We start from the raw sequence: 57,671 nt of genomic DNA on the forward strand, positions 1-57,671 counted from the left end.
TAGAAACTGTAAACGATGAACTCAAGAACATCTGTCAAGTCGAACATTCCAGACATAGGTCTTTCGAAAACTTCATCACCAACCTTATTTCAGGATTGATTGCCTACTCCTTCTTCCCCAAAAAGCCTGCAATCAAATATCAACCCGTCAAAACAAGCCAATTAGCCGCTTTTTAAAATCGAACTCAGGTTAAAAGAAAAGGTACAATCATCTTCACTTGCCCTCATTGCTATATCACCTAAACTTTTGTTAGTTTTCCACTTAATTAGCGCTCATGGACAGAAGAAAGTTTATTGCTGGAAGTTTGCTGGCAGCCGGAAGCGGAATGCTGTTGCCAACAATGGCTAAAGCAGAAGGTAAAGCTACAACATCAGGCACGTGGCCCACACGGGTCATCAAACCAAAAAAGCTCGACAAAGGAGATACAATAGGCCTTATTACCCCCTCGAGCGCCATCTCCAGGGGATCCTTTGAGAGCACACTCAAGAACATGGAGGCACTTGGTTTTAAGGTGAAGTACTCCGACAATATGAGGGTTCGCAAGGGCTTTCTGGCAGGCACCGACCAGCAGCGGCTTGACGACCTTCATGCCATGTTTGCAGATACTTCAGTCGACGGGATTTTCTGTGCCAGAGGTGGCTATGGAGCTGGAAGGCTTTTGCCAGCGATTGATTATGACCTGATTGGCTCTAATCCCAAGCCCTTTATTGGCTACAGCGACATCACAGCGCTGCATTTTGCGATATTCAATAAGACCGGGTTGGTGACTTTTCATGGCCCTGTGGGCGCCTCCAACTTCACCGACTACACCGCTGACAGCTTTGAAGATACGCTCATCAAAGGCAAAGGGAAGATAAAGATTGAGCAGGCAAAAGAAGACCGGGAAAGGCAGGAAGACTATATTCAGATTTATTCAATTTCAGATGGGGTGGCAAAAGGAGAGTTGGTAGGAGGCAATTTGAGCTTAGTTAGCTCACTTACCGGCACACCATTCGATCTCGATTTCACCGGTAAACTGGTTTTTCTGGAAGAAGTAGGAGAGTCGCCCTATCGTGTCGACAGGATGCTGACACAGCTTTTGCTGGCCGGTAAGCTACAGGCTGCTAAAGGCATCGTTCTGGGCGTGTTCAACGACTGCGATGAAAAAGACACAGACCCTGATTTTGGCGACAAAACGTCGCTGAAAGAAACGCTTGCTGAGCGCCTGGGCGGATTGGGAATACCTGTCTTATATGGAATGTCTTTTGGACACGTGTCCAATATTGCGACGCTTCCAATGGGCATCTCTGCTGAGCTTGACACTTACAAACAATCGTTGACCCTTCTTGAAGAATCCGTTCTCTAAGCTTTATGAAAGTTACATACCACCCTGTCAAAATGCCCCTGAGGCATACTTTTACCATTGCCCATGGCTCCACCAGTGTGCAGGAGTCTTTTATCGTTGAGCTGAGCCACGATGGTATAAGCGGCTTTGGCGAGGCTACTGCTAACCCTTACTACGGTGTGACGGTCCCTAAAATGACCGAACAGGTGGAAAGTGTACGTTCATTAATCGAGTCAGGCAGTTGGAAAATACCTGAGGAGTTTCATCAGGCCCTGCTTAGTACGGGGAAATTGAAAGCCTTCACCCTTTGTGCGCTCGATCTCGCATTCAACGACCTTTATGGAAAGCTGAAGGGCCAGCCTCTCTACAAAATCTGGGGTTTGGATGGGAGCATGGGGCCGATTTCCAATTACACCATTGGCATCGATACGGTAGAAAACATGGTGGCCAAAATGAAGGAATTTCCCTGGCCGCTGTATAAAATAAAGCTGGGTACGAAAGAAGACATTCGGATCATTGAAGAGCTACGCAAAAACACAAATGCGGTCTTTAGGGTGGATGCCAATTGTGCCTGGGGTGTTGAAGAAACCATCACCAATAGTAAGGCGTTGAAAAAGTTGAATGTACAGTTCATTGAACAACCTTTAAAGGCGGATGATCTTGATGGCATGAAAAGAGTTTTCACCGAAAGTGAGCTGCCTGTAATAGCGGATGAAAGTTGCCAGGTAGAAGCGGATGTGGACAAGTGCTTCAATCACTTTCATGGTATCAACATTAAGCTGACCAAATGCGGAGGACTAACACCAGCCCGCCGAATGATTGCCAGAGCCCGTGCGCTGAATATGAAAATAATGATGGGCTGCATGACAGAATCTTCGGTCGGTATTTCTGCCATAGCCCAGGTAGTTCCTTTGCTCGACTATGTGGACATGGACGGTGCATTGCTGTTGGCGGAAGATCCTGCCAAAGGTGTACAAGTGACCACAAGCGGATTGATTTTCCCCAATGAAAATGGCACCGGTGCCAGTCTTAAGTAAAGTGCTATGATGCGGTCAGAGGAATTTCCCGGAAGAACATTGCATGTCAATGGTAAAGAAATGCTTTATTTCAGCGGCACTTCTTACCTCGGTCTGTCAGTTGATAAAGAATACCAGGAGCTCATCAAAGAGGGGGTAGACAAATACGGAGTGCATTTTTCCGGCTCCAGAAATGGCAACGTGCAATACAGCCTGTTCGAAGAAGCGGAGCGGTACATAGCCGACTGGTTGTCAACGGGCGATGCAGTGGTCACTTCATCTGGGTTTGCCTCCGGGCAGCTGCTCATCAAGGTGCTGCAAGACATGGAATGGAGCATGGAATATGCCCCTGGTTGCCACCCAGCTTTGTGGAGAAACTCAGACGACGCTACCAATGGTGACTTCATCAGCTGGTCAACCATGATCAGGGTGCAGCTGGAAGGAATGCTGCCTCGCCGGATGGTTTTGCTCTGCAATTCTACCGATCCGCTTTTTTGCAACCCCGTTAATTTCGACTGGCTCACCGACATCTCCACCCTGCACGAAGTGCTGCTGGTGGTCGACGATTCGCACGGCATTGGACTGACCGGAAAAAATGGAGAAGGGGTGGTGTCGCAACTTCGGAAGCTGCCGTCGCATGTGCAGTGGGTGGTGACTTCCTCACTGGGTAAAGCACCCGGGCTGGCAGCAGGTTTTATCGCAGGCTCTCATAACCTGATCAAGAAGGTCCGCCAGTCACCGTGGTTCGTGGGAGCTGCTCCGTCGGCACCGGCATTTCTTTATGCACTCTTAAAAGGAGGGGAGATAAGAGCTCGTCAGTTGCAAAAGCTCCGTAAGTTTCAGATGCCGTTTGGCAGCCACTCATTGGTGAAGCAGCATTTTAATTTTCAACCGGTATTGCCTGTTTTCTTTTCGAAAAGCCAGCCGCTTTACACTTACCTGCTGAGTAGGAATATCATCATTTCCCATTTTCCATATCCTAAGCCAACGTCAAGTCCGATCAGCAGAGTTATCCTGCATGCGGCGCTCGATCCGGCAGATATCGGAAATCTGTTGGAGGAGATTAAAACATTTTATGAGGACTTCCAATAGGCTGCTATCTTTGCAGCTTCCTGGTAACTTCAGGCCTAAAAAGACTCATAGATGAAATCTATAACTAGTAGTTAAATATCTTTTAATCAATTGGTTAAATTCTATTCATTAAAGTAAAATATAGTTCTAATGGCTGATATCACTTCTTTGCTTGGCAGCATCCAAAACATACCCACGCCCTTCTATTTTTATGACCTGGAACTACTGCGAAAGTCATTGGACGAAGTGAAAAAACACGGATTAAGCAAAGGCTATAAGGTGCACTATGCGATGAAGGCCAATGCGAATCCACGTATACTTGAAGTCATCAGGCAGTACCATTTGGGCGCCGACGCTGTAAGTGCGAATGAAGTGAAGGCTGCTTTGGCGGCTGGTTTTCCGAAGGAAGAAATTGTGTTCGCCGGTGTCGGGAAATCGGACGAGGAGATTACGGTAGGGCTGCAGAACGATATCTTTTGCTTCAACTGCGAGTCGGCGCAGGAAGTGGATGTCATCAATGAGCTCGCTGGGAAAATGGGTAAGAAGGCGAAGATTGCTTTGCGCATCAATCCTAATGTGGATGCCAAAACCCACCACTACATCACCACTGGCATGAAGGAAAATAAGTTCGGTCTTCCGCCCAAAGAGATCGATCAGGTGATTGACATGCTGCCTCAACTTGCCAACATACAATTAACCGGAATCCATTTTCATATTGGTTCTCAGGTGACAAGTTTGGAGAGCTACACACAACTTGCCCAACGGGCCAACGACTTCAATACTTACTTTAGAAGCAAAGGCATTGCACTGCAGCATGTGAACGTCGGCGGTGGCTTGGGCATCGACTATGTAGACCCGAAAGGAACCCCTGTTCCCGACTTCAAAAGCTACTTCGAAGTATTCGAAAAACATATGAAGCTAGCTTCAGGTCAAGAGCTGCATTTCGAGTTGGGTCGTGCCATTGTGGGGCAGTGCGGTAGCTTGATAAGCAAGGTGCTGTACAACAAGGAAGGGGAGACCATCAAGTTCCTGATAATCGATGCAGGCATGACGGAACTCATTCGTCCCGCTTTGTACCAGGCAGAACATTTCGTACAAAACATCACCTCCACCAGCGAGGTATTGGAGACCTACGATGTGGTCGGGCCAATCTGCGAGTCGTCTGACGCTTTTCGCAGAGGCATCAAACTCAAGCAAAGCCAACGAGGTGACTTGCTGGCCATCCGTTCGGCAGGTGCATATGGTGAGGTAATGATGAGCCGCTACAACCTGCGTGACAATGCGAAGACGTATTTTGATGTGGATTTCAAGTAAATCACTCGGGAGTCGCCACCCTACCAGGCTCCCGGTTCTCTGTTCCCTCAACGCCTGTGATGCTGTCACCCAGTTTCGCTCTCATGCCATCAGCCAGTTTTAGCATACGATCGACCACCTCAGGATTAGCCGCAGCCACATCAGTGGATTCTGCTACATCAGCCTCCAGGTCATATAGTTCGGGTTGCGTGACCTCCGTTTGCTGGTAGTCGATAGGCAGGCCATCATTGGTTCCTTCACGGCCGTTCAGGGTGCGGTAGGTGTGTGGCAAGTAGAGTTTCCATTTCCCGCTCCTTACAGCCTGCAATTCATTCACCCTGTAGTAAATGAAATAGGCTTCGTGCGGTGACTGCTGAGCGTTTCCGGTAATGATCGGCCAAACGTCTTTTCCGTCTATCTTCTTTTCTGGAAGGTCAGCTCCGGCCAACTGCGCAATGGTAGGCAGCATATCAATCGTCATCATCGGCGTGTTAATCACGCTGCCGGCAGGTATTTTGCCTGGGAACCTCATGATGGCTGGTTCACGGATGCCACCTTCCCAGCTGGTGCCTTTGCCTTCCCTCAGCGGGTAGGCCGAGCCTGCATGCCCGCCATAGGAGAGCCACGGGCCGTTGTCGGATGTGAAAATAACCAGCGTATTGTCATCGAGTCCGTTCTCTTTCAAAGCAGCAAGTATTTGCCCTACCGACCAGTCGATTTCCATGATCACATCGCCATAGAGCCCACGTTCCGATTTGCCTTTGAACTTGTCTGATACAAACAAAGGCACGTGAGGCTGCGGATGAGGCACGTACAAAAAGAAAGGCTTGTCCTTATTGCGTTTGATGAAATCGACACTTCTTTCGGTGATATGCGTGGTGAGCATGCTTTGGTCTTCCAGTGTATCAATCACCGTCTCGTTTTCATAGAGGGGAAGCGGCGGAAAGTCGAAAACTGTTCCCTGCCATGGGTGGTTGGGCCACATGTCGCCCGAGTAGGGAATACCGAAATACTCGTCGAAACCCTGGCGGGTAGGCATGAACTCCGGCTCATCACCCAGGTGCCATTTGCCGTAGATTGCCGTTGCGTATCCTTCTGCTTTTAGCACCTCTGCAAGCGTTGTTTCGTCGGGGTTGAGACCGATTTTCGATTCGGGCCCCAGGGCATTATGAATATTGACCCTGTTGGAGTAGCAGCCTGTGAGCAATGCGGCTCTGGAGGCAGAGCACACAGCCTGGGCGACATAAAAATTCGTGAGTTGGGCTCCTTCTTTGGCCATTTTGTCAAGGTTGGGCGTGGTAAAGCCTTTGGCGCCAAAGACGCCCACATCGTTGTAGCCCTGGTCGTCGGTGAAGATGATGACAATGTTGGGCTCGGCTGCCGCCTCTTGTTCTTCAGTTTGGGGTTTGGTTTGGCAGGCGCTGAGAAGTAATAGGGCTGCTGCGAATAGGTAGGTGTTTTTCGATGCCACAACTAGGTGTTTTTTTGTTCGAAGTTTTTCAACGAAGTCAAAGTAATGAAAAATGAATGAAGTTTATTCTGCTTTGTGATGGGCGATAATAGAAAAGGTCTGTCGGGGGACAGACCTTGGCGAAGTGGTAGTGGTGCCCACAGCATTAGCTGGTGGCACCAAACTCATGTTGAATTGCCATTAAAAAAGGCCTGCCGGGGGACAGGCCTTGGTGATGTTATAAAAGCTGGAAAGGCTTAATGTCAATTACTGCGCTGGATACCACTGTCTCAGTCTTACGTCAACTTTACTGGCTCCTTTGTTCACCAGCGCTTTGAACTTATCTACATCATTGAGACCGCCCTGGCCACGGTAATGGTAAGGATACACAATGCCGGGCTTGAAGTCGATGACAGCACTGGCTGCTGCATCCACATCCATGGTGTAGGGTAGGTTCATGCAGACAAACGCCACGTCGATGCCTTTCAGGTTACGCATTTCGGGTATGTCTGATGTGTCGCCCGACAGGTAAACGTTCTTGCCACCAAAATTCACGATATAGCCATTGCCTCTTCCTTTGGTGTGGCGGGAATCGGCACTTTCGGGTAGGTTGTACATGGGAATAGCTTTGATGTTAAGCCCCATTTGGTCAGTACTTTGGCCATTGCCAATGATCACCAGTTGGCTTTTGTTCTTCTCGGCGATTTGATCGGCTACAGCTTGAGGGACAATAATCTTCGCTTTAGAAAGATCCAGACCATCCAGTGTTTCCTGGTTCAGGTGGTCGCCGTGGATATCGGTGATAAGGATAAGATCAGGGGCGGCCAGGCCTTCGAATAGGTCAGCGCCACCATATGGGTCGACAAACACTGTCAGGTTATTCCACTGAAAGGCTACGGTGCCATGGGTAATAGGGGTGATGGTGAGGTCGCCTTTGTTGGTTTTTATTTTGTCGGTTTGGCTGAACGCCAGGAGGGGAACAAGCATCAAAGAGAAAGCGTAGGTAAGTATCTTTTTCATAGTTTTGGTTTTAGTACTTCTTAGAACTGGTTGAAGGCGCTATTGTTTTGGCAAAAGCCCACGTTTAGCGTAAAGTAATTTTAGCGAGATAATAGGAGTTATCAAAGGAGAGTTTGATGGGAAACCAGTGTGTCATAGTTTTTGGTTGACAGTCGGAAATGTTTTTAAATGGTATTGAATTTCATTTCTATCCTCAGCTTTTTGGGTATTGCCCTTATCCGTCTCATGTATTGCGCTTGTTCGTCTCATGTCTTGCTGTTATTCGCCTCGTGTTAAGCGCTTGTCCGGGGGGTAGACAAGCGCTTATGAGGAACCGGGATAAGGGCTTAACAAGGGGTGAGACAAGCCCTTAACACCTACTCACGTAAGCGCTTGTCTTTTATGGAGAGTTGAGGTGCCTGTCAAAACCCGTCTTCCGGCTCGTGGAAGTGGTTTTAACCCATCCTGCCTGCCTCCAAATCACCCCTATTTCTTATAGCTCAAACCTTCATCGTAGTTAAACAATGCATATCCAGGTGCTTCCAGGTAGCCCGGCACATCTTCCAGGTTGTTGGTGACAGCCTCGTCCGATATGGGGGTAGAAAAAGGCATTTTCCCCGCCGGATTGAACTTGCCCGTAATCACGTCGAGCAGCGCTTCGGGCGTAGTGCCGAAAGTTGCCAGCACACCCACTATGTTGACCTTGTTTTCTTCATTAAAAACCTCATTGATCACCCAGGGGTTTGAATAGTCGATCACGAGGATGGTAGGAATGCCGGAAGCTATTTTATTAATATGACTGACATCTATGCCAGTCTTTGAAAGCGATAGTGAGATGGGTGCTCCATCTGAGTTGAACAGTGAACTTGAAGGGATTACCCACTGAACGGCGAGGTCAGCCTCATCAGGAGTGGCTACCAGTTCAATGCCGGTGCTGTCGCTGATTTCCGAAAGAACATTGGTCTTGCCGGTTTCCTGGCCACGGCCCGGAGACTCAATCGTTTCAAAATAGATCTTTGTATTTGCCTGAATTGGCAAACTTCCATTTTCATTGCGAAGCATCACAATGGACTTCCTTAAGGCGAGGCTTGCCTTTTCTCTGAAGGCGCTGTTGCCGACAATTTTCTCAGCGGCTGCCGGATCCACATAGGGGTTTTCAAAGATGCCAAGCTCAAATTTTTCCTTCAAAAGAAGTGACACCGAACGGTCGATAAGGCTAATGTCGACCATGCCGCTATTGACCACTTCGATGAGGTCGGCAGGATCGGATACTCCCGAAATGATGTTTGAACCTGCTTCCAGTGCTTTCTTATACCTCTCCTGCAGCGTCAGGTCTTCTACTCCCCACACCATCCTTGTGAGCGGGCCGGTATCGGTGTTTACTATTCCTTTGAACCCAAACTCTCCACGCAGCACATCGGTGATCACACTTTTGTTGAATGCGTAGCCTACTTCCTCATACTTAGTGCCTACAGGCATAGAATAGTAGGGCATGATAGAAGAAACACCAGCATCGATGGCCGCCTTGAAAGGCAATATATTGTCGTAGAACCTCCCTCCGGGAAATACTTGTTCTTTCCCCCAGTCAAAATGGGAGTCCTGGCCGCCTTTGCCCGATCCGCCGCCGGGGAAGTGCTTCATGGTAAGTGCAATAGACTCGGCGCCCAGTTGCTGGCCCTGAAAGCCCAACACCACTTCTTTGGTGATTTGTGCTACCCACTCAGGGTTTTCACCGAAGGTCCCATTCACCCTGGACCACCTGGGTTCTGTTGCCACGTCGGCCATATACATATAACCCTTCCTGATACCCGCTGCCCGCCATTCCTGGTGCGATACCTCAGCAAATTCCCTGATAAGTGGCAGATCACGGGTGGCTGATAAGCCCAGCTCGCCCGGCCAAGCGGTAAATACTGTGGCATCGAGGGCAGTGCCGACAGATGCATTGCTTGAGATGTGGTTACGTGGATTGGAAGTGATGATGGCCGGGATGCCAAGCGGCTCGGTTTCGCAAAGCTCCTGGAGCTTGTTATTCCACTCAGCGATCACATTGGCAGGCTCGTTCAACCGAAGGATAAAATGACGGTTGTGAAAATCTTTCACCCTTTCCATCGTGCTGGTGGCAGCATTCATACCACCAATGAAATTGGCCATCGGATTGGCCGGACGGTCATCCTTTACTTGTCCTTCGTCCAGGTCGCTGGCTGCGTACTGGCCACCTGACATTTCAGCCTTTCTGCTTCCAAGCATGCTGAGAGAGTTAATTACCATAAACCCGGCCTTCTCTTCCAGCGACATCTTTGAAAGTAAGTCGCTGCTTCTTTCCTCGGGGGGCAATCGCCAGTCCTCGTATTTATCGAGTGCGCCATTTTTGTTGAGGTCTTTGAACTGATAGCCATCGGCCTCTATGAGCGGGGCCGACCGGGTGCCTAATTCAGGTTGGGTGTAGCTGGGTTTCTCTGTGCAGGCAGCGACTAAAAATGCCACTAACAACAAGGCTGCATAGGTGCCGGCGCTTTTTTTGAATGAATGGAGGTTCGATAGAAGTGTTTCAGGTGATGTCATAACTTTAATAGCGTGAGTGTTTAAACAGGTGAATTAACTACCTGAGAAGGTCAAGTTTGAATCAACTAAATGTATGGGATACTATATACCCTGGCGTGCTAACTGATAAGTTGGCACCACTTTTTGTGAAGGTGCTGTCGACAGATTAAGGAGGAGTGAGGGGCGAGCTGCCGCCCTATTTCGCCGCTATTTCAATGTGCTGCTTGAATTCGGAAGGAGTGAAGCCCGTTTCCTCCTTGAAGATACGGTTAAAGGACGTTTTGGAATTGAAGCCACACTCCAGGGCAATGCCCAAAATAGAGAAGTGGTCATAGGCAGCATCGGCAAGCATCTGTTTCACGTCGTGCACCCGGAATTCATTAATGAATTTGTAGAAGTTCTTTTTCTGGCCGCTGTTGATTACATGCGACAATTTGTGCCTGGAAATGCCCAGGTCGTCGGCGAGCATCTGCAGGTTGTACTCCTGGTTTCGGTAAGGTTTCTTTTCCTGTAAATACCCGACAACTATTCCCGAAAGCTCTTCTATCTGTTCATCGGTCATGATCGGCCCGACGAGTTTTCCTTCGCCAATTCTTTGATAGGGCATTTGCCCAACGCTTTCGGCCCCGGGTTGATCTTTCACATAAATTGCTGATTGATTGATGCCAAAATACACCATGATAAAGGTGAAAACGGTCAGGTTCAGAGACAGTGTTGAGTAACTTCTTATGGCTAACCCCAGCACATTGTTGACAAAAAAGCTGGAGAAATTCGCAATAAACAATACTAAAAACAGGGATAGCACAAAAGTGAGCCAGCCCAGGGTATTCTTGTTGGAGTAATTTGAAAAATACAGGGGCATACTCTTTCGGTGCTTAACGATGAGCTTCAATCCAAAAAGCCAATAGCCCAGGGCAGAAATCATCAGCAGCGAATAGTATATTTTGTTGTACAGGTAATTTGGGTTCTCAATCAGGTCGGGCGTACTTGAAATGGGAACCCCCAGAATGGTGGAACGGTGAACCACCACCAACAAAAACGGCAGCAAATGTAAAAGGTGTTGCCGCTTTAATTTGAAGTCTTCGGTAGTAAGCGAATGCACATAAAAGTAAAGCAGGGGGCCTATTAAAAACATGATAGGAAAAATGCCCGGCTTAAAATAGTCGACCACCTGGAAAGGGAGCAAGGCAGCGCCCTGGTAAACGGCTATCAGAGCCATCCAAATAGTTAAGAAGTTAAAACTTAGGTGCTTGGGCCGTTTTGTCAAAAATACCAACACGCCAAAAAGCGCTTGCACAAATCCGACGATGGTAACGATATTAGACACGGGGAATTCTTTTGGTCAGCATTTGCCCATCAATCTACTAATGGTTTGGTGAAAACAGTAAAAGAAAGTTCGATAGAACTTAAGCGAGTCGCTTAGGCTCGGCGATGACACCAAAGCAATTTAAGGAATATTCGAGCGGGTTCAATGCCACATTTCGGTTTTGCTATCGTCTGCTTACATTCAGTTATTTCAGGGAATCTCCCAAGATTTGTGACCTTTTTCTTCCAACATGTATCTAACAAGCAATTGAACAGATTCTTCACTTAACCACTTAGAAAAATGGATCTCATTAGAAAAATATTTGAGGCAGTCATCTGGCTTGGTTTTTTTGCCACTGTATTCTTTGCTTATTACTACTACCTCAAGTTCAGAAACAGTGAAAAGATACTTCTGATAGAAAAGGGTACCGACATATCCGAAGTGTATAAAAAGAGAGAAGTGCATTTTCCCTGGTTCATACTTGGCTACACTATATTGGGATGCTCGTTGGGATTTGCACTGGGCCTTGCTATTTTCCTTTACCTTAAGCAAATGCAGGCAAATTTTCATAACGATATTCTTCCGTTCCTGTCTTTGCCACTAATGTTTCTTTTTGGGGCCATCGGGTTAATTGTCGGTAATAACATTGAAAGGAAGAAAAGGCAATAGATGGATGATTTCTATCTTCAAAAGGTGCTCAACGGTGATACCGCAGCGTTCAGGTATTTCGTCACCACTTACAAGACATACGCTTTTTCGATGGCATATACCATTCTGAAAAGCCAATACCTGGCGGAGGAAGCAGTACAAGAATCATTTATCAAAGCCTTTCAGAAATTGAACACCTTCCGAAGGGAGGCACAGTTTAAAACCTGGTTGGGCCGCATTGTCATCAACGAGTCGTTGCGAAAGGCAAAGCCTTCAAAGAGTCAGGACACGGTAACTATTGATGACCTGTCGGATGCCGAGATGGTTCAGGTCGAAAGCACGTTGCAGTTGGTTGTGCAGAATGACCAGAGCAGGTGCATTTCCATAGCGCTGGAAAAATTGCCGGCAGAGTATGCCCTGGCATTGGAGTTGTTCTATTTACAGGAGAACAGCATCAATGAAATAAGAACAATGACGGGATGGTCGGAGTCCAAAGTGAAAATGCTGCTACTTAGGGGGAAAAAGGCCTTCTATGTTCATTTGAATAAGCTGTTAAAATCAGAAACACGAGAGCTGTTATGATAAGAGATAAGGATAAGTTCAAACAGTTGTTGGCCAAAAAAGACTTGCCTGTGCTTGACGACAACTTTGAAGAAATGGTCATGGATCGGATTTTCAAAGAGGAGTTACGAAGCTCAATTGCCAGGCAATACCTGAGAAAGATGTATGTTTTCTTTGGTATCGGATTTGTGCTTGGCATGGTCGCCATGTTTTCAATTTCTAATGTGGTATTTCCCTGGGGAGAGTGGGAGGTGACCATCCCGCCGGTTGTGTTGCAGGTTCCCTTCGTTTTGCTTTTACTGTTTCTAATTGATCGCATCTATAAAGCCCGCAGGTTGAGCAGGGGTGAGATGGATGCACTTGATGATTAGTATATGCTTTTTTCTCGCAATCTCAGTGACACAACAGTCATTTTAGTTTTTCTGGTCTGTTCTTTTATTGAGCGAATATTCACCATACTATTTATCAGAACTGTAAATAACCCCATCTTTTCACGTTTGATAGGGCATTTAGCTATATTGTTGTTTATATATTAAATACAGCAATGTGGTTGAAGAATTAAACTAATACTTCTATGAAGACTATCCTATTTTTACTAATTCCTTGTTTTTTTGTAGCTAACTTCGCTTACGCACAGGAAAAAGAAAGGACAAATTCCCTCTACGGAGAATTCATAGGCAACGGACTAATCTACTCTGTTGGGTACGAGAAAGTGCTGATTCATACGGACAAGGACTGGCTGGCAGCCAAAGTAGGAATCTGTTTATTCCCCAGGTCTGCAGGCAATGCGCATACGCTTTTTAAGTCACTCCCCATTGAACTCGTTTCACGAGGCATTCATCGGAATATTGAACTCGGGCTAGGAATTACTGCTTTTTCACAAATCGTTTGGAACGTTATTAGCCCAACCGAAAATATTGTGGCAGCTGAAGAATCCCTCGCCTATGCGGTGATCAGCAGGATTGGTTATCATTCAACACCAGGAAAACGAGGCATGTACTGGAATGGAGCAATTATGCCGAGGCTTTTTGATTCTACGAGAGACAAAAATTTTGCTCTGCTATTTGGAATTGGTGTTGGTAAAAGCTTTTGATAGGCTGGCTGTCAGTTGAGCTACGATCATTGTCAAATGGACGCTAGGAGTACGCCAATAAAAATAGTTTTCTTTCAGCACAAACCAGTAAACTGTCATAAATTGCTTGCAACATTTTGATCTATTTTTAGCCAGCCGATGCCAGTTTCACTGATAGAACCTTCTTCACAATCGCTCATCAGCGATAAAATACTCCAATGGACAAAAGCACTGCTCGTCACCATGGTGTGGGTCAGCGCCGGCCTTTTTGGTCTTTATATCCTGGCCTTCTACGCTGCTCCGCTGGCGGGAGGTAACCTGGACAAATGGAACGACCTGCTCCCCAACCTTTACCGGGAAGGTGACACAGCAGCCACGTCCGGTATTGGCCTGCACTTTGCCGCAGGGGGAATCATTCTCATTCTTGGAAGTATTCAACTGATTGATGCTGTCAGAAATAGTTACCCGGCGTTTCATCGTTGGGTTGGCCGTGTGTATGTTGTCGCCTGTTTGCTTGCTGCTGTTGGCGGGCTGACTTTCATCTTCGTAAAGGGCACCATTGGCGGTACGGTGATGGACATAGGCTTCGGGCTTTACGGTGTATTGATGTTCATTGCAGGCATTCAAACCTACAGCCACGCCGCCGCCCGCCGCATCGACCTTCACCGGGTATGGGCTTTGCGTCTCTATGCCCTGGCCATTGGCTCCTGGCTCTACAGGATGGACTACGGCTTTTGGTTCTCCTTTACCGATCGCCTTGGGCACACCGAGCATTTCACTGGATTATTCGACAGGGTGATGGCTTTCTTCTTCTACTTGCCCAACTTGCTGGTGGTGGAGCTTTTTGTTCGCTCGCAAAAAGGTAATAGAACGGCACTGTACAACTATGGCGTCGCTTTCATTCTGCTGCTTACCACAGGATTTTTGGGGCTGGGCACGTATTATTTCACCAGGATGTACTGGGGCCCGGCGATTGTTGGGTGGTTGATGGGTTAGGAAGGCAAGAACCCAGTAATGAAAAAGAAGCTTACCTGTAGATATCCTTTCGATGCGCAATTCTCCTCACACTGATAATTTTGATCTTGTCTTCAATAGCATAAATTACTCTGTAGTCTCCAACACGAATTCGCCACAGGCTTTCATTACTCCCCTTTAATTTTTTGCTGCCGTCCGGTCTGGGGTTTTCTGCTAGAGCGTCGATTGAAGAAGATATTTCCTGTACTGCTTGACTTGGTAGCTTTAGGAGTTCCTTTCCCGCCTTCCGTTTGAAATTGATTTGGTACACTAGAGTTTTCCTTCTGCTTTTAGCTGTTTTTTCAGCTCTTCCCAGCTAATCTCATCATCATTCTTTCTGCTTTCTGAAATGACTACGTCCAGCAATTCTTCAATTTCACCCTGATGTTCTTCAAGTTGTTCAAGATCTATTTGGACGAAACGCTTTTTATTATTTTCGTCACTAATGAAGGTTACTCCTTTCATGGCAGGATTTTTCAAGATATAACGTAAAGTTAACGAATTAATTTATTGGAGAAACGTAGAATGGCATTTGCTTTAGACTCTTTACTGACGGTTATTTTTAGACTACTTGTGACTATTTTAGCAAGTAATAAGGGAGCTGAGTAAGCTAGCTTTCTCATCAGACTTCAGCTTTTACCGCCACCGCATCCAGAATATACCCGATCACTTTCTCATCAGCAATAATCTGGTTATGGTTGGTACCGGTTACATGCACGAACGACGACATCGGCAGCATTTCGTTGAGTTCGAGGCCCTTGGTGAAAGGCACCGTTTTGTCATGCTCGTCATAAATCATGTGCAGGTCGAGGTGCTTCAGGTTGTCGGCCTTATTTCTGAGATCGAAATAGTCGATGGATTCATGGTAGTGTTTTTCTACCAATTCACACATTTCGTTGAACACCCGCTCTTTACAGCCAACCTGGTCAATGATTTCCTGGAAGAAATACCGGGTGTAGGGTGGCGTAGCAATAATAATTAAGTGATTGGGATGGAAGGCGGTGCTCATTTCATTCACCGTCAGCCCGGCGGCCAGTCCGCCGATGGAATAACCCACCACGGCATGGTAAGGGCCGTTTCGTGAATAATGGGTTTTTAGCACGTCCCGTATTTCTGGGAGTGCGGTATGAGTGCCCGCCGACAAGCCATGCCCCTTCATATCTACGCCTTCAACCGTATAGCCCTCTGCCACAAGTGTTTCAATCATGCGCCGGAAATCAGCAATTTTAGAGCCCCAGCCATGAGACAGCAAGATGGTTTTACCGTTGCTGGCGTCTGCGGGCTGCCAGCGGTAGGCCTTAAGGTCATTTCCCCTGTACTTGATGACGCTGATTTCGGCCTTTTCAATCAGGGCATGCTGTTTGTCGTTGAACCTCACCGTCGGAGTCTTGGTGAACTGGTTCCAGATAATGGAAGAGGTTAATTTCGGTGACACATGCTGTAGTGTATGCAAACCCTTGATCAGCCATTCCATTTGTGCATTGGCCTTTTTGGCAGGCTTCTTTACTTTCTTTTCTTCGCTTGATGTTTGGATAAGTACTTTTTTCATAGCTATATACCGATTGGTATTTAATAAGGTAAAAAAATTAGACTGTTATTGAATCAATGAGTGAATGAAGGTATTTCTTTACGACACTGTATGACTGCCCATCACCTTCGACCTTCGAAAGCACAATTGCTCCCTGGATTGAAGTATAAATCATCATACCAATAGCCTCAGCATTGACACTGGCATCAATTTGTCCTTCCCTGATACCACGGGCCAATATTTTGGTAATGGAGGTTTTCATGATGCCGACGGATCGAATAGCCTTCGACCTCAGCTGCGGGTAGTTGTCATCTGCTTCCACGCTGGTGTTGATAATAGGGCAACCTCCAGAGAACGGTGGCGACTTTATGTACTCTTCGTGATAATTTACTATAGCTTTCAGCTTTAGTGGAGCTGTTGCCGCAGCGCTGATCCTTTCTTTCAATTCCTGCATCACCACTTCAATGGCATATTCGAAAGAGGCTTCTGCTACCTCATCCTTGTTTTTGAAGTTCCCGTAAATGGCCCCCTTGGTAATGCCGGTGGCTTTGGTAATGTCAGACAATGAAGTAGCCCGGTAGCCCTGCGTATTGAACAGGGATATCGCTTTCTCTATTATGAGTTGCTTAGTGGCCTCCGGGTTTCTCATTCTTACAAATATACCGATTGGTATTTTATAATCAAAATACGGACTATCGCACGAAAGGTTTCATAGAAGGAATAGAACATCTAATTTTGGCAACTTATGCCGGACTTGAAGTTGTTGAACGTAGACAGGGTGCCTACGCAGGGGGTGAAAGAACTGCTGGACAATAATATCATTGGCACGCCGGGAAAGAGCATGGTTTACCAGCACCTGCAGGCTGAAGATAAGTATATGAGCATTCCTCAGCCATTTTTTGTCAGCCTGGTTCGCAGAAGCAAAGTGATAGCCACCTGTTGCTTTTGTAAACGGGAAACAAGCAACAGGGGCGTGGTAGGCGAATCGTATTATGTGAGGTACTTCACCTTTCATCCTTCGTTGAGAAAACTTGGTGACAAGTACATAGAACGACCTCAGGAAGACGGGGTGTTGCGTCGTGAGATTCGCTCGTTGCTTAGTGGTGCGGGTTTTGAAGCAAAGGCTCCCCATTTTTTCTATGCCTATGTCGATGGTGGAAACGTAAGATCAGAGGCATTTGTGAAGAGCTTTTGCTTTGAAAAGGTTGGTTCCTTTGTGTCGCTGGTGTTTAGCAGGTTCAATCCACGGTTGAGTAAAACTGTTGAAAAGCTATCGCCAGGTGAATGGGACAGTTTCAAGCTCAGACTGCTAAAGTTTTACAGCGACCATGCACTTGTAACGGACGAGAACCTTTTCTACAAAGGGAACTACTTTGTGATCAGAGAGCAGGGAAAAATAGTGGCAGGCATTCAGGCAAATCCGGAGAATTGGCGGGTGGATGACATGCCGGGAAAGGCTGGTAAAGTGATGATGAATGTTTTCCCAAAAGTGCGACTGCTGAGCAAGATTTTTCACCCCAACTATCGTTTTGTCACTGTCGAAGGGGTATATTATAAGTCTGGCCACGAAAAGAAGCTGGCCCCATTGCTGGCACATGCGCTTGCAGTAAATGGCGTCTACTCAGCTGTCATTTGTGTCGACCCGACTTCCAGACTTTACCCTGTCATGCAATCACTGGGCCTTGGGTTAGTGAGCAAGCTTCGCAAGCCCAAACTGGTGGATGTGATGGTGAAATCGAATGGTGTTGATGTGGCCGACTTGAAAGGGCCGGTGTATGTGTCGGCGGTGGACGTGAGTTGAGAACGAATTAAAGAGGTTACGCTGTACTGAAGCGCACAGTAACCTCTTTAATCCAATTCTCTATCGTTTTTCCTCTGATTTTTTTGTAATTAGGGTGTCGTATTTTATGAAACACCTGCTTAACTACCGGTTCCTTATTTTGCCTGCCATTGCCCTTGCAATAGGACTAGCCGTCTGGCAAATGTACCCCCGCAAAAAAGTTGACTTCAGCACAGAAGTCAAGCCCATTCTTAACCAGCATTGTATTACCTGCCATGGTGGCGTAAAAAAGAACGGTGGCTTTAGTGTGCTTTTTAGAGAAGAAGCCCTTGGTAACACCAAATCCGGGAAGCCGGCTATTATCCCGGGTCATGCCGACGAAAGCGAGCTGATGAGAAGGCTCCTGGCCAATGACCCTGAGGTGAAAATGCCCTACAAAAAAAAGCCGCTGTCTGACGAAGAGATTGACATTTTAAGAAGGTGGATTGATGAAGGAGCAGAATGGGGAGAGCATTGGGCTTATCAGCCGGTGGAGAAGCCGGCATTGCCAACGGCCAAATCGTTTGCTTCTTTGAATGAAAGTGAAGTGCCAGCGTCAGAGCAACCCGTCGACTTGTTCATAAGAAAAAAGCTTTCCGAGATGGGTCTGCAACCCTCGCCCGAAGCGCCCAAAGATATTTTACTGCGAAGGGTAAGCCTGGATTTGACCGGGTTGCCACCTTCTGATGAGTTGGTAGAAGCTTTTCTTACGGATGGGAATCCAATGACCTACGAAGAAGTGGTGGACGCATTACTGGCTGACCCTGCCTATGGGGAGCGCTGGACGGCGATGTGGCTTGATTTGGCCCGCTATGCTGATACCAAGGGCTATGAGCGGGATCCGGGCCGGGAGATCTGGCATTACCGTGACTGGCTGATCAAAGCATTCAACGAAGACAAGCCTTACGATGATTTTCTCACCGAGCAGCTGGCAGGAGACCTGCTACCGAACCCGACTGATGACCAGCTAATTGCTACAGCTTTCCATCGCAACACAATGACCAATGATGAGGGAGGTACTGATAATGAGGAGTTCAGAGTTGCGGCGGTGCTTGACCGTGTCAATACCACCTGGGAGGTGCTGATGGGCACTACTTTCGCCTGCGTGCAGTGCCACAGTCATCCTTATGACCCGATAAGGCATGAGGACTATTATAGATTTGCCGCATTTTTCAATAATACGAGGGACGAAGACACTTATGACGAGTACCCGCTTCTACGGCACTTCGAAACGGAAGACAGCACCAAGCTGGCCTCTCTGAAGAACTGGCTTGAAGAAAATGCGACGACTGCTAAAACGAAAGAAGTTGTCCAGTTTGTGAAGACCTGGCAGCCGGCCATCAATTCAATTACTGCCGATGAGTTTGTCGATGCAGAGCTTGCTGATACCAAGTGGCTGGTGTTCCGCAATTATGGCGTGGCCAGGCTGCCCAGCGTGGAGCTGACAGAGAGGAATTTACTCACTTATCGTTACCGAACCAATATAAAGGACGGCACCTGGACAATCAGACTTGACGACAGAAAAAATGGTAGTGTGCTCAAAGAACTGAAAATGAAAGATACGGGTGGTAAATGGGTAATCGATACCCTTTCTTTTGCCGGGGTAGAAGGACGCCACCATGTTTATCTTTCCTACGAAAGCCCCAGCCTTACCAATCCAGTGGCCAACGGTATTTTCTTCGACTGGTTTCACTTCTCCGGCCAGTTTCCTGGGGGTGAAGCGGCCGATGAAGCCCAAAGTACCTACTGGGAGCTGGTGAACGCCAAAGTGGAGACGACACCCATTATGGTGGAAAATCCTCCTGGGATGACAAGAGAAACCCATGTGTTCGAAAGAGGCAACTGGCTGGTGAAAGGGGAGAAGGTGGAGCCCGGCGTTCCTGAAGTCTTCCCGGATTTGCCCGACGGAGCACCGGCAAACAGACTAGGCATGGCCATGTGGCTGACGGATCCTGCCAACCCCCTTACGGCAAGAACGATCATTAACCGACTTTGGGAGCAACTATACGGTCAGGGATTGGCGGAAACGCTGGAGGACCTCGGCAGCCAGGGGATAGAGCCAACACATCCGGAGCTGCTGGATTACCTGTCGTGGCAGCTGGTGAATGAGCATGACTGGAGCCTGAAGCAAATACTGAAGACCATGGTGATGTCGGCCACCTACAGGCAAAGTTCAGTGGCAACCGACGACGTGCTTGAAAAAGACCAATTCAACCAATACTACGCAAGGGCACCACGTACCAGGCTCTCGGCAGAACAGCTGCGTGACCAGGCATTGGCAGTTAGCGGCCTATTGAGCAGTAAAATGTATGGCCCGAGTGTGATGCCTTATCAACCTAAAGGAATTTGGAATTCTGCCTACTCCAATGCCGAATGGAAGCAAAGCGAAGGGGAAGACCAGCACCGGCGTGGTGTGTATACGTACTGGAAGCGCACCAGTGCTTACCCGGCCATGCTTACTTTTGACGCTACTGCCCGGGAGGTGTGCGTGGCCCGCAGAATACCGACTAACACGCCACTTCAAGCCCTGGTGCTGCTCAACGACTCAGTGTATGTGGAAGCTGCCCATCACTTAGCGCTCAAGATGAAGCAATCGGGAGAGTCGCCGGAGGATCATATCGACTATGGATACCGGGCGGCGATGAAAAAGCCTATCACGCCAGGTAAGCGGCAGGCATTAGAAAACCTGTACAACCAAGCACTCAGAAGCTATGAAGGGGAGGAAGATGCTGAAACCCAGGCGATGCAATTGGTGGCCGCAGCCATTCTAAATTTGGATGAATTTGTAACGAGGAATTAGCCATGACCAACTACGAGAAACTGATTCATGAAGCGAACATAGAGCAGGCCAGGCTCAAAACCAGGCGGCACTTCCTCAAAGACTGCGGGATGGGCATGGGAGCCATGGCTTTATCGTCTGTTTTGTGGGGTTGCGACACAGGTTCCAATTTGAACTCATTTGCTTCGGGCAACCCGATGGCGCCAAAAGCTCCTCACTTTCCCGGACGGGTCAAGTCAGTGATTTATTTGCACATGGCTGGCGCTCCGTCACAGCTGGAGCTTTTTGATTACAAACCCGAGCTACAAAAGCTCAATGGTCAAGACTGCCCAGCGTCATTCCTCGATGGGAAACGTTTTGCCTTTATTCGGGGGGTGCCCAAAATGCTGGGACCTCAGGCCAATTTCAAGCAACGAGGCCAAAGTGGCGCCTGGATTTCTGATTTTCTGCCACACATGCACAGCATTGCCGACGATATCACTTTTGTGAAGGCCCTGGAAACTGACCAGTTCAACCATGCACCGGCTCAACTGCTGATGCACACAGGCGGAGCCAGGCTTGGACGACCAAGCATGGGCTCCTGGGTGACCTATGGCCTGGGAACGGAGAACCAGAACCTGCCTGGCTTTGTGGTGCTCACCTCCGGTGGCAGCACACCCGATGCAGGGAAAAGCGTGTGGGGAAGTGGCTTTTTGCCAAGCGTTTATCAGGGGATTCAGTGCCGCTCAGTTGGCGACCCGGTATTGTTCATCAATAATCCGGACAATGTAACCCGTGATTTGCGCAAAGCATCAATTGATGCCATCAATAAAGTGAATCAGGAAACACATGAGGAGTTCAACGATCCGGAAACGTTGACTCGCATTTCTCAGTATGAGCTGGCTTTCCGCATGCAAATGTCGGCACCGGAAGTGATGAATATCGATTCAGAGCCCCAGTATATCAAAGACATGTACGGAGTGACTCCTGGCAAGGCAAGCTTTGCCAATAACGTGCTCCTGGCTCGCAAGCTGGTAGAAAATGGCGTTCGGTTCGTGCAGTTGTACGACTGGGGCTGGGACACTCATGGCACAGGCCCGGATGCATCTGTTGGGGCTGGCCTGCAGGGCAAATGCCGCCAGGTGGACAGAGCCACGACGGCGTTGATCCTTGATTTGAAACAACGGGGCCTGCTTGACGAAACACTGGTTGTTTGGGGGGGAGAATTTGGCAGAACGCCCATGCTGGAAAACAGGGAGGGCAAGGCTAATCCTTATCTGGGCCGTGACCACCATGTGGAAGCTTTCACCATCTGGATGGCCGGAGGTGGGATCAAGAAAGGCTTCAGCTTTGGGGAAACCGATGAGATAGGCTATGCAGCGGTGAAAGACAAAGCGCTTACATACGATATTCAGGCTACCATTCTTCACCAGCTGGGCTTTGACCATGAAAAGCTCACCTACCAATTCCAGGGGCGCCCGTTCAGGTTAACGGATGTGCATGGACACGTGCTGACGGAGATTTTGAGTTGATCGACTTATTAGATGAAAAGAAGAGATTTTATTGGAACCACTTTGGGGGCAGGCATAGGAGTGGGGCTGGCGGCCTCACCACTACTGGCCTCCAAGCGAAAACAAACCAACACACCTGATATGAAGATTAAAATACTGGCTACCAACTGGGGAGATGGAGATACCATAGAGGACTTTTGCAAAAAAATCAAAAGCTATGGCTATGACGGGCTGGAGGTATGGTATCCAACCGATGCCGGAGATAGAGAAAGGTTGGTGAATGCCACCAAAGCCAATGGATTAGCGTATGGCTTTCTTGTGGGTGCATACCAGCCTGACTTTCAGCCTCATTTTGAACTCTTCGAAACGAATCTTCGGGCCGCTACAAAGATGAAGCCTTTGTATATCAACTGTCACTCCGGCAAAGACTTCTTTTCCTACGAGCAAAACAAACAATTTATTGACCTGACCATCAAAGTCAGCAAGGAATCCGGCGTGGGCATTCACCACGAAACGCATCGCTCCCGCATCATGTACTCGGCTCCGGTTGCCAGAAACTTCATTGAGAAAAACCCGGATCTGACATTGACGCTGGACATTTCACATTGGTGTAACGTACACGAGACTTTGCTGCAAGATCAAAAGGAAACGGTAGACATGGCTTTGCAACGTACCAGGCACATTCACCTGCGTGTGGGGCATCCGGAAAGTCCTCAGGTGAACGATCCTAGGGCGCCGGAATGGAACGAGGCCCTTGACCAGCACCTGGCCTGGTGGGACAAAGTCATTGAGCTGCGGAAAAACGCCGGTGCCAACACCATGACCTTCCTGACTGAATTTGGCCCGGCTGATTATATGCCTACCATTCCTTATACGAGGCAACCCGTTGCTAACCAGTGGGATATAAATCGTTATATGCTTGAGTTGATCAGAGACCGATACACTTCATAACCCAGCTACTCAGGCTTCTATGGACTACGGTATCGTTTCATTTATTGGCAAATTCCACCCCCTGCTTGTGCACCTGCCTATCGGTATGCTGATAATTGCCATCCTTTTTGGCTTTATGAGCTTAAAGGAAAACTACAGTTACCTCAAGGGAGCTAACCACATTGTGCTTTTTCTTGCAGCGGTTTCGGCCACGCTGTCAGCTTTTACAGGCTGGATACTTTCACAATCGGGTGGCTACGCAAATGAACTGATCGACTGGCATCAGTGGATGGGCATAGGCCTTGTTCTTATAAGCTGGGTGGCATTTTTTGTGCACTCGAGAAGCGAGAAAGTTTTTAAATCGGCGCTGATTGTTTCAGGACTGCTTTTAGTAATTACCGGACACCTGGGAGGCAGCATTACACATGGAGACGGCTTTCTGACGCCTCCGCCACTCTCGGAATGGTTTGTAAAAGAGGGAGCGGCTGTTCCGCCTATTGTTCTGACAAAAGAGACGCTGGGATATGAGGCCATTGCTAATATTGTGGATAGAAAATGCAAGAGCTGTCACGGCCCCGGCAGCCAGAAGGGAAAGTTGAGACTCGATTCACCTGAAGAAATGCTGAAGGGAGGGAAGCACGGAGAAGTGATAGTGGCTTCTTTGCCAGAGGAAAGTCATTTGATAGAAAACATCCTCTTACCGATTGACAATGATGATCATATGCCACCTAAGGAGAAGAGTCAGTTGAGTAAGGCCGAGGTGGCTATATTGGTGCAGTGGGTGGCCACAGGTGCTTCTTTTGACAAGACAGTGGAAGAACTGGCGTGGAGCGATAGTCTCATTATGGCGTACAATGCTGCTACGTCCAACAAACCAGCTACCTATGCCTATATTCCACAGGACAAGGTTCAGCATGTGGAAGCAGCTTTGGTGACAAGACTCGACACGCTCGGCGTGAGTATTGTGCCTGTGAGCGACGGTAGTAACTATTTGAATGTGAAATTCTTGCATGTGCCTGAGCACTACATGACGGAGGCTTTTCAGTTGCTTACGTCCATAAATAAACAGTGTGTGTGGCTGGACTTGACAGGAAAAGCTCTTGAGCCCGAACACCTTGAATACCTTGGGAAGATGCAAAACTTGACGAAGCTGAGTCTCAAAGACTGTGGATTGAACGATAGCCTTATGTCAAAATTACAGCCTTTGTCGAGATTGGAATACGTGAACCTTGTTAATAATCCAGTGACAGCAGACGGCATCAAGACTTTACAAGGTAACGCCGGTCTTCAGCAATTGTTCCTCTTTCAAACCGAGGTGCAGCCGACAGATACTGCAGCTTTACGGGGAATATTTGAAAATGCTTCTATAGACCTTGGTGGCTACGAAATGCCGCTGATTGAGGCAGATACCAGTAAGATTATTTATTGAGTACCTCTTGCTTTTTTTTTATGAGGGTACCAATACCAAAGCCGATCAGCAATAGCCAGGGGAATCCGTGAAAAATTGAATCGAACCAGTCCATGGGCTGCATGCCAACAGCGCCGCCAGCTATCCACTTGATTTTGCCCCAAATGTGCGGCTCAGGGAAGAAGGGAGCCAGACCCAAAGTAAGGCAGAGTAGTAGAATCGTTTTTATGGAGAATATCTGCATATCTTCTTTTTTTCTACAAAGGTAAGTTAGCCGAAAGTAGAGATGAGTGACATAAGTTACTCCCGGAGCAAAAAGTAAGGCCTTTGACTCAAAGGAATCAAAGGCCCTGGTATCGCTGCTTGTTAGGATTTACTCGCAGGCTACGTCGTTCAATGTTGTATCCCAGCAGTGGTACAAGTTATCCTCAAAAAAGACTTGGCTTTTGATTTTTCCATTGCTGTTCTCGGCACTCCAGAGCACCTCTATTGTATTTTCGGTATTGGTGTCTATGATAGTGACGTTCCTGTCAAGCTCGGCGCCGGCATCAACCATATAGCTAATCGAACTTCCGAAACTGTCGCCCGGCTTTTCAACTGTGAAGGTAACATCTGCAATTCCATCAACTTCCGATTTGGACCACTCAGATGACAGCCATGGATTTGGCTTGTCAGGCCCTTCATAGAGTGTCCAGGTGCCGGCATTGGCCATGAAATTGGACTCCCCCGTAAACCACACGAAGTCGGAAAAGCCACCTGCTTTCGAAATATAGCCTGTCCAGGTAACATCACTGCCATCCACATCAGCAGTAAGTTTTACGGAGTAAGAGCCACTGTTGGGAACAGATGTATCATAAGTCCAAACCCATAATTTAGTTTCTGTATCAAATGTAGCCTCTTGATTCACCGCTAGTTTAAACGCAGTAACAGGAACAACCAACGCCCCGGAAAGGATGCCAGAATACACTCCAACACTTGTAGCAGCATATACCCAATTCCTGACAACCATTTGCCTGCCACCTCCATCGCCGTCACTGCCGATAAAATGATCAAAATTGGGAGCCATGCTCGTACCGGGAGGCATTGCCGGAGCAGTGCCCGGGTCTACTTCTTCATCTTTGTTACATGACACAAAAAGAATTGAAAATGACAATAGAAATGCTAGTTTTCTCATGTTGAAATTTATTGGTACAACTACTGAATTAACGATCACAAAAGCTATAAATTGTATAAAAAGAATATTAAATGTAATATTTTAAATAAAACCAAGCGCAACTGCTTTGAAAGTGCCTTTACTATCGGAATGACAAAATAGGGCAGCTACTCTTGCTATTTTTGCATAAATACTCTGATGTCTTTCACTAACAAATCAAAATCAGGTTGGTGGTTGTACATCATGTGCCCGCCCTCGTAATATTTCAATTGCACCATTTCTTTAGGAATTCCATTGCGGGCAAAGGTGTATTCAGCATCAAAAAAGGGTGTGATCAGGTCATAATATCCGCAAGCCACCAATACCTTAAGATCCTTGTTGCGTCGCATGCTCTCAGCCAGTTTTCTGGCTACATTCACATAAATCGGCTCCCAGTATTCACCTTCCGGCGCATCTCGCCATCTCCAGTTAGCTCCAACTTCTTCGCTGGAGGTGATATAGGGCCTGTCCATTTCAATATTTAGCTCTGAGGCAAAATAGTGATTGAGGGCTGCCGTATAAGCTGCATCCATTTGGTAGTCGGAAGCATCGCCTAGCGTTGGATATTCCGCCACATCGTCTGCCTCATCGCCTTTGAACCTTCCATCGAGTCTGCCGATGGCGAGTCCTTCCTGCTCCATCAGTTTTTTCTGGAACCGTGGAACAAGTACTCGCAGGTCTGATTTTAAGACGTAGTCTTTTGATAGCCCGGTAAAATAGGAAATTTTTTCAGCGATTTGATTTTGTGCATCTGCACTAAGCATGCTCCCTTTGAGCAATGCCGGCGCATACTCATCCGTCGTGAATACCCGACACTCCTGCACAAAGGCCTCTAAAGTTTTGTTTTGTCCGGCTTTCTTGTGGTACCACGCAGTGGCAGCCATACTTGGCAGGTAGGTAAGGTAGGAGATCACGTTGTCGTGAATGGAGGTGGAGCCCTGATAATCGACTGCCTGAGAAATCAGGACAAGTCCGTTCATTGAAACACTTTGTCCGCTTCCTTCCAGCACATTGGTCACCGCCGCAGCCCGTGTGGTCCCGAAGCTTTCGCCAAAAATGTATTTCGGAGAATTCCACCTTTTGTTTTCAGTGATCCAAAGTCTGATAAATTGCGCAACCGAGTTGGCGTCTTCGTTTAGTCCCCAGAAATCCTTTCCAGATCCTTTGCCAACTGGAACGCTGAAGCCCGTACCTATGGGGTCTACAAAAACCAGGTCCGTAACGTCGAGCAGGCACTGTTGATTGTTCACGATAGGATAGGGGGCGCCGCCGTCGTCTGTGTCCGCATTGCTTGCGATTTTTACAATTCGAGGTCCCAGAAAGCCCATGTGTAACCAAACAGAAGCTGAGCCAGGGCCGCCGTTGAAAATGAAAGTGACAGGCCGCTTGCTATAATCAGTGACTCCTTCCTGCAAATAGGAGACCGACCACAGCGCTCCGATAGGTTCGTTTTTATCATTTTTCAGGTGTGTTTCCTTCCCGACAGCTTTGTACCGCACGGCCTTTCCATTGAAGGTGCCCTGGTGTTGTGTGATAAATGATTTCGGCGCAGGTATCTCTTTTACTGTCGAGTCAGCCTTTTGTGCATTGGATAAATGAACAAGGCCAAGCAAAGTGAAAGCGCATAGAATGGTTTTCATTAAGGTCATCAATTTGAGTTGAATGTTTTGTGCCCACAATTTGATCAAACTTTTTTATTACAACAGAACAATGGGGGGCGAAAAATTTGTTGTGATGTGAGCAATGTCACGCAATGTGTCGGACGGTATTTTTATACTTGCCAAAACCTTTCATATTTGTTGGTTATAGCGATTTTAATTAAACAAACCCTATTTTAGATGTTTTCATACGATGCCAGGGTGCTTAGTGCAGTGTTGTCAGCCATTGTTGAGTCCTCTGTGTCTGACGATGCCTGGCGATGGCTTCAAGAAAAAGCGGCTGATATCTCTTCTTCTGAAACGGGATCAGCATTAAATGTGGCTTTCGCTGCTATTCCCAGAAAGGTTGGCAAGAATCATTTGAGCCTTAGCGAAGGTGCTGTGACTAACATCCAACAAATCAGACATGGTTTTCAAATAACCAATTGGTCAATTGACCGCTTGTGTCGGGTGTGGGTGCTGATTCAGGTGCCGGCTTCAAGCAAGACCAATTACACAGTCAGGATTCAAAACCTGTTTCTGGCGGCGGAAATGAATGAGCTGGTGGCGTTGTATTCTGCACTGCCTGTGTTAGCTTATCCCGAAGTGTGGAAAGCCCAGTGTGCCGAAGGGATACGAAGCAATATAGGTGATGTGCTGGAGGCAATTATGTGCAATAACCCGTATCCCTCGGAGCAACTCGATGAAGCTGCCTGGAATCAACTGGTGCTGAAGGCAATATTTACAGAAAAACCGTTGCATTCGATTATTGGGTTGGACGACAGGGCAAATCTGGAGCTGGCCAACACGCTCTCCGATTTTGCGCATGAAAGATGGGCGGCGCACCGGGCAGTACCTCCCATGTTGTGGAGATGTGTCGGGCCTTTCATCAATGAAAAAACCATAGGCGATATGGAGCGCCTGGTGCTGTCTGTCGATAGCACAGAAAGAGAAGCTGCGGCTCTTGCCTGTAGTGCGAGCCAATTTCCTGCTGCCACTGAACTCCTGGATAGGAACAAGCAGCTGAATACATTGGTTAAATCGGGTGACATTTCCTGGGAAAGTATAGCAAAGAAAACAGAGCTGGTTTAGCTCAGAATAAAAACAGAACGATTATGTGTTGTAGTGATAATTTTACTGAGGCGGATTTACAAAAAAGGGACGCCAACCCTGTTTATCTCGATAGTGTAAAGGGCATGCAGTTTTTCGACCCCCATGTGCACATGACATCCCGCACGACGGACGACTACCAGGCCATGGCGGACGCCGGTGTGGTGGCCCTTATCGAGCCTGCCTTCTGGCTCGGGCAGCCCCGAACGGGCATTGCGACTTTCCGTGACTACTATGCCAGCCTGATCGGTTGGGAACGGTTCAGGTCGTCGCAGTTTGGTATCAAGCACTACTGCACGATAGGGCTGAACAGCCGGGAAGCGAACAACGAAGCTTTGGCTGAGCAGGTGATGGAAATCCTGCCACTGTTTATTTACAAAGAAGGCGTAGTGGGTGTTGGTGAAATAGGTTTCGACGACCAGACACCGGCAGAAGAGAAATACTACCGGGCGCAGCTTGACCTCGCCAAAGAAGCAGGGCTGCCTGTGCAAATTCATACACCTCACCGGGACAAAAAACGAGGCACCCAACGCAGTATGGACATCGCCCTGGAGCAGGGCCTTGACCCGAAGATGGTGGTTGTTGACCACAATAATGAAGAGACTGTAAAGGAAGTATTGGATCGTGGCTTTTGGGCAGCTTTCACCATTTATCCTTTTACCAAAATGGGTAACGAGCGGATGGTCGAAGTGGTGAAACAGTACGGACCCGACAGAATAATGATCAACTCCGCTGCCGACTGGGGCATCAGCGATCCGCTGGCCGTGCCGAAAACAGCGGCTTTGATGAAACAGCATGGTATCAGCGATGAAGTCATTCGTTTGGTTACCTACCAAAATGCCATCACGGCGTTTGGTCAGAGTGGGCAAATCGACGAGGCGGACTTTGCCTCGGTGAAAGACATTGATCAAAGCCAAAAATTCGAAGGCAATACGGTTTTGCGTGGCGGCCAGCAACCACGCATGGATAAGAACTCCCTGATCATCAAATAATTTGAAGCAAATCATCGGACTCTTGCGCCTTACGAGGCCAGCCAATATTGTCACTGCGGTAGCCGACATTCTGGCTGGTGTGGCTATTTCTGGTTACCTGACCGCCTTCACCCACGGGGCAACGCCCATTATCTGGCTGAGCCTGGCCACCATGGGCTTATATGGTGGCGGCGTTGTGCTCAACGACGTGTTTGATGCGGAGCTTGACGCCGTCGAGCGGCCGGAACGACCGATTCCCAGTGGTGTGGTTTCCAGGTTTATGGCAGCAATGCTTGGGGCGGTCCTTTTGGGCATCGGTATCTTAGCCGCTGGCAAAGTGAGCTGGATGCCATCTGGATTGATCGCCGCAGCCATCGCCTTTTTTTCCGTCGTTTACGATAAATGGGGCAAGCATCAGCTTATTTTGGGGCCCGTCAACATGGGACTCTGCAGAGGCCTGAACCTGATGCTTGGTATGAGCATTGTTTCTGGTATCCTTGAGATGTATTGGTGGCTGGGCATCGTGCCGGTGGTTTATATCGCTGCCATTACCATGATCAGCCGGGGCGAAGTGCATGGAGGCAGCAAATTGACCCTGTATAATGCGCTGGTGCTTTACGCCGTGGTAATTAGCGCTGTTTTATGGTTCTCGATAGAAAACAATACGTTTTATCTCACATTGCCCTTTGTTCTTGCATTTGGTGGAATGATTGCTTTTCCGCTATTCAAAGCGATATCCAATCCTATTGGGAAGAATATAGGAAAGGCGGTCAAAGCAGGAGTCATTGCATTGATACTAATGAATGCTGCCTGGGCATCAGCTTTTGGCGTTACGTATTTTGCCCTGGGTATTGTACTTTTGTTGCCCTTGTCGTTATTGGTGGCGAAAGCCTTTGCTGTAACGTGAATTTGTTTGTTTTAAATTTTCAGCCTGACATCAGGCAATTAGCATAGTTATGGAGTTTTTACAACAGTCCTTCAGTGTGAAGTTTGACTACAAAGTGTATTTCACCACAAACCTTTTCGATAGGTCGAACGATACACTTTCAAGTTTTCTGAAAGAAAGAATGGAAGAAGGTACCATCCAAAAGGTACTGTTTGTTTTGGATCAGGGAGTGGACGAAGCGCATCCCGGTCTAAAGCAAGGTATTCAAGACTATTTTGAGACTGTCGATAATATCCACCTCATTCTTGAGACACTAGTCGTGCCGGGTGGTGAAGAAGCTAAAATCGATGAAAGCCTCCTGTATCAGGTTATTGATTCGGTGAACGCCCACGGCATCGACCGGCATTCGTACCTGGTGGCTATTGGTGGTGGGGCTGTACTCGACATGGTGGGGTATGCTGCTGCCATTTCACACAGGGGCGTACGGCATATCCGCATCCCTACTACCGTGCTTTCTCAAAACGATTCTGGGGTGGGTGTGAAAAATGGCGTCAATTTCTATCGGAAAAAGAATTTCCTCGGCACATTTGCTCCGCCTGTTGCTGTATTCAATGACTATCATTTTCTGACTACTTTATCTGACCTCGACTGGAGATCAGGCATGTCGGAAGCAGTGAAGGTGGCACTTATCAAAGATGCTTCCTTCTTTGACTGGATTGAGCACAACGCCACCATGCTGGCAGCCCGTGACATGGGTGCCATGAAATATTTAGTGAAACGGTGCGCCGCACTGCACCTCGACCATATTGCCGGCAAAGACCCTTTTGAAACAGGATCTTCCAGACCGCTTGACTTCGGTCACTGGAGTGCGCACAAACTGGAAGCGCTAGCGGATTTTTCTATCAGACACGGTGAGGCGGTGGCGATTGGTATTGCCCTCGACACGGTCTACTCAATGCTTACCAACAGACTGTCGGAAGCCGATGCCAGGAGAATTCTAGTGGTGCTTCAAAATCTTGGTTTCCCATTGCAGCATCCACTACTTCAGTTTGAAGAAGGCAATAGCCCGCTACTCGATGGCCTGAATGAGTTCAGAGAGCACCTGGGTGGCAAACTCACCATTATGCTGTTGATAGCTATTGGGATAGGGGAAGAAGTGCATGAAATGAATGAGAAACTAATCCGTGAGTCCAGTGAATGGCTGGAAAGTTATGCTCACCAACAAACGATCAGGCTCTGATTATGAAAACAGACTTTGGCTACTTAACCTACTGCTCCAACATACATGCCGGCGAAAGCTGGGCAGATCATTTCGCTGCACTCAGGAAGTTCATTCCTTCGGTGAAAGAGAAATGCAGCCCAGACCAGCCTTTTGGGATTGGGCTACGATTATCTAACGAGGCATCGATCGACCTTGCTAAAGAGGGAGCCCTGCTTGAATTTAAAGACTGGCTGTCCACTTCTGGCTGTTATGTCTTCACGATGAATGGGTTTCCTTACGGTGGTTTTCATAACACCCGTGTGAAAGAGCAGGTACACGCTCCCGACTGGACTACCACGGACAGGCTGAGCTACACGATCAGGATGTTCGACATTCTTTCACAACTGCTTCCTGAAGGGATGGAAGGAGGGATTTCTACCTCACCTTTGACGTATCGCTACTGGCACAAGCCTAAAGACCTCGAGAATATTTTCGAAGCCACAACGCTGAAAATCATTGAGGTAGCCAAACACCTGAAAAGGCTACGTGACACGACAGGTCAGCTACTCCATCTTGACATTGAGCCTGAGCCAGACGGCCTTTTGGAGTCTGGACCAGAGTTCATCGACTGGTATGAGGCATACCTGCTTCCGCTTGGCACATCTGAGCTACAAAAGGCATTTGGTATTTCAGCAGCAGAGGCCGAGGCGACCATCAAGCGCCATGTACAGCTTTGCTACGACGTGTGTCACTTTGCAGTCGGTTATGAAAATCATCAGGAAGTGGTCAACAAACTGAAATCCTCGGGCATCAAAACAGGCAAAATTCAGATTAGCGCTGCGCTAAAAGCACCTATGGCGTCAGGAAAGGCGAGGAATCCAGTGATCGCTGCCTTCAAAGGATTCAACGAGTCAACCTACCTGCATCAGGTAGTGGCCCGAACCCAAAGCGATGGTTTTAAACGCTATCCGGATTTGCCAGAAGCCCTTGCTGATGCTGACAATCAGGACATAAAGGAATGGCGTTCTCATTTCCATGTCCCCTTATTTGTCGAAGACTACGGCGTATTGAAGTCGACACAAGAAGACATTGTGAAGGTGCTTGACCTTCAAAAGGCAAAACCATTCACCAATCATCTTGAAATTGAAACCTACACATGGGAGGTGCTCCCGGAAGGTTTGAAATTAGCTATTGATGAATCCATCGTGAGAGAGATGAACTGGGTTACTGATCAGCTAAATACCGAGTTCGACTAAGTAGCAAATGAAAAAAACCGTCGTTATTGATATTGTAGGGCTATCGGCACACCTGATAGGAGACCAAACACCATTTCTTCAAGAGTATTTAAAGGGAAGGCACGTTCAATCCATTGTGCCTATGCTGCCTGCGGTTACCACTTCTGTACAGTCGACCTATGTCACCGGCAAATGGCCGTCTGAAACGGGCATCGTTGGCAATGGCTGGTACGATCATCAGGATTCGGAAATAAAGTTCTGGAAGCAGTCGAATAAACTGGTAGCCGGAGAGAAAATATGGGAGAGGGCGAAGAAAGTTGATCCTTCGTTTACCTGCTCCAAAATGTTCTGGTGGTACAATATGTACTCCTCGGCCGACTTTTCTGCAACACCCAGGCCTCAATACCTGGCCGATGGGAGAAAAATGCCTGATTGCTATACGCAGCCGGCCGGCCTTAGGGATGAGTTGCAGAAGGAGTTGGGTCAATTCCCCTTGTTTCAGTTTTGGGGGCCTGGTGCTAACATCAAATCCACCCAATGGATAGCTGATGCTTCTGTTTTTACCGATCGCCGATACGACCCCACGTTGACGCTCATCTATTTGCCCCATCTCGACTACTGCTTACAAAAATTCGGTCTCGATTTCGAGTTGATAGGAAAGGAGCTCACCGAAATTGACCAGGTGGTAAAAGGGCTGGTGGACTACTACACAAAAAAGAAGGCCAATATTATCTTGTTGTCAGAATACGGCATAAGCCCGGTGAGCAGACCTGTTCATTTCAACAGACTGCTGCGCAAAAAAGGGCTTCTTGGTATCCGGGAGGAAAGGGGGCTGGAGTTACTGGATGCTGGTGCTTCGAAAGCATTTGCCGTATCCGACCATCAAGTTGCACACATTTATGTCAACGATCCATTGGTAATGGAAGAGGTAAAACGGCTGGCCGAAGCTACTCAGGGAGTGAGTTTGGTGTTGGACAAAGCCCAGCAAAAGAAACATCATATTAACCACGAAAGATCTGGTGATCTCGTGCTCATAGCCGACGAGCATAGTTGGTTCACTTACTATTTTTGGCTCGACGATGTCAAAGCACCTGACTACGCAAGGGCTGTAGACATCCATAAGAAGCCTGGCTACGATCCCTTGGAGATGTTTATGAGCTCGAAGCTCAGGGCAGGATACAAACTGCTCCGCAAAAAGATGGGCTTTCGCTATGTGATGGACGTGATCCCTCTGGATGCCAATTTGATCAGGGGCTCCCATGGAAGCCCTTTCGTTGACAAGAAATACCATCCAATACTTGTAACTGACAAAAAAGTAAGCGATTCTTCAGTACCAGCCACATCTGTGCACGACATTATCTGGCAATCTCTTACAAACTGAGTTTAGCTATTTCTTACAGCAATAGGTGCTGCTAGCAAAGTGTCAGGGATTCCAAAAGCGTCAGTTAACGCCACAGCGTTTTGCCGAACCTCCAAACAAAGCGAGTTGACCAGCTGGCGAATGGCCTTGGTTTTGGCACCAGCCATGTAGTCAGCCTCCAGGTACCAGCCTTTGTGTTTCTCTATTTGGGACAAGGCAAATAACTGACAAAGCTTGGTAAGGATATGCTTGCTGCCTTCATCAGTTACTTCGCTAATCTTCTCCTGAAACTGTTCCAGAATAATTCTTTCGATGTAAGCATGCCCGACCATCACCAGGTGGTACTGGCATTGATTGAAAGCGTCGAAAGAGTCCATTCCCTGATCGATGTAGTGCTTCAGTCGCTTGGCAGAAGATGCCAGAATGCTTTTTTCCCGGTACCTGAATGCTGCCAGGTGAAACTCTGAATCCAGCAGGTGTTCTTTGTCAGTGTTTCTGATGGTAATGGGGTTCATTTCCTGAATACTCACCTTGGCCTGATCGGTCACGTAGTTCAGCATGCCGAACAGGTTCATGTGACCAAACTCCTGTCTGAATTCAGAAAGTCTGCTCTTCGCCACCAGCTGCATCAGTACTGTGTTGTCTCCTTCGAAAGTGGTGTAAATCTCTGTGTCATTTTTCAAAGCGGCGATGCGGTTTTCAGCTAAATAACCTTTGCCCCCAAGTGCTTCTCTGCACTCCTGCAAGCTAGCGGTAGCGTTCCATGTCGCCCACGACTTTAGCCCGGCGGCCAGTGCTTCTATCTCCTGCATATCTTCTTCCGTTCTTTTAAGGAACCGTTGTGTAAGATACTGAAGGGAGAAATGCAACGCATAAGCATTGGAAAGGAGTGGCATGAGGCGACGCTGGTGTGTGCGGTAGTTGAGGATGGGAACCTCTGTACCACCTTCAGGCCCGAATTGTCTTCTGCCATCGGCATATCGAATAGCAATAGTAAGCCCGGATTTCGTGGCGCTTAGCCCAGAGCGGGGAATGCCGATTCTGCCGCCCACGAGAGTCCCAAGCATGGTAAAGAACCGGCGATTGTCGCTGCTGATTGGGCTGGCGAATTGCCCATTTTCATCGATGCTGGCAAAGCGATCCAGCATGCTTTCCTTTGGAATTACCACATTGTCGAAACATATCACTCCGTTATCGACGCCGTTCAAGCCCATCTTTCTGCCGCAATCTTTAATTGTCACCCCCTGGTGCATGGCGCCCTTTTTGTCTCGTAGGGGAACAACAAAGGCGCTGACGCCGTAGTCGGTTCCGTCAATGATCAGCTTGGCAAATACCGTGGCCATTTGGCCATGCAACGCTGCATTGCCAATGTACTCCTTCTGGGCTTTGGGGTTGGGTGTGTGAATGGTAATTTTGCCCGACTTGTGATCATAGGTGGCAGTGGTTTCAATGCCCTTTACATTTGAACCATGGCCTGTTTCTGTCATTGCAAAACAGCCCGGGAGATTGAGCGTACCCGCATCAGCCAGGTGTTTTTTATGGTGTTTTTCGGTGCCCAAGAAATAGATACTCATACCGAAAAGCCCAAACTGTACCCCAAACTTAATGACCATGCTCAGGTCGTGGTAGCTGAGAGTTTCCATGATGGTGAAATAGCCTTCCATGTCATCAGCGCCACCAAACTCTTTAGGGTAAGCACGGTTGCCATAACCTTGCGACGCAAGAATTTTGCACCAATGGAGTACTTTTTCACGGTATTCGGTAAGGTCTCCCGTGTCCGGGTATTTGAACTCGGGGTCGGATAGAAGTGTCTTTACTTTGGTAATGAGGGCAGCTTGATCACCGTCCAAAATTGCCCTGAGTTTATCAACCGAAAATGTTTGTTGAGATGCGAGTGTTTCCGCTTCGGTAGCAGCCCTGTCATTAGACGCCAGATGGAATGCGGACTCCCTGCTAATAATGCCCAACGCATCTTCAATATCCCGCAGTGGCTGCTGAGCATTCTGAAAGGCCACTTCATCCCTGCCGATACTATTAAGCTCTGCAAGCTTGTTGCCAATGTCCACCAGACTTGTTTTCATTTCGGGCGACAGTTCCTGAGAGATACGTTTTATTTCTGTGAGCCAGCTTTTTATCTCGTTAGGAGACGGCGGCTTAGCAGGGTTCAGGTAAGACAGCAGCAATTCCCTTTCCTCGGTTTTCAGCCACGACTGCTTGTTAATCAAACTTTGGATATTTTTTATCTCACTTGGCGTAAGTACATCATCTGCCCATACCATGTAAAACATTGGAAGAAAAGAATACAGAGATGGATTGGCTTTTAGTAGCGGGGAATTGATCATGGGTGTTATTGTTTGTCTAAATTTTACTCTTTAAAAGTTTTAAAACAATGATAATTTGGTCCAGCATTAGCTTTTAATCACCGGGCTTCCCAAAAAGGCCATAAAAGATTTTGACCTTTCGAAAAAAGAGTTGTTCAATACAACTAGAGATTGATTAGTTTGATTCAACTAACTCTAACAAACCATGAAACCATTTGTTAACATCGTTCTGTTCCTTTTGTCTTGCTGTTTGCCCATGGCAAACGTCCATGCTCAGCCTTTTTCTTTCGAATCCATCAAATCGTATCCATTTCCCGCTGACATGACCTCCGCTGCCACGGGAAGTAAGATAGCATGGACTTTTAACGAACAAGGGCAAAGAAATATCTATGTGGCTGAAGGCCCTGATTTTAAAGCAAGAAAGCTTACGCAGTACAACGACGACAGTGGACAGGAAATATCGAGCCTGGCAGTGACTGCTGATGGCCAATGGGTAGTTTACGTGAGAGGAGGAGACCATGGTTCCAATTGGGACGATGATGCGCCGGTGAATACCTCTTTCCTTCCGGAGCCCCCACAAGTTCAGATTTGGAGCGTCCCATTTGCAGGCGGAGAGCCAAAAATGCTGGCGGATGGGGATTTACCTTCTGTCTCACCAAACTCGAAAACGGTAGCTTATGTTAAGGGTGGGCAGATATTGTCTGTACCCATCGAAGGCACTGCCAAAGGCGAGGCGCTGTTTACTGCAAGAGGAAGGAATGGCAGTGTTACATGGTCACCTGATGGAACGAAAATGGCTTTTGTCTCCCATAGGGGCGACCATTCATTTGTGGGGGTTTTTACCAACAAAGAAACGCCGATTATCTGGCTGGCCCCTTCTTTCAATTTTGACAGATCTCCAGATTGGTCGCCGGATGGCACAAGAATTGTTTTTGTTCGTACACCAGGTGCAGGAGGCGCACCCGACTCGATACTGGCAAGGAAGCATCGCCCGTGGGCCATTTGGTCAGCCGATGTGTCAACTGCTCAGGCCAAAAAGCTCTGGGAAGCACCCAAAACGCTGGCTGGCTCAACACCCAACACTCACGGCGGCACCAACTTACATTGGGCAGCAAAAGGCAAAATCGTATTCATGTCGTACAAGGATGGCTGGCCTCATATGTATTCCATGCCTGAAGCAGGCGGCGAGTCTATGTTGCTGACGCCCGGCAACTTCATGGCTGAGCACGTGAGTCTCAGCAGTGATCGTACAACATTGTTGTTTAGCGGAAACACAGGTTCCGACCCGCTTGATCTCGACAGGCGGCATGCAGTGCAGGTGTCGGTAGACAAAGCCGACATGAAGGTACTTACCCCAGGCAGCGGCCTCGAGTGGACGCCTGTAATGACTGGCGACGGCAAAAGCATAGCAATGATCAGTGCCACACCGCAGCGGCCACCTCTTCCGGCTATTTTACCGGCCAATGGAGGGAAAATAAAACTGCTGGCTGAAGACCGGATTCCTTCCGGGTTTCCAACGAAAAGCCTGGTGACACCAACTCAGGCAGTGTTTACATCTGAGGATGGCTTCACTATCCATGGTCAGCTGTTTACGCCGACCAATAAGCCAGCCAAAGGCCCTGCCATCATTTATGTTCATGGGGGCCCACCAAGACAAATGCTTCTTGGTTGGCATTATTCCGACTACTATACCAATGGCTATGCAACCAACCAGTACCTGGCCAGCCTTGGCTTTACTGTGCTGGTGGTTAACTATCGCCTTGGCATCGGTTATGGCTACGAATTTCATAACCCGGCAGATGCAGGAACCTGGGGAGCCAGTGAGTACAAAGACATTAAGGCAGCGGGGCTTTGGCTCGGCAAGCAGCCAGGAGTTGATGCATCAAAGATTGGCATCTACGGTGGGTCATATGGTGGCTATTTGACGGCCATGGCTTTGGGGAGAAACTCTGACATTTTTGCCGCTGGCGTCGATATTCACGGTGTGCATGAGAGAACGACTGGTAGGATAGGAGATATCCTGTACCCGGATCAATATGAAAAAGCGCCCGACGCAGAGAAGGCCGCTAAAGTAGCGTGGGAGTCTTCCCCGGCATCAACAGTTGGCAGCTGGACCTCGCCGGTTCTCATTATCCATGGTGATGACGACCGAAATGTCCGCTTTAGTCAAAGCACTGACCTGGTGCAACGTCTGCTTGAAAAAGGAGTGGAGATGGAAACCATCGTCATAGTCGACGATACCCACCATTGGATGAAGCATGGAAACTCCTTAAAAGCAGGAAAAGCGACGGCCGATTTCTTCGTTAGGAAGTTAAAGAAGTAAGATAGTCTACTATAATAGTTAATATTTTTATTGCTAAGGGTATGTATTTAGTTTCCGGTTTATGAAGTAAATATTTTTAAAAGATTTACTTTTAACCAGTGAAACTCTTGAGCCGGCAACTTCTTTTTGCATCTTTTATATGCCTTGTGTACATTCATAAGGCATCAGCGCAACAGGTATTGTCTGTTAGAGACAAATTAGGATATTCAAAGTCCTACCGTAGTGGGAGCCACGTTGCAAACGCCTTTTCCAACAAAGATTCCCTGGGAGTAACTCTCTATGCGAAAGGGGCATCGAGCAACTCGACAGAACCAGAGGCAAAGCGAGGTGAATTTATCGTTAAATTCAAACAAGGGGTACCTTCTGCTTCGCAAAGCAAGCAATTTGGATTTAATGCCAAGCCTTTCAAGGATCCAGTTCTGTTCGATAAATTGCGTTCAGACCTGAATTTGCTGCACTCGGCCCGAACAAAAGGGAGTAAAAGTACATTGGCTGTTTCTTCGCTTGAAAAGGAGTATTCAAAAGCTTTCTTTGGGGCGCATATAAGAGCTAGTGAAGAGTTGGTTGACGAAATACAAAAACTGGACTATGTCGAATCCGTCCACCCAAATGGTGTTGTAAAGGCTTTTCTGGACACCAGCGTGCCTTTAATTCGTGCCCCGGAGGTGTGGGATAGCTATGATATACGGGGTGAGGGAATTGTTGTTGGTATAATAGATACGGGCATTGATTACAATCATCCCGCTCTAGGTGGTGGCTTTGGTCCTGATTTTAAAGTAGTTGGTGGGTATGACTTTGTGAATGATGATAATGACCCCTTCGATGACAATGAACATGGGACGCACGTAGCTGGTATTGTGGCAGCCAATGGTGGTGGGCTTATAGGAGTAGCACCAGAAGCTAAATTGGTGGCTCTGAAGGTGCTTGACCAATATGGATACGGATACGATGATGACATTCTTGATGCCATAGAATGGGCGGTTGACCCCAATGGTGATGGTGATTACAGCGACCGGTTGGATGTTGTGAATATGAGCCTTGGCGGGCCAGGTGACTACCAGTCGCCAACAGCAATTGCAGTCAATGCTGCTGTGGAAATGGGAGTTGTTTTTTGTGTGGCTGCTGGTAATTCTGGTGGCTTTAAGACGATCGGCAGCCCAGGCACAGCAGAAAGAGCCATTACAGTTGGTGCCAGTGACGACTACGACATGCTTGCCTACTTTAGCAGTAAGGGGCCAAATGCAGGAAACTATGCGATCAAGCCCGATTTATTGGCTCCAGGCGTAAATATAGCGTCGAGTGTTCCTGGAGGAGGTACTGCGAATTTTAACGGCACATCCATGGCTACTCCTCACGTTGCTGGAGTAGCCGCCCTTTTAAGAGATATTCATCCTGACTGGACTGTAGATCAGGTAAAGGCAGCACTAACCACTACAGCCAAAGACCTTGGGCTGCAAGAAATGCAGCAGGGTTCTGGCAGATTAGATGCCGTGAAAGCTGCAGGTGTCAGCAGTACTGCATATCCAACCCAATTGAGCTATGGACTAAATGCAACCGATCAACCCAATTGGGGTGGTTCTAAGACGGTGACTGTTACGAATAATAGTGTTTCTGAACAATCCTATTCCATAACAGTAACAGGAACGCAAGCAGGGATAACATTGACTCCAACTGAGACAGCTTTTACGCTAAATTCTGGCCAATCCACTACCATAAGCTTTTCTCTTGCCGTTGACAATAATGTATTTGAACAGGAGCCCAAAGCCTCACAATCCGCCGGAGGTAGGGTGACAATTGCAAGTGAAGAAGATGCGCTTGTAATACCCTGGGCCTTCGTTAGTGGAACTATTGTCAGAATAGTTTTTGAGGATAATCAATTGAACAGGGACTATAATAAACTGATCCAATTATTCAACGACGAATTTTCTTATGGAGCCAATGATGCTTCATTTTCGGGAGATGGATTAACTGCAACCTTTCTTGTTCCGAACGCTACTTATAACGGATTTTTCTTGTTTGAAGACTGGAGTAAGATTGCGCTGAAAGAAAATATTGTTGTTGATGGCAGTACCACTATTTCGGTAACCTCGGCCGACGTAGAAAACAAAATAACTTTTGCTGCCGCAGATGAGAATGGTGAAAGTTTAGCGGACAGTTATCAGGGAACCTTAACCTTACTGATCCAGTCAAAGAGCAGCCGCTTTGGAAATATTGTTTCATACGGCACTGCGCTTCGTGAATTAAATTTCTCGGATTTTTCCTCAGAGTACTTCGCTACAACAAACTACACATTTGATGTTCGGAATGAGTCTGGTAACAAGTTGTATAACATAGAGTTAGCTGCTTTCGATGGTCTCTCTGAAAGTGCAGACATTCAGCGAAACTCCGAGGATCTTTACCATTTTGGTCTTGATTTTGATTTACCGGGATCGTCTGCCGTTCATGATATTACCTTCTTTGTTAATGCGCACTGGTTTGACGACTATGGTGGGGGCGGAAATACGGTTGGTTTTGGTCGGAATTGGGGCAGTAGTGTAAACTTGCCTATGGATATCTGGCATGCAGACGCATACATTACAGAGTCGTCAGTCATTAATAATTGGGGCTTAGGGATTGATGCGCATGTTTCTAAAAATGTCAACGATTCATATCAATCGTTGCGAACTAAACTGCTTAGGGTCTTTGATAATAAGATTGCCAGTTTCGATGGCAAATGGCCACTGAGCGACACGCCGGGAATGAATATGGGGCAAACACTCAATTTTGGTAGTGGTGTTCTGCACCCAGGAACCTACCTGAATAATTACGATATCCGTTCAAGCGCTTTTTTGGGATCCTTCGGGGAAGAAACCTATTTCCTGTATGATCAGATGAATGTGAAAGTTTCAGCGAGCGACTTGGTTCTTTTCAATGGAACAGGGAGAGATTTTTTCTCAGACTGGGGGTTTTATCAGGCTGGACAGTATCAATTTGACTTCACTGTTCCACATGAACAAATGCCTGGCCAGGAAGGCGTCATCAAATACACAACCAATTCCATTGTTCAAAATGAAGGCGGCAGTGTTACGTCCCCTTTCATGCCGGGGTTTTATTTTCAAGATAAATCGGGCGAGCTTACTAACCAATTTGAAAAGGTATTGGATGGTAAGGTAAGATTTTCAGTAAGGCCTGGCCTGTCTTCGCTCGTTGGTAGCCAGCTTTACATTAAGAAAAGTGGTTCGGATAACTACCAGATCGTTCCAGTGGAGTTTGTTACTACCGAAAACCTCGATGGAAGGAAAGTGTTCGAAGGAAGTATTTTTAACAAACCTTCTGACGATACATATTATGACATCAAACTGGTGGCCAAGGGATCTTCCGGTGACTCAATGCAATATATAATGACCTCTGCGCTGTTCGTAAAAGCGAACAAAATTCCGGAAGTTGTTGACCAGCAACCAGTCACAATATTCAGAGGCGCCTCTCACGAAATATCTTTGGATGATTTGATCATTTTGGATGACGACTCCAATGCTTCTGAGATGAGCATAATTGTGGAAAATGGGGATAGTTATTCTGTTGATGGAAAAAAGATTATAGCGCCGATCGATTCCGTTGGCACAATTAAGGTTCCCGTTTCGGTTAATGATGGTTATGATAGTAGTGAGCCATTTCTATTGAACATTAAAGTTGTTAATCAGCCTCCGGTTGTTACAGGGCAAGTAGCTGTTGAAATAGATAAAAACAACGCTTATACGTTGTCCCTAACAGACATTACTGCGACAGACGCCGATGATATTTACCCAACAAAACATACGTTACTTGTTCTACCTGGCGAGCACTATGTAGTTGAAGGCATGACAGTCTTTCCTAACGAAACTTATGGAGGTGAACTTCAGGTAAACATTGTTGTTAATGATGGATTTTCAAACAGTGCAGTATATAGGTTTGAGATTCAGGTAACAAATGAGCCTCCGGTGATCACAGGACAGCAAGCTATAAGTATTTGGAAGTCAGCATCATGGGAGATCGGCGTCAATGATCTTATCATCGTAGATTCAGATAACCACTATCCTGACGGGTTTACTGTGAAAGTGTTGGCCGTTTCAAGTGGGCAGTTGGAAGATAACCTCGTTACACCACCAAACGATTTTAATGGTGTCTTAACCGCTTCGGTTGTTGTGAACGATGGAGCTGACGATAGTAATATATTTGAGCTGGAAATTGAAGTGATGAATGTTGCGCCATCGATTGTTGGGCAGCAGTCAATGCAAGTGACTAAGAATAATAATTTTTCTGTATCAGTTGATGACTTACAAATCATTGATGAGAACGATGGGCCTGATTTTGCTTACCAGCTTTCTATCGGGCAAGGTGAGGACTTTTCTGTTACCGAGGATGGCATGGTTCGGCCTACTGCAGGGTTCGTCGGCACCATTATCATTCCTTTGACAGTGAGTGATGGGGTGGATAGTAGCCCGGTTTTTGAGTTCTTAGTAGACATTCTTAACCACAAGCCAGTAATAACCGGGCAGGTAGCGACAACGCTTGGCAAAAACAAACCGATTGAGATCGATTTGGCGCAGCTAACTGTGACTGATGCAGATGATCCGCTGGAAAGTCTGACCCTGAAACTAGTTGAGGGGAATGGTTATCAGATTGTTGAGGGTAAGATTATGCCATCAGTCAATTTTGTGGGAGTTCTAAAGATCAATATAACGGTAACCGACGGCATTGACGACAGCGACCTGTTTAAGTTTTCAGTAAACCTGAGCAACGACATTCCGCAAATTACCGGTCAACAGGAACTGAGTATTGACAAAAATGCTTCACTAAAAATCCTGCCTCAATATGTATTTGTTGATGACGATGATGATGAATTTCCAGTCAACCATTCTTTGAAGATAGGGGCTGGTGACAATTATAGTGTATCAGGGCAGACGGTAACTCCTGCTTTGGACTATATTGGGGAGCTGGAAGTACCAGTTGTAGTGAGTGACCCAAACAGCACCAGTCTGCCTTATAATCTAATCATCATGGTGAATGCAATAAGTGGCATTCAAAGCAGTATGTCTCAGCTTGTTGATGTTTACCCTATTCCAGTTAATGATTACCTAAGCATTCGATTTAAAAACCAAATAAGTGGGCAAATCATGCTAAGCATCGTTGACCTGGTGGGGCAAACACTCACGGAAGATAATCTGGAGAATGTCCAATCTAATAGTGAATATGCGTTGGTTACAAGCCATCTCCGTCCTGGAGTTTATCTCTTGCTGGTTTCGACTTCTTCAGGGGATAGTTTCAGTACTCGTATCGTCAAAGACTAGGCACTAGCCGCCTCGTCCAGAAACCAATAAAGCACGCCATTTGTGGGCTTTATATGCGAAGCAGGGTATGTCCTGAACTTGCCCCTATGTTTAAGTATTTCCTTCACTTTAGCTTGCTTGCTTTCGCCAGTCACCAGGAAGGCGATGCTTTTCGCATTGTTAATCACTGGGCCGGAAAGGCTGATTCTCTTTTGCCCTGATTCAGGGTGTGTAGCAACAACACAGGTTTCGGTAGCTTTCAACAACTCCATTTGATCAGGAAAGATCGATGCAGTGTGTCCGTCAGTGCCCAGACCAAGTATCACCAGATCGAACCTGGGGAGCCCGTCGGATGATGTCACGTTCTTTTTGATCTCGTGGCTATGTCGTTGAGCCTCCTGTTTGGGTTCGTTTTCGCCAAGGATGCGGTGAATATTGCCTTCAGGAATACCAACCTTATCAAACAGATGTGTCTTTGTCATGCCATAGTTGCTGTCCTTATCGGTAGGAGGGACACAACGTTCATCACCCCAATAGAAATGCATCTTCGACCAATCAATCGCCTTTTTGTAATCGGCAGCAAGAATGTCAAACAGTAGCTGTGGGGTAGAACCTCCGGAGAGTGCGATGTTCAGTTTGTCACTGTTTTGATTGAGATCGACCAAAAAGGTGGCAAAATCCTCTGCTACTGCCCTGGGGTTTTTTGAAATATGTAATTCCATCAGCTATTATAGTTCGCAATAAAGTCCGTCATCAACCAAATTGGCGCAAGGATTCCGCCAGCCGTGGCCATTTTCAATTAGTGTATTTGCCTGTTCCGGTCCCCAGGTGCCTGAGGGATATCCGTAAACTGGAAGGTCGGGATCATCTTTCCATGCTTTTAGTATCGGATCAACAAACTCCCAGGCAGCAATAACACTGTCGCCTCTGGCGTAGAGTGTCGCATCGCCCTGCATGCAATCGAGCAGCAGCCTTTCGTAGGCTTCTGGCACGTATGCGTCCGTTAGCCCGTCATACTGAAAGTCCATATTCACCGTTTCTACCTTAAAGCCGTTGCCCGGCACCTTCAGACCGAACTTCAATAAAATACCCTCGTTGGGCTGAATTCTGAAGACAAGTACGTTTTGCGAGTTGGCAATTCGCCGCTGGCTGAACAGGTGATGGTGGTTGGGTTTGAAGTGAATCACCACCTCAGAAACCCTGGTTGGCAGCCGCTTGCCGGTGCGGACGAAGAAAGGCACATCGGCCCATCTCCAGTTGTCGATGTAGAATTTTAAAGCCGCAAAGGTTTCGGTTCTTGATTCGGTATCCACGCCTTGCTCATCTCTGTAACCGAGATATTCCTTGTCTCCGAATGTCGAATTGAGGTATTGACCTCTAATGACGTTGTTTCTTATGTCATCGGCACTTAAAGGGCGTAGGGACCTAAAGAGCTTCAGTTTCTCGTTATGGATCGATTCTGCATCCATTCTTGCCGGGGGCTCCATTGTCACCAGCGACACTAGCTGTAGCAGGTGGTTTTGGATCATGTCCCTCAAAGCTCCGGAGCCATCGTAGTAACCGCCACGCTTCTCTACACCCACACTCTCTGCAGCTGTAATCTCTACTTTTTCAATGTATATGCGGTTCCAAAGTGGCTCGAAAATAGTGTTGCCAAATCTGGCCACCAGCGTATTCTGCACGGTTTCTTTACCCAGGTAGTGGTCGATTCTATAAATCTGATCTTCTTTGAACGACTCGAGCAGCTGGTTGTTTAGTTCTTTTGCACTTTCCAGGGTGTAACCAAAAGGTTTTTCAACAATCAATCTTTTCCAGCCCTTTTCTTCCGTGTTGAGTTGAGCTTCGCCCAAATTTTTAGAAATCACTGAGTAAAGTGAAGGGGGAGTAGAAAGATAGAAAATATAGTTTTGATCCGTGTGACAGTCATTGCATAACGTTTTAAGCCGATTGGCCAGCAACTGATAGTCTACTACCGCTTTCGTGTCAATTGACTGATAGAATACCAACTTGGCGAAGCTCTCTAACTCATCTGGCTTTTCTTTAGAAGCTTTCAGGTGTGGGTTGTCAAACACAACTTTCTTCCTGTATTCCTCGTCGCTAAAATCTGTTCGGCTAACACCAAGAATGGCATAATTCTCCGGCAAGAAACCTCTTTTGAATAAATTGAAAACGGCGGGAATTAGTTTACGCTCAGTAAGATCGCCAGAGGCTCCAAAAATAGTAAGTATCTGATTATCAGTTTTTTTCATTTAGGTACTACACAGGGGTGATAGCAAAATTCAATTTAATTGGCGAAGATCAGTATTTTTGGTCTGAATCTCTTGATATTCGCTAAAAAACAAGCAATTAACATCATATGAGGGCAGTTGGTTGCATGGTGGCCGTCATGTGGAATGAAAAATAGGACAGGAATGGAAAAAACGTATGACTTTGGCCTTGTAGGCCTCGGAGTGATGGGAAGAAACTTCATTTTGAATGTGGCAGACAACAATTTCTCCGCTTATGGCTTAGACACTGACCCTGAAAAGGTAAAGTCTTTGAGGGAAGAAGGAGCAGGAAAGGTTGTTGATGGCACTACCGACAAAAAGGAGTTTGTCTCAAAGCTTTCCAAGCCACGAAAAATCATGTTGTTGGTTCCGGCCGGAGGCCCTGTCGACGCTGTTATCAACGATTTGTTTCCGTTGCTTGATAAAGGTGACCTTATCATTGATGGTGGAAATTCATTTTTTACTGACACAGACAGAAGAGCTGAAAACCTGGAGTCAAAAGGTATCTACTTCTTTGGCACAGGAGTGTCCGGAGGAGCGAAGGGAGCCCGCTTCGGCCCCAGCATTATGCCGGGAGGTGACAAAGATGCCTATGAAATTGTAAGGCCGATTTTTGAAGCGGTTTCGGCGAAAGTCAATGGCGATCCGTGCGTAGACTATATGGGAGCCCGTTCGGCAGGCAACTATGTAAAAATGGTGCACAACGGCATTGAGTATGGGCTGATGCAGCTCATTTCCGAGGCTTATGATGTGATGAAGAGAGGGCTGGGCCTAAGCAATAAGCAGCTCCACAACACTTTCGATGAATGGAACAAGACCAAGCTACAGTCGTTTCTGGTAGAAATAACAGCAGAAATTTTCGAGAAAAAAGACGAATTGACCAACAAGGACCTGGTCGACGTAATCCTTGATAAAGCAAAGCAAAAAGGAACAGGCAAATGGACGTCCCAAAATGCCATGGACCTCGGTATTCCGGTGCCTACCATCGATGTGGCAGTAAGTATGCGGGAGATATCGTCAATGAAGGCTGATCGGGAAAAAGCGGAATCACTCTACGGAGCCAAGACCATCAAAGGAGATAGCAGCCTTACGGTGAAAGACGTTGAAGACGCACTTTTCTTTGCCTATATCGTTACATACGCTCAGGGAATGACCCAGCTTTGGGCTGCTTCGAAAGAGTACAACTACGGCTGCGACATGGAAACCATCGCTAAAATATGGAGAGGTGGCTGCATCATCCGCTCAGGCCTTTTAGAGGACATGAGGAAGGCGTATGCCAGGGATAAAGCACTTAGTAGCCTGTTGCTGGATAAAGACATTGCTTCCAAAGTTAAAACTTGCGAAGCGTCGGCAAGAAAAGTGGCCGCTTATGCCATTGGCCAGGGCATTCCGGTGTCGGGAATGGTTGCAGGTTTGAGTTATTTCGACGCCTTCACCACAGGTCGTTTGCCACTGAACCTGATTCAGGCACAACGTGATCATTTCGGTTCACACACTTATGAAAGAACCGATCGGGAAGGGATTTTCCACACAGAGTGGTAAAAGAAAAAGGCTGAGTTAGTAGCTCAGCCTTTTCATTACCTATATTTCCAAAATACATTCTTGGGGTTGTTATATAGCGTCAGAACCTCGTTCACCAGTTCTGATCCTTATGCACTCTTCCAGTTGCATAATAAATATCTTGCCGCTGCCTATCATATCACCGTCGTGTGCCTGCGTTGCGTCCATAATGGCATTGCAGGTGGTGTCAACGAAACTATCATTCACAGCTATTTCCAGTCTGATATTGGAGACCAGATTGGGAATCACCTTCTGGCCTCTGTAGACCTCTTCGGACACCCGCCGTCCATGACCGGAAACGTTGCCCACAGTTATTCTTGATATGCCAGCCTGAATCAACGATTCTCTCACTTGATCCAGCTGATTTTCTCTTATAATGGCTATAATCAGTTTCATTCTCTGTTAGTTAGGGGTGATCATTCCGTATCCTTTCTCACCATGGTACACATTGTCGAGCCCTTTCATTTCATCTTCCTCGGCGGCCCGGATTTTGACAAATTTATTGAGCACAAAAAGAATGACGAAAGTGCCTACACCGGCGTAAACTATGGCTATCACAATAGCAGTTAGTTGCACTCCAAGTTGTTGCATTACTGTCCACGTGCCACCTACAGCCGTTGCTGCATCAGCCATCCAGCTTTCTCTGATAAAGAAAACAAGGAAAATGGCGCCTATGATACCGCCAACACCGTGGATACCAAAAGCATCTAGTGTATCATCATAGCCGAGTTTGTTTTTTAGTATAATAGCGAGGTAGCACACAATAGTAGAAAGTGCTCCCAGTACAAGAGCTCCTCCTGGCTGAACAACGCCAGCCGCAGGCGTGATGGCTACCAAACCTGCCAGAATGCCCGATGCAAAACCAAGTGCTGTTGCTTTCCCCTGATGGAAGCCTTCCACGATCAGCCAGGTAAGTGCACCGGCCGCAGCTGCTATTTGTGTAACGGTCAGGGCCTGGGCAGTGCTCAACCCACTTGAGATACTGCTGCCGGCATTGAACCCAAACCAACCGACCCAAAGAAGCCCGGCACCTATCATCGTCATCACAAGGTTGTTGGGCTGCATGGGCAAATGTGGGTGCGATTTTCTGGCTCCAATAAAGAGCACGGCAACCAATCCGCTAACACCGGCGGAGATATGTACAACCGTGCCTCCGGCAAAATCAATGGCACCGTTGGCTCCCAGGTTGAAAAGGAAGCCGTCAGACGCCCAAACCCAGTGGCAAAGCGGATTGTAAACGACAAGTCCCCACAGCGCTATGAAAAAGCAATAACCTTTAAACGTGATTCGTTCGGCCACGGCACCGGCAATAAGAGCAGGGGTGATGATGGCAAATTTTGCCTGGAACATTGAGAAGACATACTCGGGAATGCCGTCAATAATACTGTCATCGATACCTGAAAGCATCACATAGTCGGAATTCCAGCCAAACCAGCCACCAAGTACATTTTCACCAAAAGCCATGCTATAGCCGCAAACTACCCAAAGAACAGTCATGATACCCATGGCTGTAAAACTGTGCATCATAGTGCCGAGCACGTTTTTAGTCCTGACAAGGCCACCATAAAACATGGCAAGGCCGGGAATCATAAGGAGCACAAGTGTGGTAGAAGTCAGCATCCAGGCAGTGGCACCTGAGTCGATCTCAGACGTTTCCTGGGCAAAGGCAACAGTGGAAGAGGCAATAATAGCCAATCCACTCAATAGAATTGGTCGAACAAAAAGCTTCATGTAGGGTGTGTTTAAAATTCAATCACCAGCTTTTTGGGACATGTTGTTTAGGGTGACGCAATATAGGAATTCAGATTTAAACTTCCTGAACGAGGCGCATTAAACCTGAAAGTAGCCGCTTCGAAAGCGTCAGAAACCTAATTATTGCAATTATTTAAGCTTATGTGCTCGCTCCAATTTCCGTGGCTAACTTCAACGGTCATGCTCCCACCCTTAGCGTCGAACCTTCCGTCTTCCAGCACTACGCCATCGCCACTAACGACCTGAAAGGAGGCGCTTGTGGAGAGCGAATACCTGATGCCGTTCGTAAAAGTAACTATGGGATTAAGCCTTTGGAAAACCAGCCCGGCGGTCGATTGGCTGGGAATGCACTCTTTTATAACCTCGTAGTCCTTTACTTCCTCTGGAGCGCCGTTTAAGAACAGCCCAAGAGGAATATGCAACCTGCTGGCCCAATCGCTCTCAGCATGGATGCCATTGGGCACCTCATAGTAGAAAATGTCTTTACCATATTCAAATCCCTGATTTTCCAGGCTTTCAATCATCGGAACGTAATAGTTCCACTCTTTAGTACCAATGTCGAAATAGAACCGGGTGTTTGACAGCTCTTTTGGCTCATCGAAAATGGCATAGTCTGCTACCCAGAATGAGGGGGACATGGAGGCGGAAAAGGAAAAGATCTCCGGGTAATTAATTCCGGCCCAGGCTGTATAAAGTCCGCTAAGAGAGAAACCGAATATGGCTCTTCTTTTCGTGTCAACGGGGTAGTCTGCCTCCACCATCGGAATCACCTCATTGATGAGCCTTTCAGTGTAGTTAACAGAACCCGGAGAATACTCAGACCAGTTTTCTTTGATCCATGGGTCGTTGTAGGGTATATACCTGCCGTATCTATGGCCCGCTGCTGATACCCCCACCATCATGAAGGGCTCTATGGTGGAAGTAGCTTCAAATTGGTAAGAAGTTAGACTGGTAATGGCTCCTTTGAAAACGTCTCCATCATTGAAGTAAATGATGGGATATTTCCCGGAAGCATTTTCTGCCCTTGGTACATAGATGTCGATAGTAAGATCATCAGATAACTCAAGCGTGGTAATGGTAAAACTTGAATTTCCCGACGAAGGTGGTGTGTTGTCATCATCTGAGGGTGACGGGCTGGAATCACTACAGCTGCAACTGAATAAGATGCCTGCCAGGAAGATAATATGGTAAAGTGCTCTCATATAACGATATGACAACTCAGGACATAAAAGTACTTATTTGTAGAAAAAATCATTTTGATCTGGATCTGTTCCCAAATAGCTCCATTTTGGTTATTTACCTGAGCGGTTTTACTATTTTAATGGTCAACCTGTATATTGTTCGACTACCAAATTGTGATCAATCGTGAGAAGACCAATCCAACTGACCTTTATTTTAGTTTCCTTGTTTTTCTTCCAGCGGTGCGAAACGCCTCAGCAGGGTGCTTCGGAATTCACCGCTGACGAAATACAACGATGGGAAGCCAGAGCGTCTCGTGTTACCATTATTCGTGACAACTGGGGCATTCCTCATATTTATGGAAAGACCGACGCCGATGCCATTTTCGGTATGTTGTATGCACAATGCGAAGACGACTTTAAGCGTATTGAGGCCAACTACCTGACCTCGATTGGGCGGATGGCAGAGGTGGAAGGCGAGAAAGCACTTTATACCGACCTTCGGCAAAGGCTTTTTATCAATGAAGAGGAAATAAAAGCCCTTTATGATAAGGCCCCGGAGGGGATGAAAGAACAGATGAAGGGCTTTGCCGATGGCATTAACTATTACCTTTACAAACACCCTGAGGTGAAACCGATGCTGCTCACCAGGTTTGAGCCCTGGATGCCGCTTACTTTTAGCGAAGGAAGCATCGGTGGAGACATAGAATCTATATCAACTGAAAGCTTAGAGGCGTTTTACGGGAGGAAGCCAGTTTCTCCGGTTTCTTCAGTGTATACCTACGAACCAGAACCTGAGCCTACAGGGTCTAATGGTTTCGCTATTGCACCATCCAACAGCGCATCAGGCAATTCTCTACTGCTGATCAACCCACATACTTCTTTCTTTTTTCGCTCCGAGCAGCATGTGGTAAGTGAAGAAGGCCTCAATGCTTATGGCGCCGTCACCTGGGGACAGTATTTTATCTACCAGGGCTTCAATGAACACTGCGGCTGGATGCATACTTCCAGTGCAGCAGACGTGATAGACGAATTTGCGGAGACTGTTGTAGAAAAGGATGGGAATTATTTCTACAAGTATGGTGAAGAGGAGAGGGCTCTGGAGGCCTCAGAGGTCACTTTGAAATACAAAGACGGTGAGAAAGTCGTCAGCAAAACATTCACGACCTACAAATCTCACCACGGCCCGATCGTAAGGGAAGAAGGCGGTAAATGGATTGCCGTAGGGCTGATGCAGGATCCATTGAATGCCCTCAGTCAATCGTACATGCGAACAAAGGCTGCCACCTACAACGACTTCAATAACAACATGCGGCTTCGGACCAACTCGTCGAACAACACGGTGTATGCCGACGACCAGGGCAATATTGGCTACTATCATGGCAACTTTATGCCCGTTCGTGACCCCCGGTTTGATTACTCAGGGGTGATCGACGGCAGCAACCCAGCCACCGACTGGCAGGGGCTCCATAAAATCGAAGAACTCGTTAGTTTGTTGAACCCTGAGAGCGGCTGGTTACAAAACTGCAATTCTACTCCATTTACCGCTGCAGCCGGATTTAGTCCTAAGCCCGAACACTATCCTGTATACATGGCACCGGACTCAGAAAATGCGAGGGGCATTCATGCGGTGCGGGTATTAGAGGGAAAAACGACCTTCACACTTGATAAGCTGATTGAAGCAGCCTATGATTCCTATTTGGTTGGGTTTGAAAACCTTGTTCCCTCTGTGGTACAAGCGTATGAAGGCTCCTCTGAGAAAGACGCTGACCTAGCGGCTCCAATAAAAGTGCTTAAAGAGTGGGATTTACGCTTCGGTGAGGAATCGGTAGCTACGGCGCTGGCTATTTTCTGGGCCCAGGAGTTAATGAAAGACTTGTACGAAACAAAAGGAGTTCGGCTAAGGCAGTTGGCTATGATTGACTATATGACCACGGAAGTGGAGCCGCAGATAAAGCTTGAGGCATTGAAAAAAGCCGTTGATAAGCTGGCAGCCGACTTTGGTACATGGGAAACAGCCTGGGGAGAGATCAATCGCTTTCAGCGTGTAGAAGGTGCCATCAGGGAGCCTTTTAATGACAGCCTGGCCAGCAACCCAATTGCTTATACCAGCAGCATGTGGGGGGCTTTGTCTGCATTCGGTAGCAGGCCATATCCGGGCACTAAACGTTGGTACGGAACAAGTGGCAACAGCTTTGTGGCAGTAGTGGAGTTTGGCGACACTGTCAAAGCCAAAGCAATAGTCACTGGCGGGCAAAACAGCGATCCTGCTTCACCACATTTCAATGACCAGGCGGAGATGTACAGGAAAGGGGAGTTCAGAGACGTATTATTCTACCGGGCGGATATTGAGGCAGTGGCGGAGAAAACATATAAGCCGGGAGAATAGCTCCCCCGGCATTTTACTTTATTCAGTAACCAGCAAAGATTGCCAGGCAGCAAGCTTCCAAACTCCCTTCTCCTTGCGGTAAACGTCGGTGTACTTAAGGATAATGGTACGATCACCGTTTGGGTCGCCAATCAGAAACCGGGCCTTTCCTGAGATTACGCCTGTGTTTCCCCACGAAATTGGATTTTGCTCAAGAATCTCTACATTTTTGTAAGTGCCAGCGGCCACCGATTCAATAATTTTGGCTTTGCCGTCAACGCCTCCGTGAGAATGAGTATACATCAAGTCGTCGGCAAGAATGGTTTCAAGTGTCTTGGTGTCTTTCTTCGCCATGACCTCGAATCGGTACTTTTCGGCATCCAGTAGTTCTTTCTGGCCAAACGCTGTCAAAGCAAACATAGCCAGACAGACAGTCAATAATTGCGTACGCATATTTTTATAGTTTAAGTGTTCAGTTATTTTGGAGGTAATTGAGGGTAGGGAATGATGGACTCTATCAAAAGCCCCACACCACTTTTGGTAAGCAAGGTAAGGGTTATGATGATACTACCAATGATGATCGCAATGCCTACATTGTTTTTTCTTATCTCCTCAAACTCATCAATGGGCGTGAGGCGGGCATACAGGGAGGTGCTCAGCAGCGCTATCACAATGGAAGCGCAGTAGGCAATGGCAATGTAAACAGCACCCTGCCCAATATACCTGAAGGCCAATACATAGCTGGCAGCGTCCTGATTTAGAAGCCTGAACGAGGAAATAAGTGGCTGAATTACCTCATTGATCATAAAACCAACCGAAAACATGATGCTGGCAGTGAAAATACTGTAGGCCAGGTTGCTTTCGGAGATCTTATAATACCTTCTACCCACCCATTGCAATATTTTGTAGGTAATGGAAAGAATGAAGATGCCAATAGTGACAGCCGACACTATTTCGATGAGCCCAAGTATGGCGATGTTATAGTTCATCCACTAATGCGATTTCCCAGTAATCAATATTTTGCATGTCAGGTGGTAGCATGCCAACAGGCCAGCCTTTGGCGGTAGTCTCCCAAAAATAGTAGTTTTTTCTACCTAAAGTAATGTGGTCTCCGGAAGACGGAATATTGAGTGCCAGCATGGCGTGCCGGTATTCGTAGCTCACCACAATCATTGGGTCAAAATTGAGCTTACGAAGCAAAGAAAAGAGTAACACCGCTCTGGTGTCACAATCACCAGACAGGGTATGCAAAAACTCATAAGGTGACAGGATGCCAAATTTGGCCAATGCCACACAAGGATGTTTCGTTGCGTCTGCTTCGGAACAGTCTCCTGAACTAATAAAATGGTAGGGAATATCCTGCACAAATGATACTGTCAACTCTGCCAGCGAAGCAGCGTCGAGGCTGTCAAGCAACGCAGTTTGCAGAAGACTGTCGGCCATAAAGCTTACCCACTCATCGTTTTCTTCCACTAGCTGCCTGTAAACACTCCCCCAATAGGCTCCATATTCATTGTTTGACGGACTGATAAGATTCCGTTTCTCCCTGCTCTGTTTGGCAAGGTCTTCATAACTGCGATAATGAGTGCAATAGGAGGCTCGGTAGTCAATCAAATCCCAGTTTCGGTGGTGAGTTCTGTCTGCGGTTATTGTATCAAATTCCGTGTAGTCCTCGCACAAACTCATCTCATAGGCCACCTCTGAATGCTTGAGCCCATCTATGAGTAAGCTGATGATCCAGAAGAACAGAAAAAAGAGCGCTATTATCTTAACTGTAGCTTTCATTGCTCCTTTGACTTTAAACTTCCACGTTTAGTTGATTTCATTTTCATGAATGGCGACTTCGGCCCTGATGTTTAGCAATTTGATTGGTAACAGCAATAAGCTGATTTTTCACCTAAAATCGATACATTCATTAAAAATTCAAATAACCTGACCTTTCAATAACATGAAGAAATTTAGCTATCTGCTGCTAGTGGTGTTTTTAGCTTTTGGTTGTGAGCAATCGGGTACCACCCTGCTGATAAAGGAGGGGTCTGATTTGTCCGTTTCGTCACCTTTTGAGTCAAAATTGGTAAAAGGGGCGGCTGACACATTCAGGGTTCATCTTGAAAAAGGTGCGATTGCCAGTGGGTTTGCGGATCAATTGTCAGTAGATGTGGTAGTGAAAGTATTTGGCCCCGACGGTCAACTGTTAGGTGAATTTGACAATCCGGCTCGGGGCCCCGAACCATTTCAATTTACAAGTGAAGGAGGCGTCTACCAGATAGTTGTTGCGCCTTTTCAGGAGAGCGAAGGTGACTATGTGATGATGCTGGACAGGGTAGAAGCAGTGGCTACAACAAACGAGGGTAAAATCGATCAGCTCATGAGGTTTGCTATAGGCACTGGCGAGGCCGTTCCCGGAGCGACCGTTGCAGTGGTCAAGGATGGAAAAGTAGTTTTTAGTAAAGGTTATGGCTATGCCAATCTCGAATATGATATAAAAAATTCGCCAACCACTATTTTTCATGTGGCGTCGGTTTCCAAACAGTTCACAGGGTTTGCCATCGCTATGCTGGCCGATCAGGGCAAGGTGTCGATGGACGACGACATCAGAAAGTACCTGCCAGAAATGCACGACTTTGGCGAAAAGATTACGCTCAACCATTTGGTACACCACACCAGCGGGCTGAGAGATCAGTGGAGTTTACTGGCGCTTGCGGGCTGGAGGTTGGACGATGTAATCACCAGAGAGCAGGTGCTGAGACTGATTTTTAAACAGACGGAACTCAACTTTAAGCCGGGCGAGGAAATGCTGTATTGCAATACAGGCTTCACACTGCTGGCGGAGATTGTGTCGAGGGTTACGGGGCAGTCATTTGCTGAGTGGACCAAGGCCAACATGTTCGACCCGCTTGGAATGAAAAATACCCTTTTCTACGACGACCATGAGAAGATTGTGAAAGGGCGATCCTACTCATATTACAAAAACGACCAGGGAGAGCTAAAGAAATCGGTGCTTAGTTATGCCAACGTGGGTGCCACCAGTCTGTTTACTACAGTAGAAGACCTGGCACTTTGGGCTGTCAACTTTGAAAATGTTAGTGTAGGTAATGATAACATTATGAAAATGATGGATCAGCGTTATATTCTCAACAAAGGTGATACCATGGGATACGGGTTTGGACAAGGTGTTGGGGAGTACAAAGGGCTGGTTAACAAAACCCATGGTGGGGCCGATGCTGGTTATCGAACCTTCATTAACAGGTTTCCTGAGCAGCGCTTTTCCGTGATTGTTTTCAGCAACCTGGCGTCATTCAATCCCGGCAATATTGCCTATCAAATTGCAGACATATACCTCGCAGATCAGCTTACAGAGGCTCCTCCTAAACCATCGGAAGCCCCTGCGGCCAGTGATCAACCAAAAGAAGCCTTCGACGCATCTAAGGTAACCCTGTCTGAATATACAGGCCGGTTTTACAGTACTGAGCTTGAAACAGCCTACACCCTTGAGGTAGTCAATGATACGCTCGTAGCTCACCACCAACGGCACGATGATATTAAACTGACCATTAAGCAAAAAGATGGATTTTCATCGTCGGCCTGGTGGACTGGAAACATCGATTTTACCAGGAACAGTAGTAGCGCTATCAATGGCTTCAAAGTGAACGCCGGCAGGGTAAGAAACGTGGCTTTTGAAAAGCAGTAAATGGAAGCGCAATGGCATTTGTACGTGATGGCCGTGCTGTATATTTTGGCTGGCATTAATCATTTTATCAACCCAACATTTTATTTCCGCATTATTCCGCCTGTTTTGAAATACAAGCAGCTGATCAATAGCATAAGCGGAGCCGCTGAGATCTTTTTAGGCATATTACTATTGACCTCTTACAGGCCGGTGGCTGCCATTGGCGTTATCGCTCTTTTGATTGCTGTGTTTCCCGCCAATGTATATCACCTGATGCAAAAGGGAGCCGGGATGAAGGTGCCCATTTGGGGACTTTGGCTGAGGCTTCCGCTACAGGGCTTACTGATTTGGTGGGCATGGCAGTACGTTTAAGGTAAGGCTGAAAAATAATATCACTTTCATGCTAAAAAACTGCTTTACTTTCCATTAATTTTGCATCAGTTTTATTAACAATATGGAAACAGAATCCAGCCTGCTGGTTGAAGTAAAAACACCTGATTTACAGGAGTTTAAGGAAGTAACAAACACCCCTCAAGTTCTTTTCGACATACTTCCTGACGATTGGCAGGAATGTATAGTGCCGTTCTGGGCCCAATACGCTGCTACAGCCCGTGTGTTTTGCCTGCTAAGTGATGAAAAAGTGCTGGGAGGAGGCATAGTATTCAGCACAATTCCGCCAGATACACTCGATGAAAAAATGGCTCAAGCGCTTTTTGACAAAGGCCTGCTTTATATTGGGTTTTTGTGGATTTCGGAAGAGATGAGGGGATGCAACCTTGGCTCTAAATGGATTGAGCAGGCAAGAAAGGTTTTTGACGGCAAGCCGTTCTGGCTCACAATAGATGATTACAGGTTAACGTCCTTTTACAAGAGAAATGGATTTCAGTTGATCGGTGAGGTTTCGAAAGATGACTCTATCGAATGGGTAATGGCTGACACAGAAGTCTAACGTATCGGTAATTGTTTTAAGGAGGTCTACTTTAGACTGTTGTAGTAGGCTGCCAGTTTTCTCAAATCTTCCTTCTTCCGGGAGATTCTCTCTTTTTTCACAAATTGCCTCATCTCATCCTGATGGTCAGGTAAGCTTTGAACCAACGCTTTCACCT

The 57,671-nt window shown here is 47.2% G+C and carries 49 protein-coding genes (1 of these 49 running past the window's edge); 28 read left to right on the top strand and 21 right to left on the bottom strand.

All coding sequences use genetic code 11. From position 1 onward, the window contains the following. The 5 genes from GC130_RS19235 to lysA all read left to right on the top strand — a co-directional run. Positions 1-176, top strand: a 176-nt coding sequence (locus tag GC130_RS19235) for a transposase (RefSeq protein ID WP_304599205.1), incomplete at its 5' end; no start/stop codon positions are given. A gap of 98 nt (positions 177-274) precedes the next feature. Continuing rightward, positions 275-1,345: an LD-carboxypeptidase gene (locus tag GC130_RS19240; RefSeq protein WP_151999981.1), complete on the top strand. Its 1,071-nt coding sequence runs from the start codon at positions 275-277 to the stop codon at positions 1,343-1,345. Positions 1,346-1,350: 5 nt separating this feature from the next. After that, positions 1,351-2,361: a dipeptide epimerase gene (locus GC130_RS19245; RefSeq protein WP_151999982.1), complete on the top strand. Its 1,011-nt coding sequence runs from the start codon at positions 1,351-1,353 to the stop codon at positions 2,359-2,361. A 6-nt stretch (positions 2,362-2,367) separates the two neighbouring features. Then, positions 2,368-3,432 carry an aminotransferase class I/II-fold pyridoxal phosphate-dependent enzyme gene (locus GC130_RS19250; protein ID WP_151999983.1) on the top strand — a complete coding sequence of 355 codons (1,065 nt, stop codon included), beginning with the start codon at positions 2,368-2,370 and terminating at the stop codon, positions 3,430-3,432. A 129-nt stretch (positions 3,433-3,561) separates the two neighbouring features. Next, a complete protein-coding gene (lysA, locus tag GC130_RS19255; protein ID WP_151999984.1) occupies positions 3,562-4,725 on the top strand; it encodes a diaminopimelate decarboxylase in 1,164 nt (387 codons plus the stop codon). Position 4,726: 1 nt separating this feature from the next. On the opposite strand, the gene GC130_RS19260 is transcribed toward lysA, so the two are convergent. The 4 genes from GC130_RS19260 to GC130_RS19275 form a co-directional block, all read right to left on the bottom strand. Next, the gene (locus GC130_RS19260; protein WP_151999985.1) at positions 4,727-6,175 is read right to left on the bottom strand and encodes a sulfatase; all 1,449 of its coding nucleotides are present in this window, start codon (positions 6,173-6,175) and stop codon (positions 4,727-4,729) included. A gap of 246 nt (positions 6,176-6,421) precedes the next feature. Then, positions 6,422-7,174: an MBL fold metallo-hydrolase gene (locus tag GC130_RS19265; RefSeq protein ID WP_151999986.1), complete on the bottom strand. Its 753-nt coding sequence runs from the start codon at positions 7,172-7,174 to the stop codon at positions 6,422-6,424. A 465-nt stretch (positions 7,175-7,639) separates the two neighbouring features. After that, positions 7,640-9,715 carry a glycoside hydrolase family 3 N-terminal domain-containing protein gene (locus GC130_RS19270; RefSeq protein ID WP_151999987.1) on the bottom strand — a complete coding sequence of 692 codons (2,076 nt, stop codon included), beginning with the start codon at positions 9,713-9,715 and terminating at the stop codon, positions 7,640-7,642. 175 nt (positions 9,716-9,890) lie between these two features. After that, complete coding sequence (locus tag GC130_RS19275; RefSeq protein ID WP_226940550.1) at positions 9,891-11,021, bottom strand: AraC family transcriptional regulator; 1,131 nt, start codon at positions 11,019-11,021, stop codon at positions 9,891-9,893. Positions 11,022-11,300: 279 nt separating this feature from the next. On the opposite strand from GC130_RS19275, the gene GC130_RS19280 reads away from it, so the two are divergent. The 5 genes from GC130_RS19280 to GC130_RS19300 all read left to right on the top strand — a co-directional run bounded on the left by GC130_RS19280 (position 11,301) and on the right by GC130_RS19300 (position 14,277). Next, positions 11,301-11,669, top strand: a complete 369-nt coding sequence (locus GC130_RS19280; RefSeq protein ID WP_151999988.1) for a hypothetical protein — start codon at positions 11,301-11,303, stop codon at positions 11,667-11,669. Further along, positions 11,670-12,230 carry an RNA polymerase sigma factor gene (locus tag GC130_RS19285; protein ID WP_151999989.1) on the top strand — a complete coding sequence of 187 codons (561 nt, stop codon included), beginning with the start codon at positions 11,670-11,672 and terminating at the stop codon, positions 12,228-12,230. Next, complete coding sequence (locus tag GC130_RS19290; protein ID WP_151999990.1) at positions 12,227-12,580, top strand: hypothetical protein; 354 nt, start codon at positions 12,227-12,229, stop codon at positions 12,578-12,580. The genes GC130_RS19285 and GC130_RS19290 overlap by 4 nt, the downstream gene beginning before the upstream one ends. Before the next feature lie 203 nt (positions 12,581-12,783). Then, positions 12,784-13,302 (top strand): hypothetical protein, encoded by a 519-nt coding sequence (locus tag GC130_RS19295; RefSeq protein ID WP_151999991.1) that lies wholly within the window; start codon positions 12,784-12,786, stop codon positions 13,300-13,302. A gap of 138 nt (positions 13,303-13,440) precedes the next feature. Then, positions 13,441-14,277, top strand: a complete 837-nt coding sequence (locus tag GC130_RS19300; RefSeq protein ID WP_151999992.1) for a DUF2306 domain-containing protein — start codon at positions 13,441-13,443, stop codon at positions 14,275-14,277. A 31-nt stretch (positions 14,278-14,308) separates the two neighbouring features. Here the strand turns inward: GC130_RS19300 and GC130_RS19305 are convergent, their stop codons facing one another. From GC130_RS19305 to GC130_RS19320, 4 genes are all read right to left on the bottom strand, one after another. Next, positions 14,309-14,566, bottom strand: a complete 258-nt coding sequence (locus GC130_RS19305; RefSeq protein WP_151999993.1) for a type II toxin-antitoxin system RelE/ParE family toxin — start codon at positions 14,564-14,566, stop codon at positions 14,309-14,311. Next, the gene (locus GC130_RS19310) at positions 14,566-14,760 is read right to left on the bottom strand and encodes a hypothetical protein (RefSeq protein ID WP_151999994.1); all 195 of its coding nucleotides are present in this window, start codon (positions 14,758-14,760) and stop codon (positions 14,566-14,568) included. The genes GC130_RS19305 and GC130_RS19310 overlap by 1 nt, the downstream gene beginning before the upstream one ends. 157 nt (positions 14,761-14,917) lie before the next feature. Then, positions 14,918-15,844 (bottom strand): alpha/beta hydrolase, encoded by a 927-nt coding sequence (locus GC130_RS19315; RefSeq protein WP_151999995.1) that lies wholly within the window; start codon positions 15,842-15,844, stop codon positions 14,918-14,920. A gap of 37 nt (positions 15,845-15,881) precedes the next feature. Beyond that, positions 15,882-16,472 carry a TetR/AcrR family transcriptional regulator gene (locus GC130_RS19320; RefSeq protein ID WP_151999996.1) on the bottom strand — a complete coding sequence of 197 codons (591 nt, stop codon included), beginning with the start codon at positions 16,470-16,472 and terminating at the stop codon, positions 15,882-15,884. A 96-nt stretch (positions 16,473-16,568) separates the two neighbouring features. Between GC130_RS19320 and GC130_RS19325 the strand changes: the two genes are divergently transcribed. The 5 genes from GC130_RS19325 (at position 16,569) to GC130_RS19345 (ending at position 24,270) form a co-directional block, all read left to right on the top strand. After that, entirely contained in the window at positions 16,569-17,624 is a 1,056-nt protein-coding gene (locus GC130_RS19325; RefSeq protein ID WP_151999997.1) for a hypothetical protein, read from the top strand. A 106-nt stretch (positions 17,625-17,730) separates the two neighbouring features. Beyond that, entirely contained in the window at positions 17,731-20,442 is a 2,712-nt protein-coding gene (locus GC130_RS19330) for a DUF1553 domain-containing protein (protein ID WP_151999998.1), read from the top strand. 2 nt (positions 20,443-20,444) lie between these two features. Next, complete coding sequence (locus GC130_RS19335) at positions 20,445-21,932, top strand: DUF1501 domain-containing protein (RefSeq protein ID WP_151999999.1); 1,488 nt, start codon at positions 20,445-20,447, stop codon at positions 21,930-21,932. A gap of 12 nt (positions 21,933-21,944) precedes the next feature. Further along, complete coding sequence (locus tag GC130_RS19340; protein WP_152000000.1) at positions 21,945-22,862, top strand: sugar phosphate isomerase/epimerase; 918 nt, start codon at positions 21,945-21,947, stop codon at positions 22,860-22,862. Between the two features lie 19 nt (positions 22,863-22,881). After that, positions 22,882-24,270, top strand: a complete 1,389-nt coding sequence (locus GC130_RS19345; RefSeq protein ID WP_152000001.1) for a c-type cytochrome domain-containing protein — start codon at positions 22,882-22,884, stop codon at positions 24,268-24,270. Here the strand turns inward: GC130_RS19345 and GC130_RS19350 are convergent. From GC130_RS19350 to GC130_RS19360, 3 genes are all read right to left on the bottom strand, one after another. Continuing rightward, positions 24,260-24,493 carry a hypothetical protein gene (locus tag GC130_RS19350; protein ID WP_152000002.1) on the bottom strand — a complete coding sequence of 78 codons (234 nt, stop codon included), beginning with the start codon at positions 24,491-24,493 and terminating at the stop codon, positions 24,260-24,262. The genes GC130_RS19345 and GC130_RS19350 overlap by 11 nt on opposite strands. 129 nt (positions 24,494-24,622) lie before the next feature. Next, on the bottom strand, positions 24,623-25,423 hold the full coding sequence (locus GC130_RS19355) for a hypothetical protein (protein WP_152000003.1): 801 nt from the start codon (positions 25,421-25,423) through the stop codon (positions 24,623-24,625). Positions 25,424-25,578: 155 nt separating this feature from the next. Next, on the bottom strand, positions 25,579-27,081 hold the full coding sequence (locus tag GC130_RS19360; RefSeq protein ID WP_152000004.1) for a S10 family peptidase: 1,503 nt from the start codon (positions 27,079-27,081) through the stop codon (positions 25,579-25,581). 198 nt (positions 27,082-27,279) lie between these two features. On the opposite strand from GC130_RS19360, the gene GC130_RS19365 reads away from it, so the two are divergent. From GC130_RS19365 to GC130_RS19390, 6 genes are all read left to right on the top strand, one after another. Further along, the gene (locus tag GC130_RS19365; protein ID WP_152000005.1) at positions 27,280-28,170 is read left to right on the top strand and encodes an EboA domain-containing protein; all 891 of its coding nucleotides are present in this window, start codon (positions 27,280-27,282) and stop codon (positions 28,168-28,170) included. A 104-nt stretch (positions 28,171-28,274) separates the two neighbouring features. Further along, on the top strand, positions 28,275-29,180 hold the full coding sequence (locus GC130_RS19370) for a TatD family hydrolase (RefSeq protein ID WP_201568377.1): 906 nt from the start codon (positions 28,275-28,277) through the stop codon (positions 29,178-29,180). Positions 29,181-29,202: 22 nt separating this feature from the next. Beyond that, positions 29,203-30,066 (top strand): UbiA-like protein EboC, encoded by an 864-nt coding sequence (gene eboC / locus GC130_RS19375; RefSeq protein WP_226940551.1) that lies wholly within the window; start codon positions 29,203-29,205, stop codon positions 30,064-30,066. A gap of 49 nt (positions 30,067-30,115) precedes the next feature. After that, positions 30,116-31,285: a 3-dehydroquinate synthase gene (locus GC130_RS19380; protein WP_152000008.1), complete on the top strand. Its 1,170-nt coding sequence runs from the start codon at positions 30,116-30,118 to the stop codon at positions 31,283-31,285. Positions 31,286-31,287: 2 nt separating this feature from the next. Further along, positions 31,288-32,502, top strand: a complete 1,215-nt coding sequence (eboE, locus tag GC130_RS19385) for a metabolite traffic protein EboE (protein ID WP_152000009.1) — start codon at positions 31,288-31,290, stop codon at positions 32,500-32,502. Between the two features lie 7 nt (positions 32,503-32,509). Beyond that, positions 32,510-33,862, top strand: coding sequence for an alkaline phosphatase family protein (locus GC130_RS19390; protein WP_152000010.1), 1,353 nt, complete (start codon positions 32,510-32,512; stop codon positions 33,860-33,862). 2 nt (positions 33,863-33,864) lie between these two features. On the opposite strand, the gene GC130_RS19395 is transcribed toward GC130_RS19390, so the two are convergent. Continuing rightward, positions 33,865-36,183, bottom strand: a complete 2,319-nt coding sequence (locus GC130_RS19395; protein WP_152000011.1) for an acyl-CoA dehydrogenase — start codon at positions 36,181-36,183, stop codon at positions 33,865-33,867. Positions 36,184-36,367: 184 nt separating this feature from the next. Here GC130_RS19395 and GC130_RS19400 point away from each other — a divergent pair, with 184 nt between their 5' ends. Both GC130_RS19400 and GC130_RS19405 read left to right on the top strand, forming a co-directional pair. Then, positions 36,368-38,485 (top strand): prolyl oligopeptidase family serine peptidase, encoded by a 2,118-nt coding sequence (locus GC130_RS19400; RefSeq protein WP_201568375.1) that lies wholly within the window; start codon positions 36,368-36,370, stop codon positions 38,483-38,485. Between the two features lie 107 nt (positions 38,486-38,592). Then, entirely contained in the window at positions 38,593-43,791 is a 5,199-nt protein-coding gene (locus tag GC130_RS19405; RefSeq protein WP_193217916.1) for a S8 family serine peptidase, read from the top strand. Here the strand turns inward: GC130_RS19405 and pgl are convergent. Both pgl and zwf read right to left on the bottom strand, forming a co-directional pair. Then, positions 43,788-44,492 carry a 6-phosphogluconolactonase gene (pgl, locus tag GC130_RS19410; protein WP_152000013.1) on the bottom strand — a complete coding sequence of 235 codons (705 nt, stop codon included), beginning with the start codon at positions 44,490-44,492 and terminating at the stop codon, positions 43,788-43,790. The two genes, GC130_RS19405 and pgl, sit on opposite strands and share 4 nt — an antisense overlap. Positions 44,493-44,498: 6 nt before the next feature. Beyond that, on the bottom strand, positions 44,499-46,019 hold the full coding sequence (gene zwf, locus GC130_RS19415) for a glucose-6-phosphate dehydrogenase (RefSeq protein WP_152000014.1): 1,521 nt from the start codon (positions 46,017-46,019) through the stop codon (positions 44,499-44,501). A gap of 162 nt (positions 46,020-46,181) precedes the next feature. Here zwf and gndA point away from each other — a divergent pair, with 162 nt between their 5' ends. Further along, complete coding sequence (gene gndA, locus GC130_RS19420) at positions 46,182-47,579, top strand: NADP-dependent phosphogluconate dehydrogenase (protein ID WP_152000015.1); 1,398 nt, start codon at positions 46,182-46,184, stop codon at positions 47,577-47,579. Positions 47,580-47,648: 69 nt separating this feature from the next. On the opposite strand, the gene GC130_RS19425 is transcribed toward gndA, so the two are convergent. The 3 genes from GC130_RS19425 to GC130_RS19435 all read right to left on the bottom strand — a co-directional run bounded on the left by GC130_RS19425 (position 47,649) and on the right by GC130_RS19435 (position 50,551). Continuing rightward, entirely contained in the window at positions 47,649-47,993 is a 345-nt protein-coding gene (locus GC130_RS19425) for a P-II family nitrogen regulator (protein WP_152000016.1), read from the bottom strand. Positions 47,994-47,999: 6 nt separating this feature from the next. Beyond that, positions 48,000-49,328 carry an ammonium transporter gene (locus GC130_RS19430; protein ID WP_152000017.1) on the bottom strand — a complete coding sequence of 443 codons (1,329 nt, stop codon included), beginning with the start codon at positions 49,326-49,328 and terminating at the stop codon, positions 48,000-48,002. Positions 49,329-49,465: 137 nt separating this feature from the next. After that, positions 49,466-50,551, bottom strand: coding sequence for an alpha/beta hydrolase (locus GC130_RS19435; RefSeq protein ID WP_152000018.1), 1,086 nt, complete (start codon positions 50,549-50,551; stop codon positions 49,466-49,468). 163 nt (positions 50,552-50,714) lie between these two features. Here GC130_RS19435 and GC130_RS19440 point away from each other — a divergent pair, with 163 nt between their 5' ends. Continuing rightward, positions 50,715-52,916: an acylase gene (locus GC130_RS19440; RefSeq protein WP_226940552.1), complete on the top strand. Its 2,202-nt coding sequence runs from the start codon at positions 50,715-50,717 to the stop codon at positions 52,914-52,916. 18 nt (positions 52,917-52,934) lie between these two features. On the opposite strand, the gene GC130_RS19445 is transcribed toward GC130_RS19440, so the two are convergent. Genes GC130_RS19445 through GC130_RS19455 form a run of 3 tightly spaced genes read right to left on the bottom strand, consistent with a single transcriptional unit; the run spans position 52,935 to position 54,680 of the window. After that, positions 52,935-53,348: a nuclear transport factor 2 family protein gene (locus tag GC130_RS19445; RefSeq protein WP_152000019.1), complete on the bottom strand. Its 414-nt coding sequence runs from the start codon at positions 53,346-53,348 to the stop codon at positions 52,935-52,937. 23 nt (positions 53,349-53,371) lie between these two features. Further along, positions 53,372-53,884, bottom strand: a complete 513-nt coding sequence (locus tag GC130_RS19450; protein ID WP_152000020.1) for a DUF350 domain-containing protein — start codon at positions 53,882-53,884, stop codon at positions 53,372-53,374. Beyond that, complete coding sequence (locus GC130_RS19455; RefSeq protein ID WP_152000021.1) at positions 53,874-54,680, bottom strand: hypothetical protein; 807 nt, start codon at positions 54,678-54,680, stop codon at positions 53,874-53,876. Before GC130_RS19455 ends, GC130_RS19450 begins: the two co-directional genes overlap by 11 nt. Positions 54,681-54,843: 163 nt before the next feature. Here GC130_RS19455 and GC130_RS19460 point away from each other — a divergent pair, with 163 nt between their 5' ends. The 3 genes from GC130_RS19460 to GC130_RS19470 all read left to right on the top strand — a co-directional run bounded on the left by GC130_RS19460 (position 54,844) and on the right by GC130_RS19470 (position 57,514). Then, a complete protein-coding gene (locus GC130_RS19460; protein ID WP_152000022.1) occupies positions 54,844-56,586 on the top strand; it encodes a serine hydrolase in 1,743 nt (580 codons plus the stop codon). Then, a complete protein-coding gene (locus GC130_RS19465; protein WP_152000023.1) occupies positions 56,587-56,937 on the top strand; it encodes a DoxX family protein in 351 nt (116 codons plus the stop codon). It abuts the gene before it with no gap. 82 nt (positions 56,938-57,019) lie between these two features. Further along, positions 57,020-57,514: a GNAT family N-acetyltransferase gene (locus GC130_RS19470; RefSeq protein WP_152000024.1), complete on the top strand. Its 495-nt coding sequence runs from the start codon at positions 57,020-57,022 to the stop codon at positions 57,512-57,514. A gap of 26 nt (positions 57,515-57,540) precedes the next feature. Here the strand turns inward: GC130_RS19470 and GC130_RS19475 are convergent, their stop codons facing one another. Then, positions 57,541-57,671, bottom strand: the end of a protein-coding gene (locus GC130_RS19475) for a hypothetical protein (protein WP_152000025.1). Its footprint extends 595 nt past the window's final position; only the last 131 of its 726 coding nucleotides appear in the window; its start codon lies beyond the right edge, outside the window; it ends in the stop codon at positions 57,541-57,543.

Origin of the sequence: Imperialibacter sp. EC-SDR9 (assembly GCF_902498805.1) — a bacterium.
GTDB lineage: Bacteria > Bacteroidota > Bacteroidia > Cytophagales > Cyclobacteriaceae > Imperialibacter.

Excerpts from the sequence above, each read along its gene's own strand:
- GC130_RS19295 (WP_151999991.1), top strand. The coding sequence starts at position 12,784 with ATGAAGACTATCCTATTTTTACTAATTCCTTGTTTTTTTGTAGCTAAC.
- GC130_RS19265 (WP_151999986.1), bottom strand. The coding sequence starts at position 7,174 with ATGAAAAAGATACTTACCTACGCTTTCTCTTTGATGCTTGTTCCCCTC.
- lysA (WP_151999984.1), top strand. The coding sequence starts at position 3,562 with ATGGCTGATATCACTTCTTTGCTTGGCAGCATCCAAAACATACCCACG.
- eboE (WP_152000009.1), top strand. The coding sequence starts at position 31,288 with ATGAAAACAGACTTTGGCTACTTAACCTACTGCTCCAACATACATGCC.
- GC130_RS19390 (WP_152000010.1), top strand. The coding sequence starts at position 32,510 with ATGAAAAAAACCGTCGTTATTGATATTGTAGGGCTATCGGCACACCTG.
- GC130_RS19335 (WP_151999999.1), top strand. The coding sequence starts at position 20,445 with ATGACCAACTACGAGAAACTGATTCATGAAGCGAACATAGAGCAGGCC.
- GC130_RS19345 (WP_152000001.1), top strand. The coding sequence starts at position 22,882 with ATGGACTACGGTATCGTTTCATTTATTGGCAAATTCCACCCCCTGCTT.
- pgl (WP_152000013.1), bottom strand. The coding sequence starts at position 44,492 with ATGGAATTACATATTTCAAAAAACCCCAGGGCAGTAGCAGAGGATTTT.
- GC130_RS19240 (WP_151999981.1), top strand. The coding sequence starts at position 275 with ATGGACAGAAGAAAGTTTATTGCTGGAAGTTTGCTGGCAGCCGGAAGC.
- GC130_RS19470 (WP_152000024.1), top strand. The coding sequence starts at position 57,020 with ATGGAAACAGAATCCAGCCTGCTGGTTGAAGTAAAAACACCTGATTTA.
- GC130_RS19340 (WP_152000000.1), top strand. The coding sequence starts at position 21,945 with ATGAAAAGAAGAGATTTTATTGGAACCACTTTGGGGGCAGGCATAGGA.
- GC130_RS19370 (WP_201568377.1), top strand. The coding sequence starts at position 28,275 with ATGCAGTTTTTCGACCCCCATGTGCACATGACATCCCGCACGACGGAC.
- GC130_RS19285 (WP_151999989.1), top strand. The coding sequence starts at position 11,670 with ATGGATGATTTCTATCTTCAAAAGGTGCTCAACGGTGATACCGCAGCG.
- GC130_RS19425 (WP_152000016.1), bottom strand. The coding sequence starts at position 47,993 with ATGAAACTGATTATAGCCATTATAAGAGAAAATCAGCTGGATCAAGTG.
- GC130_RS19400 (WP_201568375.1), top strand. The coding sequence starts at position 36,368 with ATGAAACCATTTGTTAACATCGTTCTGTTCCTTTTGTCTTGCTGTTTG.
- GC130_RS19315 (WP_151999995.1), bottom strand. The coding sequence starts at position 15,844 with ATGAAAAAAGTACTTATCCAAACATCAAGCGAAGAAAAGAAAGTAAAG.
- GC130_RS19360 (WP_152000004.1), bottom strand. The coding sequence starts at position 27,081 with ATGAAAACCATTCTATGCGCTTTCACTTTGCTTGGCCTTGTTCATTTA.
- gndA (WP_152000015.1), top strand. The coding sequence starts at position 46,182 with ATGGAAAAAACGTATGACTTTGGCCTTGTAGGCCTCGGAGTGATGGGA.
- GC130_RS19355 (WP_152000003.1), bottom strand. The coding sequence starts at position 25,423 with ATGAGAAAACTAGCATTTCTATTGTCATTTTCAATTCTTTTTGTGTCA.
- GC130_RS19250 (WP_151999983.1), top strand. The coding sequence starts at position 2,368 with ATGATGCGGTCAGAGGAATTTCCCGGAAGAACATTGCATGTCAATGGT.
- GC130_RS19280 (WP_151999988.1), top strand. The coding sequence starts at position 11,301 with ATGGATCTCATTAGAAAAATATTTGAGGCAGTCATCTGGCTTGGTTTT.
- GC130_RS19320 (WP_151999996.1), bottom strand. The coding sequence starts at position 16,472 with ATGAGAAACCCGGAGGCCACTAAGCAACTCATAATAGAGAAAGCGATA.
- GC130_RS19365 (WP_152000005.1), top strand. The coding sequence starts at position 27,280 with ATGTTTTCATACGATGCCAGGGTGCTTAGTGCAGTGTTGTCAGCCATT.
- GC130_RS19310 (WP_151999994.1), bottom strand. The coding sequence starts at position 14,760 with ATGAAAGGAGTAACCTTCATTAGTGACGAAAATAATAAAAAGCGTTTC.
- GC130_RS19445 (WP_152000019.1), bottom strand. The coding sequence starts at position 53,348 with ATGCGTACGCAATTATTGACTGTCTGTCTGGCTATGTTTGCTTTGACA.
- GC130_RS19330 (WP_151999998.1), top strand. The coding sequence starts at position 17,731 with ATGAAACACCTGCTTAACTACCGGTTCCTTATTTTGCCTGCCATTGCC.
- GC130_RS19435 (WP_152000018.1), bottom strand. The coding sequence starts at position 50,551 with ATGAGAGCACTTTACCATATTATCTTCCTGGCAGGCATCTTATTCAGT.
- zwf (WP_152000014.1), bottom strand. The coding sequence starts at position 46,019 with ATGAAAAAAACTGATAATCAGATACTTACTATTTTTGGAGCCTCTGGC.
- GC130_RS19270 (WP_151999987.1), bottom strand. The coding sequence starts at position 9,715 with ATGACATCACCTGAAACACTTCTATCGAACCTCCATTCATTCAAAAAA.
- GC130_RS19325 (WP_151999997.1), top strand. The coding sequence starts at position 16,569 with ATGCCGGACTTGAAGTTGTTGAACGTAGACAGGGTGCCTACGCAGGGG.
- GC130_RS19455 (WP_152000021.1), bottom strand. The coding sequence starts at position 54,680 with ATGAAAGCTACAGTTAAGATAATAGCGCTCTTTTTTCTGTTCTTCTGG.
- GC130_RS19450 (WP_152000020.1), bottom strand. The coding sequence starts at position 53,884 with ATGAACTATAACATCGCCATACTTGGGCTCATCGAAATAGTGTCGGCT.
- GC130_RS19460 (WP_152000022.1), top strand. The coding sequence starts at position 54,844 with ATGAAGAAATTTAGCTATCTGCTGCTAGTGGTGTTTTTAGCTTTTGGT.
- GC130_RS19300 (WP_151999992.1), top strand. The coding sequence starts at position 13,441 with ATGCCAGTTTCACTGATAGAACCTTCTTCACAATCGCTCATCAGCGAT.
- GC130_RS19350 (WP_152000002.1), bottom strand. The coding sequence starts at position 24,493 with ATGCAGATATTCTCCATAAAAACGATTCTACTACTCTGCCTTACTTTG.
- GC130_RS19245 (WP_151999982.1), top strand. The coding sequence starts at position 1,351 with ATGAAAGTTACATACCACCCTGTCAAAATGCCCCTGAGGCATACTTTT.
- GC130_RS19290 (WP_151999990.1), top strand. The coding sequence starts at position 12,227 with ATGATAAGAGATAAGGATAAGTTCAAACAGTTGTTGGCCAAAAAAGAC.
- GC130_RS19430 (WP_152000017.1), bottom strand. The coding sequence starts at position 49,328 with ATGAAGCTTTTTGTTCGACCAATTCTATTGAGTGGATTGGCTATTATT.
- GC130_RS19380 (WP_152000008.1), top strand. The coding sequence starts at position 30,116 with ATGGAGTTTTTACAACAGTCCTTCAGTGTGAAGTTTGACTACAAAGTG.
- GC130_RS19395 (WP_152000011.1), bottom strand. The coding sequence starts at position 36,183 with ATGATCAATTCCCCGCTACTAAAAGCCAATCCATCTCTGTATTCTTTT.
- GC130_RS19465 (WP_152000023.1), top strand. The coding sequence starts at position 56,587 with ATGGAAGCGCAATGGCATTTGTACGTGATGGCCGTGCTGTATATTTTG.